The sequence below is a fragment of the Nocardiopsis sp. iso_237 genome, from assembly GCF_056173345.1.
The window spans coordinates 5,372,354-5,430,024 of the sequence record NZ_CM149669.1 but is presented as its reverse complement, the minus strand read 5'-3'; the positions used below and the strand labels follow the sequence as shown (position 1 = coordinate 5,430,024).

At 71.9% G+C, this 57,671-nt stretch carries 45 protein-coding genes and 3 tRNA genes (2 of these 48 running past the window's edge); 32 read left to right on the top strand and 16 right to left on the bottom strand.

Translation table 11 applies throughout. The features are described from left to right. Positions 1 to 215, top strand: partial view of an Asp-tRNA(Asn)/Glu-tRNA(Gln) amidotransferase subunit GatC gene (gatC, locus tag AC0VYM_RS24455; RefSeq protein WP_191274162.1) — the 3' portion only. 85 nt of this gene lie to the left of the window's left edge; 215 of the gene's 300 nt are visible here — the last part of the coding sequence; its start codon lies off the left edge, out of view; the stop codon is at positions 213 to 215. After that, the gene (gene gatA, locus AC0VYM_RS24450; RefSeq protein WP_475455951.1) at positions 216 to 1,712 is read left to right on the top strand and encodes an Asp-tRNA(Asn)/Glu-tRNA(Gln) amidotransferase subunit GatA; all 1,497 of its coding nucleotides are present in this window, start codon (positions 216 to 218) and stop codon (positions 1,710 to 1,712) included. It begins immediately after the preceding gene. 50 nt (positions 1,713 to 1,762) lie between these two features. Here gatA and AC0VYM_RS24445 read toward each other — a convergent pair whose 3' ends face one another. The 5 genes from AC0VYM_RS24445 to AC0VYM_RS24425 form a co-directional block, all read right to left on the bottom strand. Next, entirely contained in the window at positions 1,763 to 2,575 is an 813-nt protein-coding gene (locus tag AC0VYM_RS24445; protein ID WP_475455949.1) for a nucleotidyltransferase domain-containing protein, read from the bottom strand. A gap of 149 nt (positions 2,576 to 2,724) precedes the next feature. Then, on the bottom strand, positions 2,725 to 3,891 hold the full coding sequence (locus AC0VYM_RS24440; protein WP_475455947.1) for a thioester domain-containing protein: 1,167 nt from the start codon (positions 3,889 to 3,891) through the stop codon (positions 2,725 to 2,727). A 284-nt stretch (positions 3,892 to 4,175) separates the two neighbouring features. Further along, complete coding sequence (locus tag AC0VYM_RS24435; protein ID WP_475455945.1) at positions 4,176 to 5,411, bottom strand: Cys-Gln thioester bond-forming surface protein; 1,236 nt, start codon at positions 5,409 to 5,411, stop codon at positions 4,176 to 4,178. 362 nt (positions 5,412 to 5,773) lie between these two features. Then, complete coding sequence (locus AC0VYM_RS24430; protein ID WP_475455943.1) at positions 5,774 to 6,973, bottom strand: thioester domain-containing protein; 1,200 nt, start codon at positions 6,971 to 6,973, stop codon at positions 5,774 to 5,776. A gap of 403 nt (positions 6,974 to 7,376) precedes the next feature. Continuing rightward, positions 7,377 to 8,543, bottom strand: a complete 1,167-nt coding sequence (locus AC0VYM_RS24425) for a thioester domain-containing protein (RefSeq protein WP_475455941.1) — start codon at positions 8,541 to 8,543, stop codon at positions 7,377 to 7,379. Between the two features lie 247 nt (positions 8,544 to 8,790). On the opposite strand from AC0VYM_RS24425, the gene gatB reads away from it, so the two are divergent. From gatB to AC0VYM_RS24340, 17 genes are all read left to right on the top strand, one after another. Continuing rightward, the gene (gene gatB, locus AC0VYM_RS24420; RefSeq protein ID WP_475455939.1) at positions 8,791 to 10,302 is read left to right on the top strand and encodes an Asp-tRNA(Asn)/Glu-tRNA(Gln) amidotransferase subunit GatB; all 1,512 of its coding nucleotides are present in this window, start codon (positions 8,791 to 8,793) and stop codon (positions 10,300 to 10,302) included. A gap of 462 nt (positions 10,303 to 10,764) precedes the next feature. Continuing rightward, on the top strand, positions 10,765 to 13,470 hold the full coding sequence (locus AC0VYM_RS24415; RefSeq protein WP_475455937.1) for a putative bifunctional diguanylate cyclase/phosphodiesterase: 2,706 nt from the start codon (positions 10,765 to 10,767) through the stop codon (positions 13,468 to 13,470). Between the two features lie 417 nt (positions 13,471 to 13,887). Then, a complete protein-coding gene (locus tag AC0VYM_RS24410) occupies positions 13,888 to 15,648 on the top strand; it encodes an acetolactate synthase large subunit (RefSeq protein WP_475455935.1) in 1,761 nt (586 codons plus the stop codon). A gap of 18 nt (positions 15,649 to 15,666) precedes the next feature. Then, on the top strand, positions 15,667 to 16,191 hold the full coding sequence (gene ilvN / locus AC0VYM_RS24405; protein ID WP_017547239.1) for an acetolactate synthase small subunit: 525 nt from the start codon (positions 15,667 to 15,669) through the stop codon (positions 16,189 to 16,191). A 109-nt stretch (positions 16,192 to 16,300) separates the two neighbouring features. Then, positions 16,301 to 17,296, top strand: coding sequence for a ketol-acid reductoisomerase (ilvC, locus tag AC0VYM_RS24400; RefSeq protein WP_475455933.1), 996 nt, complete (start codon positions 16,301 to 16,303; stop codon positions 17,294 to 17,296). 217 nt (positions 17,297 to 17,513) lie between these two features. Further along, positions 17,514 to 19,103 carry a phosphoglycerate dehydrogenase gene (gene serA / locus AC0VYM_RS24395; protein WP_475455931.1) on the top strand — a complete coding sequence of 530 codons (1,590 nt, stop codon included), beginning with the start codon at positions 17,514 to 17,516 and terminating at the stop codon, positions 19,101 to 19,103. Between the two features lie 333 nt (positions 19,104 to 19,436). After that, positions 19,437 to 19,814 (top strand): hypothetical protein, encoded by a 378-nt coding sequence (locus AC0VYM_RS24390; RefSeq protein WP_475455929.1) that lies wholly within the window; start codon positions 19,437 to 19,439, stop codon positions 19,812 to 19,814. A 107-nt stretch (positions 19,815 to 19,921) separates the two neighbouring features. Next, positions 19,922 to 21,664 carry a glycosyltransferase family 2 protein gene (locus tag AC0VYM_RS24385; protein WP_475455927.1) on the top strand — a complete coding sequence of 581 codons (1,743 nt, stop codon included), beginning with the start codon at positions 19,922 to 19,924 and terminating at the stop codon, positions 21,662 to 21,664. Further along, the gene (locus AC0VYM_RS24380) at positions 21,661 to 23,496 is read left to right on the top strand and encodes a glycosyltransferase (protein WP_475455925.1); all 1,836 of its coding nucleotides are present in this window, start codon (positions 21,661 to 21,663) and stop codon (positions 23,494 to 23,496) included. The genes AC0VYM_RS24385 and AC0VYM_RS24380 overlap by 4 nt, the downstream gene beginning before the upstream one ends. Next, positions 23,493 to 25,109, top strand: coding sequence for a glycosyltransferase (locus AC0VYM_RS24375; RefSeq protein WP_475455923.1), 1,617 nt, complete (start codon positions 23,493 to 23,495; stop codon positions 25,107 to 25,109). The genes AC0VYM_RS24380 and AC0VYM_RS24375 overlap by 4 nt, the downstream gene beginning before the upstream one ends. Before the next feature lie 16 nt (positions 25,110 to 25,125). Then, on the top strand, positions 25,126 to 26,745 hold the full coding sequence (locus tag AC0VYM_RS24370; RefSeq protein WP_475455921.1) for a glycosyltransferase family 2 protein: 1,620 nt from the start codon (positions 25,126 to 25,128) through the stop codon (positions 26,743 to 26,745). A gap of 643 nt (positions 26,746 to 27,388) precedes the next feature. Beyond that, a complete protein-coding gene (locus AC0VYM_RS24365) occupies positions 27,389 to 28,453 on the top strand; it encodes a 3-isopropylmalate dehydrogenase (protein ID WP_475455919.1) in 1,065 nt (354 codons plus the stop codon). Positions 28,454 to 28,654: 201 nt separating this feature from the next. Beyond that, the gene (locus AC0VYM_RS24360; RefSeq protein WP_475455917.1) at positions 28,655 to 29,770 is read left to right on the top strand and encodes a branched-chain amino acid aminotransferase; all 1,116 of its coding nucleotides are present in this window, start codon (positions 28,655 to 28,657) and stop codon (positions 29,768 to 29,770) included. 356 nt (positions 29,771 to 30,126) lie between these two features. Continuing rightward, positions 30,127 to 31,737, top strand: a complete 1,611-nt coding sequence (cimA, locus tag AC0VYM_RS24355; RefSeq protein WP_475455915.1) for a citramalate synthase — start codon at positions 30,127 to 30,129, stop codon at positions 31,735 to 31,737. 358 nt (positions 31,738 to 32,095) lie between these two features. Then, positions 32,096 to 33,043, top strand: coding sequence for a carbohydrate ABC transporter permease (locus AC0VYM_RS24350; protein ID WP_475463204.1), 948 nt, complete (start codon positions 32,096 to 32,098; stop codon positions 33,041 to 33,043). Next, a complete protein-coding gene (locus tag AC0VYM_RS24345; protein ID WP_475455913.1) occupies positions 33,040 to 33,936 on the top strand; it encodes a carbohydrate ABC transporter permease in 897 nt (298 codons plus the stop codon). The genes AC0VYM_RS24350 and AC0VYM_RS24345 overlap by 4 nt, the downstream gene beginning before the upstream one ends. A 30-nt stretch (positions 33,937 to 33,966) precedes the next feature. Further along, positions 33,967 to 35,370, top strand: a complete 1,404-nt coding sequence (locus AC0VYM_RS24340) for an ABC transporter substrate-binding protein (RefSeq protein ID WP_475455911.1) — start codon at positions 33,967 to 33,969, stop codon at positions 35,368 to 35,370. A gap of 61 nt (positions 35,371 to 35,431) precedes the next feature. Here the strand turns inward: AC0VYM_RS24340 and AC0VYM_RS24335 are convergent, their stop codons facing one another. Both AC0VYM_RS24335 and AC0VYM_RS24330 read right to left on the bottom strand, forming a co-directional pair. Next, the gene (locus AC0VYM_RS24335) at positions 35,432 to 35,842 is read right to left on the bottom strand and encodes a Rieske (2Fe-2S) protein (RefSeq protein WP_475455909.1); all 411 of its coding nucleotides are present in this window, start codon (positions 35,840 to 35,842) and stop codon (positions 35,432 to 35,434) included. Between the two features lie 205 nt (positions 35,843 to 36,047). Next, a complete protein-coding gene (locus tag AC0VYM_RS24330; RefSeq protein ID WP_475463203.1) occupies positions 36,048 to 36,830 on the bottom strand; it encodes a DUF3152 domain-containing protein in 783 nt (260 codons plus the stop codon). Between the two features lie 517 nt (positions 36,831 to 37,347). On the opposite strand from AC0VYM_RS24330, the gene AC0VYM_RS24325 reads away from it, so the two are divergent. The 6 genes from AC0VYM_RS24325 to AC0VYM_RS24300 all read left to right on the top strand — a co-directional run bounded on the left by AC0VYM_RS24325 (position 37,348) and on the right by AC0VYM_RS24300 (position 41,299). Next, positions 37,348 to 38,148, top strand: coding sequence for a fumarylacetoacetate hydrolase family protein (locus AC0VYM_RS24325; RefSeq protein ID WP_475455907.1), 801 nt, complete (start codon positions 37,348 to 37,350; stop codon positions 38,146 to 38,148). 83 nt (positions 38,149 to 38,231) lie between these two features. Continuing rightward, positions 38,232 to 39,233 carry a GDSL-type esterase/lipase family protein gene (locus AC0VYM_RS24320; RefSeq protein WP_475455905.1) on the top strand — a complete coding sequence of 334 codons (1,002 nt, stop codon included), beginning with the start codon at positions 38,232 to 38,234 and terminating at the stop codon, positions 39,231 to 39,233. Between the two features lie 87 nt (positions 39,234 to 39,320). Then, on the top strand, positions 39,321 to 40,769 hold the full coding sequence (gltX, locus tag AC0VYM_RS24315; RefSeq protein WP_475455903.1) for a glutamate--tRNA ligase: 1,449 nt from the start codon (positions 39,321 to 39,323) through the stop codon (positions 40,767 to 40,769). A 132-nt stretch (positions 40,770 to 40,901) separates the two neighbouring features. Further along, positions 40,902 to 40,973: transfer RNA gene (locus tag AC0VYM_RS24310), tRNA-Gln, on the top strand. Positions 40,974 to 41,023: 50 nt separating this feature from the next. Next, positions 41,024 to 41,099, top strand: a tRNA-Glu gene (locus AC0VYM_RS24305). A gap of 124 nt (positions 41,100 to 41,223) precedes the next feature. Continuing rightward, a tRNA-Glu gene (locus tag AC0VYM_RS24300) sits at positions 41,224 to 41,299 on the top strand. 56 nt (positions 41,300 to 41,355) lie between these two features. Here AC0VYM_RS24300 and AC0VYM_RS24295 read toward each other — a convergent pair. From AC0VYM_RS24295 to AC0VYM_RS24265, 7 genes are all read right to left on the bottom strand, one after another. Further along, a complete protein-coding gene (locus tag AC0VYM_RS24295; RefSeq protein WP_475455901.1) occupies positions 41,356 to 42,339 on the bottom strand; it encodes a DUF4073 domain-containing protein in 984 nt (327 codons plus the stop codon). 130 nt (positions 42,340 to 42,469) lie between these two features. Beyond that, positions 42,470 to 43,072, bottom strand: a complete 603-nt coding sequence (locus tag AC0VYM_RS24290; RefSeq protein ID WP_475455899.1) for a TetR/AcrR family transcriptional regulator — start codon at positions 43,070 to 43,072, stop codon at positions 42,470 to 42,472. Positions 43,073 to 43,243: 171 nt separating this feature from the next. Next, positions 43,244 to 44,251, bottom strand: coding sequence for a PDR/VanB family oxidoreductase (locus AC0VYM_RS24285; protein WP_475463201.1), 1,008 nt, complete (start codon positions 44,249 to 44,251; stop codon positions 43,244 to 43,246). Between the two features lie 131 nt (positions 44,252 to 44,382). Further along, positions 44,383 to 45,342: a metal-dependent hydrolase gene (locus AC0VYM_RS24280; RefSeq protein WP_475455897.1), complete on the bottom strand. Its 960-nt coding sequence runs from the start codon at positions 45,340 to 45,342 to the stop codon at positions 44,383 to 44,385. Positions 45,343 to 45,382: 40 nt separating this feature from the next. Continuing rightward, positions 45,383 to 47,116 (bottom strand): SDR family oxidoreductase, encoded by a 1,734-nt coding sequence (locus AC0VYM_RS24275; RefSeq protein ID WP_475455895.1) that lies wholly within the window; start codon positions 47,114 to 47,116, stop codon positions 45,383 to 45,385. Then, the gene (locus AC0VYM_RS24270; protein ID WP_475455893.1) at positions 47,113 to 47,988 is read right to left on the bottom strand and encodes a M24 family metallopeptidase; all 876 of its coding nucleotides are present in this window, start codon (positions 47,986 to 47,988) and stop codon (positions 47,113 to 47,115) included. The genes AC0VYM_RS24275 and AC0VYM_RS24270 overlap by 4 nt, the downstream gene beginning before the upstream one ends. Before the next feature lie 230 nt (positions 47,989 to 48,218). Continuing rightward, positions 48,219 to 48,905, bottom strand: a complete 687-nt coding sequence (locus AC0VYM_RS24265) for an IclR family transcriptional regulator (protein ID WP_017545921.1) — start codon at positions 48,903 to 48,905, stop codon at positions 48,219 to 48,221. A 179-nt stretch (positions 48,906 to 49,084) separates the two neighbouring features. Here AC0VYM_RS24265 and leuC point away from each other — a divergent pair, with 179 nt between their 5' ends. The 3 genes from leuC (at position 49,085) to AC0VYM_RS24250 (ending at position 51,747) form a co-directional block, all read left to right on the top strand. Next, positions 49,085 to 50,491 carry a 3-isopropylmalate dehydratase large subunit gene (leuC, locus tag AC0VYM_RS24260; RefSeq protein ID WP_475455891.1) on the top strand — a complete coding sequence of 469 codons (1,407 nt, stop codon included), beginning with the start codon at positions 49,085 to 49,087 and terminating at the stop codon, positions 50,489 to 50,491. Positions 50,492 to 50,519: 28 nt separating this feature from the next. Further along, on the top strand, positions 50,520 to 51,116 hold the full coding sequence (gene leuD / locus AC0VYM_RS24255; protein ID WP_475455889.1) for a 3-isopropylmalate dehydratase small subunit: 597 nt from the start codon (positions 50,520 to 50,522) through the stop codon (positions 51,114 to 51,116). Between the two features lie 349 nt (positions 51,117 to 51,465). Beyond that, entirely contained in the window at positions 51,466 to 51,747 is a 282-nt protein-coding gene (locus AC0VYM_RS24250) for an HU family DNA-binding protein (protein ID WP_014910144.1), read from the top strand. A gap of 135 nt (positions 51,748 to 51,882) precedes the next feature. Here the strand turns inward: AC0VYM_RS24250 and cofC are convergent, their stop codons facing one another. Then, on the bottom strand, positions 51,883 to 52,545 hold the full coding sequence (gene cofC / locus AC0VYM_RS24245; protein ID WP_475463199.1) for a 2-phospho-L-lactate guanylyltransferase: 663 nt from the start codon (positions 52,543 to 52,545) through the stop codon (positions 51,883 to 51,885). A gap of 238 nt (positions 52,546 to 52,783) precedes the next feature. On the opposite strand from cofC, the gene AC0VYM_RS24240 reads away from it, so the two are divergent. The 4 genes from AC0VYM_RS24240 to AC0VYM_RS24225 are packed head-to-tail and all read left to right on the top strand — an operon-like array spanning position 52,784 to position 57,088. Next, positions 52,784 to 53,614 carry a lysophospholipid acyltransferase family protein gene (locus tag AC0VYM_RS24240; RefSeq protein ID WP_475455887.1) on the top strand — a complete coding sequence of 277 codons (831 nt, stop codon included), beginning with the start codon at positions 52,784 to 52,786 and terminating at the stop codon, positions 53,612 to 53,614. Beyond that, the gene (locus tag AC0VYM_RS24235) at positions 53,611 to 54,675 is read left to right on the top strand and encodes an NAD(P)H-dependent glycerol-3-phosphate dehydrogenase (protein ID WP_475455885.1); all 1,065 of its coding nucleotides are present in this window, start codon (positions 53,611 to 53,613) and stop codon (positions 54,673 to 54,675) included. The genes AC0VYM_RS24240 and AC0VYM_RS24235 overlap by 4 nt, the downstream gene beginning before the upstream one ends. Positions 54,676 to 54,686: 11 nt before the next feature. Beyond that, a complete protein-coding gene (locus AC0VYM_RS24230; protein WP_475455883.1) occupies positions 54,687 to 55,904 on the top strand; it encodes a trans-sulfuration enzyme family protein in 1,218 nt (405 codons plus the stop codon). Positions 55,905 to 55,963: 59 nt separating this feature from the next. Continuing rightward, positions 55,964 to 57,088 carry a D-alanine--D-alanine ligase family protein gene (locus AC0VYM_RS24225; RefSeq protein ID WP_475455881.1) on the top strand — a complete coding sequence of 375 codons (1,125 nt, stop codon included), beginning with the start codon at positions 55,964 to 55,966 and terminating at the stop codon, positions 57,086 to 57,088. 97 nt (positions 57,089 to 57,185) lie between these two features. Here the strand turns inward: AC0VYM_RS24225 and AC0VYM_RS24220 are convergent, their stop codons facing one another. Beyond that, positions 57,186 to 57,671: the 3' portion of an EI24 domain-containing protein gene (locus AC0VYM_RS24220; protein ID WP_475455879.1), read on the bottom strand. The gene runs 333 nt beyond the window's last position; 486 of the gene's 819 nt are visible here — the last part of the coding sequence; its start codon lies off the right edge, out of view — the gene reads right to left on this strand; its stop codon occupies positions 57,186 to 57,188.

Below are 57,671 nucleotides of genomic sequence, written 5' to 3'. Positions count from 1 at the left end.
CCGCCCAGCTCGGTGACATCCTCACCGCCGTGGCCAAGGTGCAGGAGGTCGCCCAGGGCGACATCCCGCCGAGCTCGCACGCCCTGCCGCTGACCAACGTCTACCGCCCCGACGAGGCCCGGACCGGCCTCACCCCCGAGCAGGCCCTGGCCGGAGCCCCCGCGGTGGAGGACCAGCGCTTCCGGGTGCCGCGCATCCTTGGGGAGGAAGAGTAGATGAGCGACGTCATCGGGCTCAGCGCCGCCGACCTCGGCGCGGCCATCAAGGCCGGTGAGGTCTCCTCCGAGGAGGCCACCACCGCCTACCTCGACCGCATCGAGTCGGTCGACGGCGACATCAACGCCTTCCTGCACGTGCGCCGGGAGACCGCGCTCGCCCAGGCCCGCGACGTGGACGCCAGGCGTTCCGCCGGTGCCGACCTCGGCCCCCTCGCGGGCGTGCCGGTCGCGCACAAGGACGTGTTCACCACCAAGGACATGCCCACCACAGCCGCGTCGAAGATCCTGGAGGGCTGGCAGCCCCCCTACGACGCCACCGTCACCGAGCGCCTGCGCGGGGCCGGTCTGGTCATCCTCGGCAAGACCAACATGGACGAGTTCGCCATGGGGTCCTCCACCGAGAACTCGGCCTACCAGATCACCCGCAACCCGTGGGACACCGACCGCATCCCCGGCGGCTCCTCCGGTGGTTCCTCGGCGGCCGTCGCCGCCTTCGAGGCGCCGCTGGCCACCGGCACCGACACCGGCGGCTCCATCCGCCAGCCCGCCGCCGTGTGCGGCCTGGTCGGCGGCAAGCCCACCTACGGCGGCTCCTCCCGGTACGGGATGATCGCCTTCGCCTCGTCCCTGGACACCCCGGGCCCGTTCGCGCGCAACGTGCTGGACGCCGCCCTGCTCCAGGAGGCCTTCTCCGGCCACGACCCCCGCGACTCCACCTCGATCGACGCCCCCGTGCCGCCGGTGGTCGACGCCGCCCGGATGGGCGACGTCGAGGGTCTGCGCGTCGGCGTGGTCAAGGAACTGGACAACGACGGCTTCCAGCCCGGTGTGCGCCAGCGCTTCCGCGAGACCGTGGAGCTGCTGGAGTCCCTGGGCGCCAAGGTCGTCGAGGTGTCCTGCCCGAGCTTCGACGCCGCCCTGTCCGCCTACTACCTCATCGCGCCCAGCGAGGCCTCCTCGAACCTGGCCCGCTTCGACGCCATGCGGTACGGCCTGCGGGTGGGCGACGACGGCACGCGCAGCGCCGAGGAGGTCATGTCGCTGACCCGCGCGCAGGGCTTCGGCCCCGAGGTCAAGCGCCGGATCATGCTGGGCACCTACGCGCTGTCCAGCGGCTACTACGACGCCTACTACGGCAGCGCCCAGCAGGTGCGCACGCTGATCAAGCGCGACTTCGACGCCGCCTTCGAGAACGTGGACGTGCTGGTCTCCCCGACCACCCCGACCACGGCGTTCCCGATCGGTGAGCGCGCCGAGGACCCGATGGCCATGTACCTCGCCGACCTGTGCACGATCCCGTCCAACCTGGCCGGGAACGCGTCGCTGTCGGTGCCGTGCGGCCTGGCCCCGGAGGACGACCTCCCGGTCGGCTTCCAGATCATGGCCCCGCCGCTGGCCGACGACCGCACCTACCGGGTCGCGGCCGCCGTCGAGCGCGCCCTGACCGAGCGGGACGGCGCGCTGATCGCGCGCAGCCCCTACGCGGTCTCCTAGGTCGTACGACGCCCTCCGTTCCCCGGTGGGGAGCGGAGGGCGTCCGCGTGTCAGCCGATCAGCTTCGCGATGTCCTCGTGCAGGTCCTCGGGGACGTCGACGCCCCACCGCCCGGCGGCCTCCCGGGACAGTTCACGGCTCCACGCCCAGCTGTTCTCCAGCGCCCGGCGGACCTCCTCCGGTTCGGCGCTCCCGGTCGTCCCGGTGTGGCGCGCCACGTCCAGGTCGGGCAGGTCCGCCTCCAGGGCCCGACTGGGTGTGAGCCAGTGCGCGGTGGAGCCGCGCAGCAGCCGCACCAGCTTGAGCTGGTGCGGGGAGACCATCGTGGCCAGCGCCGCGTGGGCGCGGGCGGCCTCGCCGCGGGCCAGCACGTGGGCGGTCATGAGCGTCCAGTTGGCCAGCTCTCCCATGAGCTGTTCGGCGGTCGGCACCGGGTCGTGCGCCACGGCCCCGGCGAGCGGGCGCACGGCCTCGGTGAGACGGCCGGTGCGGTCCAGCAGTACGGCTGCGTCCGGGTCGGGCAGGTGGATCATGCCCTTCCAGGTGGCGATCTCCGCGATGGCGGACCCGGGCTCGAAGTGGAACTCGCCGCGCATGAGGTCGTCGAAGACCACGGCGAGGATCCCGAAGAGGTTGGTGTAGGCGAGCCGGACCGGGGCGACGCGGGAGACGAACTCCCGGCCGTCGAGGTCCTCCGCGAGGTACACGTAGGCGTCCAGGTCGGAGAGGGCGTCGGCCTCACCGGTGCTCCAGGACCCGTAGAGCAGGACCGCCTCCACGCGCGGGTCGGCCTGGGCGACCTCGCGCAGGCGCTCGACGCGCTGGGCCAGGGCGGTGGGTGGGGTGCGGTGGTCGTCGTGCACGGATACTCCGTCGTCTCGGGGTGTTCCGGGCAGTACGAAGGCACCGCCCGGGAGGGAAACCGTTCGGGCGGCGGGCCTCCTGACGAGGGTTCCGCCGTCCCTAGGAGGGACGGAGCTCGGTGACCGCGATCGCGCACATGGGGACCATTCTACGGCCGTTGCCCGGTGGACCCGCGGCGCCGGGCGAGGTAGAGGGCGGCGCCGCCGCCCGCGAGCGCGACCAGCGCGGCGGCGACCAGGGAGACCACCGCGCCTCCCGTGACGGCCAGCCCTCCGGTTTCGGGCACGGCGGCCCGGTCCGCGACCGGGGAGGTACTGGGCCCGTCGGTGGGGTCGACCACCGGCGGGGTGCCGCCCGCCGCGTCCCAGGCCACCGTGGCGGACTCGGAGACGACGATCTCGCTGTCCTGGGCCGTGATGAGCGTCTGGGTGGGTTCGTCCGGGGCCTCACCCTTGAACAGGCGGCCGATCTCCACGGAGGCGGTGGTCTCCAGCACGAGGGTGGCCTCGCCCGCGTCGGCGTCGGCCGGGACGGAGAAGGCCACGGTGTCGCCGCCGCCGACCTCGTCGAGGCTCCGGCCGGTCCCGGCGTCGACCAGTTCCACGCCGTCGGGTGCCTCCAGGCGCACGGGGACGCTCTCGGCGCTGGTCTCGACGGTGAACGGGCCGATCTCCTCACCGGCCAGTCCCGATCCCCGGGACGGGCTGACGGTGAGCGCCGAACCCGGTTCGTTGGCCAGCTCCTCGGCGCCGTCGACCAGGTGGTCGTACAGGTGGGTGACGTTGCCCGCGTTGACGTTGCCGTCGAGCTCGGGGCTCCGCTCCACCCGTTCCAGGTCCAGTCCGTTGCTGAAGTGCCAGATGGCGGCCTGGGTCGCGGTGAGCGCCTCGGACTCGGTCAGCCGCGCCATCCCGGCCCGCTCCTCCAGCTCCCCGACCCCGACCACCGGGTAGGAGTTCCGCAGGATCCAGTTCACCCGGCCGGGTTCGGCGAAGTCGCCCTGCCCCGGGTAGCTCTCCCACTGGTCCTCGCGGTACCAGGCCTCCTCGACCAGCCCGGTGCGGAAGTCGATGCAGTACGTGGTGAGCGTCTGGTCGCCGTCGTCGAGGCGCACGTTGAAGGTGGCCGTCGTCGTGAAGGGCTCACCCCGCATGGTGACCGCGTGGCCGTGCTCCGCGACGCCCGTGTACTGGCCGCGTACCGACCCCTGGTAGGGAGCGGGTTCGGCGGCCGAGGGGGCCGCGAGCCCCGCCATGAGCAGGGCCGCGGCCACGGCGGCGAGGGGTGTACGAGCGCGGAGGGACACGTGCGTCACTTCTCTTCCTGAGGTGTTCCGCCCGACGGCGGGAAACAGCGCGATTCAGGTGGTGAAGAGGCTTTGGGGGTGGTGCGTCCGTCGGACGAGGTTTTCACGGGACCCGCGCACCCCACAACGGAGTCCTTTGTTCTGGCCGATAGCAGCCAAATGCGGGATCACGTGTAAACCGATCGCCGTATTGTGCGTGGTCCGTCGGAAAGGGGACTTCTGTTTTGTCCGCGCATGACAAAGGGCCCGCCCCGCGAGTGGATCGCGGGGCGGGCCCTGAGCGGGCGGACTACCTACGCGTCAGCGTCGGTGTCGGCACCGCTGCTCCGCCGCTTGCGGCTCAGGTAGAGGGCGCCGCCGCCGGCACCCAGGGCGGCCACACCGGCGGCCACCAGGCCGAGCAGCGCGCCACCGGTGACGGGCAGGGTCGGCTTGTCGTCCTCCTTGCCCGGGGCGGGCTTGTCGTCCTCGGAGGGGGACTCGCTCGGGGTGGGCTTGGGCTCCGGCTCGTCGGTCGGCTCCGGGGTCGGCTCCGGGTCCGTCGAGGGCTCCTCGGACGGCTCCGGGGTCGGGGTGGGCTGGTCGGCCTCGGACCACTCGGCGGAGGCGGCGGCGTTGACGGTGACGTCGCTGTCCTCGGCGGTGATCAGGGTCTGGGTCGCCTTCTCGGGGTCCTCACCCTTGAACAGACGGCCCTGCTTGATGGTGGCGTTGGCCTCCAGGCTGAAGGACGCCTCGCCCGCGTCGGAGTCGGCGGGGACCGAGAAGCCGACCTTGTCGCCGTCGGACAGGGTGTCACCGACCGGCTGGCCGGACTCCAGGTCGACCAGCTGGACGCCCTCGGGGGCGGTCAGGTCGACGGGGACGCTGGCCGCGTTGGTCGAGATGACGAACTCGCCGACGGTCTCACCGGCCTTGCCGGCGGCGCTGCCCGGGGTCACGCTCAGGGTCGGCGCGGGCTCCTGGGGCAGCTCCTCGGCGTTGGCCACCAGGTAGTCGTAGATCGCCTTGACGTTGCCCTGGCCGCGGTCGAGGGTGGCGCCGTTGCTGTGGTGCCAGATGGCGGCCTGGGTGGCGGCCAGCGCCTCGGACTCGGTGACGCGGGCCGCGTTGGCGCCCTCGGCGGCCTCGGCCAGGTCCTTGGCGCTGACCGACGGGTAGCCCTGCTGGAGGATCCAGTGGACCTTGCCGGGCTCGGCGAAGGAGCCCTTGCCCGGGTAGTTGGCCCAGCTGTCCTCCTTGTACCAGGCGCTCGAACGGATACCCGTCTCGATGTCGATGCAGTAGGTGATCAGCTCGCTGCCGTCCTCGAGCCGGAGCCTGAAGAGGTTGGTACCGATCCTGCCGGTGCTCATGGTGACGGTGTCGCCGGACTGGTGGTTGCCCACGTACTGGGCGCGCACGGAGCCCTCGTAGGTCTCCAGGGGCTCCGCGGCGGCCGGAGCGGCCAGGCCGAAGGTCAGCAGCGCCGCGGCGGAGACCGCGAGACCCGCGCGACCGGTGCTCCGGAGGTTGGGGGAGTGCTTCACGTCGTGTCCTGTCATGAGGTTCCGCGCCGTACGGCCCCGGGGGCGTGCGGCGGCGGGAGGAGGAAGAGGTGCGCGTCCGGGAGGGGCCGGAGGCGGCTTCGGGCTTCGAGAGAGCCCCGAGGCACAGGGGAAGAAGTTTGTGCCTGTCCGATATTAGCGATCTGTCGGGGTACCTCCAAGCCGAATCAGGGCGATTTCTCGGTGCCACCGGCCTGAACTGCGACTTCTCCAGGAAAGACGGAGGGCCCGCCCCCGTGATCTCTCACGTGGACGGGCCCTCGCGGGGTTCGCTCCCCGACCGGTCCGTCTCCGGTGTCCGGAATCTCGGCTCGGCCGGGGTCGCGGACCCAGGGAGTGCGTCCCTAGGCGTCGGTGTCCTCACCGTTGGCCGCCTTGCGCTTGCGGCTCAGGTAGAGGGCGGCGCCGCCGGCACCCAGGGCGGCCACTCCGGCCGCGACCAGACCCGTGAGCGCGCCACCGGTCACCGGCAGGGTCGGCTTGTCGTCCTCCTTGGGCGGGGTCGGCTTCTCCTCGGCCGGCTCGCTCGGCTTCTCGGCGGGCTCGGAGGGCTCCTCACTGGGGGAGGGGGTCTCGCTGGGCTCCTCGGTCGGCGGGACCGGGGTCTCGGCCTTGGTCCAGGTCGCCGAGGCGGAGGCCGTGGCGGTGGTGGGCTCACCGTCGACGGTGATCAGCGTCTGGGTGGGCTTCTTCGGGTCCTTGCCCTGGAAGAGACGCCCGGTCTCCACGGTGGAGGTGGCCTCCAGGCTGAAGGACGCCTCGCCGTCCTCGGCGTCCTCGGGGACGGCGAAGCCGACCCGGTCGCCGTTCTCGACGGTGGTGACGGCCTCGCCGGACTCCAGGTCGACCAGCTCGACGCCCTCGGGGGCGGTCAGGTCCACGGGGATCTCGGTGGCGTTGGTCTCGATGACGAACTCACCGACGGTCTCACCGGCGGAGCCCTCGGCGGAGGACGGGGTGATGCTCAGCGCCGCGCCGGGCTCCCGCTCGGTCTCCTCGGCGTTCTCGACGAGGTGGGCGTAGACCTTCTCGACGGCCTCGCTGTTGCCCTCGCTGAGGTCCAGGTCGTTGCTGAAGTGCCAGATGGCGGCCTGGGTGGCAGCGAGGGCGTCACCGTTGCTCAGGCCCTCGACACCGGCGGCCTCACCGAGGGCGGCGGCGTCGGTCCGGGGGTAGGAGTTCTGGAGGATCCACAGGACCTTGCCGGGCTGGGCGAAGGAGCCCTCACCGGGGTAGTTGGCCCAGTCGTCCTCCTTGTACTCGGCGCCGCCGACGATCTGGGTGCGGAAGTCGATGCAGTACGTCGTGAGGACGCTGCCGTCGGTCAGCTCCAGGTTGAAGAGGCTGGGCCGGACCTCCTCGCCGTTCATGTGGACGTTCGGGCCGTTCTCGGCGTTGCCGGTGTACCTGCCTTCGAGGGAACCCTCGTAGGTCTCCACCTCGTCGGCGGCCGCGGGGGCGGCCAGACCGAGGGCGAGGAACGCCGCGGCGGTGGCGGCGAGACCAGCGCGTCCGGCGGTGCGGGGGAGGGAGAAGTTGCTCAAGTTGTGTCCCGGTGTCTGCTAGGGGTTACCGGATGGAATCCGCCCAGGTCGATGGGGAGCCGTGTGCGGAGGGCGCGGTCGCCACGGATGGGAGCCCTCGTCGATGAGGGAGGGCTGTCGGGTGCGCCCCCGGGGTGTCGCACGATGTCGGGGGCAGGGGCGCGGTGGCCGTTCAGGCCGGAAGCGGTCCTTCCGATCGGACTCGCTCACGCGGGAGGCGGGCCGCGTGCGCCATGGGAATGGCGACCGCCCGCCCGATACTAGCGATCGGATTCCCCACTTCCAACCCGACTCACTGAAAATGTGACGAATAACGGGCGGCGGAGAATTCCGGCGGGGCGAAGCCGCATTATGTCGCGATGTTATGGAACGCCAGTTCGGAGAAGGACGAGTTCCCTGGTTCTCAGTCGCGTCGTTTTCTGCCCAGAACCAGGATGAGCAGCCCGGACACGACCAGTGCTCCGGCGATCACCAGCAGACCGGACAGCCACGTGCCGGTGAGCGCCAGGCCGCTCCCGGTGTTCCGGTCCTCCGCCACCGCGGTCGGGGTCTCCTCGGGCTCGGGCTCCGGTGAGGGCACCTCCCGGACCTCCGGGGCCTCGGGCTCCACCGTCTCCGGCTCGGGCTCCTCGGTCCGCTCCTGCGGCTCCTCGCCCCGCCAGGTGAACGTCGCGCTGGTCGAGCTCGTCGCCGAACCCGGCTCGGCGGTGATCAGCGGCTGCGTCCGCACCCCCTCGCGGCCGGTGAACAGGCGGCCCTCCTCCAGAGGGACCTCGTCGCCGCGCATGTGGAGGGTGACCACCCCGGCCGGAACGGACGGGTCCACGTCGAGGAACAGCTCGTCCCCGTCGTGGGCCTGGGAGACCTCCTGTCCCGCCGCGTCGACCAGCCACGCCGCCGGGGCGCCGCGCAACGAGAGCCGCACCGGCCCCTCGCCGGCGCTGGAGACGGTCAGGGGGCCCAGCGGCTCCTCGGGGGAGACCGCCTCGACCTGGGCGGGGGAGACCTCCACGGAACGGGCGGTGGTCCCGCCCCCGGCGTCCACGCTGCCCTCCACCAGGTACGTGTAGAGGGCGGTGACGTCCGGATGGTTGGCCTCCGGGTCCGGCTCCACCCCGTCCAGCACGTTCCACAGCGCGGCCTGGGTCGCCGCGATGGCGTGCGCCTCCTCCAGGAACAGCACCCCCGAGGCGGCGCCCAGCAGCGGCAGGGCCACGTTCGGGTAGGAGTTGCTCACCACCCAGTTGGCCCGGTTCGCGGGGGCCGAGGTTCCGGTGGTTCCGGTCCACTCCGGGCGGTCCGCCCACGACGACTCCACGTAGGCGGTGCGCGGCCGCACCTCCTCGTCCACGACCAGCGCGTAGGCGCGCACCGAGACCTCGTCGGCCACGCGCAGGCTGAACAGCGCCGTGTCCACCTCGTCGCCGTCAGTGAGCACGACGGGCAGACCCGCGACCGGGTCTCGGTCGAGACGGGAGAAGTCGTCGGCCGCCACGGGGGCGGTGGTCAGGGTGCCGATCAGCGCGGAGGCGGAAAGCAGCGCGGCGCACCGAAGCAGGATGCCGGACATGCGCGGGCGCTCCTGTTGGGACGGGCGGAAGGGGGCGAAGGCCCCTACCGGCGAAATCGTGTTCCTGGGCAATCAAGACTAACGGCCCGGCGCCCGTCACCGAGGAGATCGTCTCCACAGCGACCCAATCGTGTGCTTGCCGTGACATCCGTCAGCCGCACCCCACCCGGGGACGGGACCGCCGGACCTCTCAGCCTCGGTAGGCTGACCTGGAAGGTATGTCCTCTACTGAAACGGGTTTGCGGCGATGGCCCACGCGGTGACTCCCAGCTTTGAACAGGCGCTGAACACGTACGAACCCGTGCTCGGCCTGGAGACCCACATCGAGCTGGGTACCGCCTCGAAGATGTTCTGCCCCTGCCCCACCGCGTTCGGCGCCGAGCCCAACACGCAGGTGTGCCCGGTCTGCCTCGCCTTCCCCGGCTCCCTGCCGGTGGTCAACGAGAAGGCCGTCGAGGGCGCGATCCGGCTCGGTCTGGCGCTCGACTGCTCGATCGCCCCGTGGGGGCGGTTCGCGCGGAAGAACTACTTCTACCCGGACATGCCGAAGAACTACCAGATCTCGCAGTACGACGAGCCGATCTGCGTGGACGGGCACCTCGACGTCACGGTCGACACCCCCGAGGGGCCGCGCGTGTTCCGCGTGGAGATCGAGCGCGTCCACATGGAGGAGGACACCGGCAAGTCCTCGCACGTCGGTGGTTCCACCGGTCGTATCCACGGCGCCAGCCACTCCAACGTCGACTACAACCGCGCGGGGATCCCGCTGCTGGAGATCGTCACCAAGCCGATCACCGGCACCGGCGAGCTCGCCCCGCTGGTGGCCCGCGCCTACGCCGCCGAACTGCGCGACCTGGTCCGTTCGCTCGGCATCTCCGACGTGCGCATGGAGGAGGGCTCGATGCGCTGCGACGTGAACGTCTCGATCAACGAGCGCGGCGCCGACAAGTGGGGCACCCGCAGCGAGACCAAGAACGTGAACTCCCTGCGCTCCGTCGAGCGGGCCGTCCGCTCGGAGATCGAGCGCCAGGCCGGCGTCCTCGACGCCGGGGAGCGGGTCGTGCAGGAGACCCGCCACTTCCAGGAGCACCTCGGCCGCAGCACCTCCGGCCGCTCCAAGGAGGAGGCGCAGGACTACCGCTACTTCCCGGACCCCGACCTCGTCCCGGTCGCCCCGTCCGAGGCGTGGATCGAGGAGCTGCGGGCCACCCTGCCCGAGCTCCCCGCCGCCCAGCGGGCCCGGGTCACGGCCGAGTGGAACCTCTCCGACACCGAGCTGCGCGACCTGGTCAACGCCGACGCCATCGGCCTGGTCGAGGCGACCGTCACCGAGGGCGCGCCCTCGGCCGAGGCCCGCAAGCTGTGGCTGAACGAGCTGTCCCGCCGCGCCACCGAGCAGGAGGTCGAGCTCTCCTCCCTGCCGATCACCCCGGCGCAGGTCGCCCGGGTCATCGCGCTCGTCGCGGAGGGCACGCTCACCAACAAGCTGGCACGCCAGGTTGTCGAGGGCGTCCTCGCTGGTGAGGGCGAGCCCGACGCCGTCGTGGAGGCCCGCGGTCTGAAGGTCGTGAGCGACGACGGCGCCCTGGGCGCGGCCGTCGACGAGGCGATCGCCAACAACCCCGACGCCGCCGACAAGGTGCGCGGGGGCAAGGTGGCCGCGGCCGGTGCCCTGGTGGGCGCCGTCATGAAGGCCACCCGGGGCCAGGCCGACGCCGGTCGCGCGCGGGAGCTCATCCTGGAAAGGCTTTCCGCGTAGGAGGAGGCGGGTCGCACCGCCCCTCGGGGCAGGTGTGAGGTAGGGCTCCTCCGTTCGGCCCGGGTGCGCGGAACCGCCACCGGGTCCAGTTCGTTGCCCGGTGCGTGAGCGGCGCCGCGGGGACTCGGTCCCCGCGGCGCCGACGTCCCTGCGGGGGAGGGGAGCACCCGGCTGACGCTTACTCACGGTGATGGTTCTGTCGTCATCTCTCGTCCGCTCCTCAATCGCTGTGTGACCTTGGTTGCGTAGGGTGTCCACGCACGGGGGTGAGTCCGGCCCGCCGGTTCCACCCCGCCGCCGTTCGTCCCGGTCCCGCGAGTACTCCGGGCGGCAACCAGTGGTGCGGCACGGCGCCGCGTCCTGACGCGAGTGATCACGAGGTGGGTGCTCCATGTTCGAGGAGAGAGCGCGACGGCGGCCGGGGGCCGCCCGGGTCGCCGCGCACCCGCTGGGAGGCCGGTGATGGGAACGAGGGCACGCCGCCTGGGACTGTTCGGGTTGGGCGCGCTTTTCCTGCTCTACCTCGCCGGGACCGTCGTCCCGGTGGGGGACGCCACGCTGGCCGCCTCCCTGGGGCAGTGGCCCACCGCCGTGGTGGCCGGTGTCGCGGGCGGTTCGCTGCTCTACGCCTCGCGGCGCTGGGCCCGGACCGGCGCGGACCGGGAGGCCCACGTGGACGGGGCCGACGGCCCCGCCGCGCTGCGCTTCCTCGGACTGGCCGCGCTGGCCTGGTGCGCGGGTGGTCTCACTCACGCCATCACGCGTTCCTTCAGCGGGGCGTCGGTCCTTTCGCTCACGCTGGGTGATCTCTTCGCGCTCGCGGCGCTGCCACTCTTCGTGATCGGGTTCACCCGGTTCGCTCCCTGGCCGGGCGGCCTGCGCACGGCCCTGCGGCACATCACCGACAGCTACGTGTGCGCCGCCGCCGTCTTCTCCGTGGTGTGGATCCTGCTGTTCTCCCCGCTCTACGAGGAGCTGGGCGAGGGGGCCGGGTTCCTCGGTTTCGCGCTGGTCTACCCGGTCGCCGACATCGTGGTGCTGTGCCTGCTCATACCGCTGGTGTTCATGTCGCCGCACAGCACCCGGCGCGCGGTGCTGGTGGCGATCGGCGCGCTGGTCGTCATCGCGGGTTCGGACATGGTCGGCGCGGTCACGCGCCTGACCGGTCCGCCGGTGGCGGGCGGCGTCGAGCAGCCCGTGCGCTTCCTCGGCTTCGCCCTGCTGGGCGCGCTGCCGTGGCTGGTGGAGCACCGGCCGGGCGCCGCCCCCCGGAGGATCACCGGTCGGGGGCTGTACCGGTTCGCGCCGGAGATCGCCGCCGTGGCCTCGGTGTTCGTGGCCACGGTGGTGCTCACCGTGGCGGCGCTGCGCCTGCCGGACGTCGCCCCCGTGCTGCCGCTGGCGGCGGGCACGGCGGTGCTGGTCCTGCTGCTGCGGGTCGTCGGGATGCTGGAGGAGAACTCCACGCTCGCCCGCATGGTCCGCAACCGTGAGGGGCACTTCAACGAACTGGCCCGCAACAGCGGCGACGTCATCCTGGTCCTGGACCGCGACGGCGGCGTCCACTACATGAGTCCGGGCACGGCGGAGGCCTTCGGCTACCGGCTGGACGACGTCCTGGCCGCCCCGGTGACCACGCTCATCCACCCCGAGGACCTGGCGCGGACCAAGGCCGTCACGGACCTGTTCACCGAGCGCGCCAGCCAGGGCGTGCACCTGCGCCTGCGGGTGCGCGCGGCGGACGGCACCTGGCGGCACACCTCCTCGACCATCTCCCTGTACGAGCAGCCGGGTGAGCCCGACCGCCTGCTGGTCACGACCAGCGACATCAGCGCCCAGGTCGCCCTCCAGGACGAGGTCCAGCACCTGACCTTCCACGACGGCGTCACGGGCCTGCCCAACCGCGCCTACCTGGAGGAGCGGGCCAGCGACGTGCTGGCGCACCGGGCGATGAGCGAGGACCCCTCGGGGGACGTCGCGGTCATCTTCCTGGACATCGACGGGTTCACGGCGGTCAACGACTCCGCCGGACACGTGCGCGGCGACCACATGCTGGGACAGGCCGCCCGCCGCCTCCGGGGCGAGCTGGGCACCGAGGCCACGCTGGCCCGCTGGGGCGGGGACGAGTTCGCGGTCCTGGTGGAGGACGTGCCGAAGGCGCAGCGGGTGGTCGACCTCGCCGAGCGGCTGGGCCGGGTGATCGCCTCGGAGCCCTTCCAGGTGGCGGACCGGGACATCCTGCTGACCGCCAGTATCGGAGTGGCCTTCGCGGACGCGGCCACCGACAGCGGTGAGCTGCTGCGCAACGCCGACGTCGCGATGACCCGGGCCAAGGAGCGCGGGGCCGGGAACGTGGAGGTCTACGCCGCCCACATGCACGACATGGTCGTGTCCCGGCTGGAGCTCCAGATCCGGCTGCGCCAGGCACTGGCCAACAGCGAGTTCTTTTTGGAGTACCAGCCGGTCGTGGACCTGGGCACCTCGCAGGTGAACGCGGTGGAGGCGCTGGTGCGCTGGGACCGCGACGGCGAGGCGGTGGGCCCGGCCGAGTTCCTGGGCGCCGCCGAGGAGTCGGGCCTGATCGTTCCCCTGGGTGAGTGGATACTGCGGGAGGCCTGCGAGAAGGTCGCCGTGTGGCGGGTCTCCGACTGGGACATCGGCCTGTCCGTGAACCTGTCCGTGAAGCAGGTGCTGTCCCCGAGGTTCGTGGAGACGGTCGAGGGCGTGCTCGCGGAGACCGGTCTGCCCGCCGAGGTGCTCACCCTGGAGGTGGACGAGGAGGTCCTCCTCGACGACGGGGGAGACGCCGTCGCCCGCCTGGGCGAACTCCGGGAGCTCGGCGTGCGCCTGGCCATCGACGACTACGGCATGGGGTACGCCTCGCTGGCCCACCTGCGCGAGCTGAGCGTGGACGCGATCAAGATCGACCCGTCCTTCATCGCGGACCTGGGCCGCGACGACACGGTCACCCTGCTCACGCACACGATCATCCAGCTCGGCCGCGATTTGGGCGTCCAGGTGGTCGCGGAGGGCATCGAGCGCCCCGAACAGCTGGAGCAGCTGCGGGTGATGGGCTGTGACCACGGCCAGGGGTTCCTGGTCGCCCGGCCCATGGCCGCGAGCGGCGTGGAGGCCCTGGTGGGCGGGGAGGCCGGGGCCACCCTGTAGTCCGTCCGGAACCGGGCGACATGCGGTGTTAAGTCCGGCTTACGAAGGAAGTGTCGAGCCCCTGTCGCGTGTTCTGCGTTACACGCGACGGGGGCTTCGTCGTTGTTCGCCCAGGTCAGCGCGGTGGTGCCGGTGTCGGGTCGGCCGCATTCTGACATTTCTGTATCAAATAGTGAGACAAACTTCAGTTCTGGTTGACGCGCGACCGTCCCGTCGGCCAATGTTGTCAACGTGCAGAACAACTCCCTGATTCTCGTACTTGGTCGGCGCGCAGCCCACTGAGCTACTTCTGCTGCGCGCCACCCTCGACCGCCACCCGGCGGTGGGGGTTTTTTTATTGCCGCACCAGGCCGAGAACCAGAACCACCACCGCCAGAGCCGCAGTACCGCTCTGGACCCTCGCTGAAGGATCTTGAGATGACCGAGCAGATGACCGGCGCCCAATCGCTGATCAGGTCGCTGGAGCACGTCGGCGTTGACACTGTCTTCGGGATTCCCGGCGGCGCCATCCTCCCCGCGTACGACCCCCTCTACGACTCGGTGAAGGTGCGCCACATCCTGATGCGCCACGAGCAGGGAGCCGGGCACGCGGCCGAGGGCTACGCCTACGCCACCGGCCGACCCGGAGTGTGCATGGCCACCAGCGGTCCGGGGGCCACCAACCTCGTCACGCCGCTGGCCGACGCCCACATGGACTCGGTCCCGATGGTCGCCATCACCGGCCAGGTCGCCTCCCCGATGATCGGCACCGACGCGTTCCAGGAAGCCGACATCTGCGGCATCACGATGCCGATCACCAAGCACAACTTCCTGGTGAAGGACGTCCGCGACATCCCCCGCACCATCGCGGAGGCCTTCCACATCGCCTCCAGCGGCCGCCCCGGCCCGGTGCTCGTCGACATCTCCAAGGACGCCCTCCAGAACAGCACCGACTTCGTCTGGCCCGAGCGCCTGGACCTGCCCGGCTACCGCCCGGTCACCAAGCCGCACGGCAAGCAGGTCCGCGAGGCCGCCCGCCTGATCGCGGACGCCAAGCGCCCGGTCCTCTACGTCGGCGGCGGGGTCCTGCGCGCCGGAGCCTCCGCCGAGCTGCGCGTCCTGGCGGAGCTCACCGGTGTCCCCGTCGTCACCACGCTGATGGCGCGGGGCGTCTTCCCCGACAGCCACCCGCTGAACGTCGGCATGCCCGGCATGCACGGTGACGTCGCCGCCGTCGGCGCCCTCCAGAAGGCCGACCTCATCGTCGCCCTCGGCGCCCGCTTCGACGACCGCGTCACCGGTCGGCTGGACAGCTTCGCCCCCGACGCGAAGATCGTCCACGCCGACATCGACCCGGCCGAGATCTCCAAGAACCGCCACGCCGACGTGCCCATCGTCGGTGACTGCCGCGAGGTCCTCGCGGACCTGGTCGTGGCGGTCCGCGCCGACCAGGAGAAGGGCCGCCAGGGCGACTACGAGGCCTGGTGGCACCGGCTCAAGCAGCTGCGCACCACCTACCCCAAGGGCTTCGACGCCCCCGACGACGGCACCCTGTCACCGCAGGCGGTCATCCAGCGCCTCGGCCAGGTCGTCGGCCCCGAGGCCACCTACGTGGCGGGTGTCGGCCAGCACCAGATGTGGGCCGCGCAGTTCGTCGACTACGAGCGCCCCGGCTCCTTCGTCAACTCCGGCGGCCTCGGCACCATGGGCTTCTCCGTCCCGGCCGCCCTGGGCGCGAAGGTCGGCGACCCCGACCGCGTCGTCTGGTCCGTGGACGGCGACGGCTGCTTCCAGATGACCAACCAGGAGCTGGCCACCTGCGCGATCGAGGGCATCCCGATCAAGGTCGCCGTGGTCAACAACGGCAACCTGGGCATGGTGCGCCAGTGGCAGACCCTGTTCTACGAGGGCCGCTACTCCAACACCAACCTCCAGACCTCGCCGCTGGACGAGAAGGTCCGCATCCCGGACTTCGTCCGCCTGGCGGAGGCCTACGGCTGCGTCGGCCTGCGGTGCGAGAGCCCCGAGGACATCGACGCGACCATCGAGAAGGCGATGGCGATCAACGACCGCCCCGTCGTCGTCGACTTCACCGTGAACCACGACGCCATGGTCTGGCCCATGGTCGGCCCCGGCGTCAGCAACGACAACATCCAGTACGCGCGCGACATGGCGCCCAACTGGGAACACCAGGACTAGGAGTAGGGCCGAACCACCATGAGCCGTCACACGCTTTCCGTTCTGGTCGAGGACACCCCGGGCATCCTGGCCCGGGCCTCCGCCCTCTTCTCCCGTCGTGGGTTCAACATCGACTCGCTCAGTGTCAGCACCACTGAGTACACCGGACTGTCCCGGATGACGATCGCGGTCAACTGCGACCTCCACCCTTTGGAGCAGGTGACCAAACAGCTCAACAAGCTGGTCAACGTCGTCAAGATCGTGGAGATGGACACCACCGCGTCGGTGCAGCGCGAGCTGCTCCTGGTCAAGGTCAAGGCCGACGCGTCGAGCCGCACCCATGTGCTTCAGACGGCCGAGCTGTTCCGCGCGCACGTCGTGGACGTCAGCCCGGACGTCGTCGTCATCGAGGCCACCGGCGACCCCGAGAAGCTCGATGCCCTGGTCAGGAACCTGGAACCCTTCGGGATCCGGGAACTGGTGAAGTCAGGGCTGGTCGCCCTGGGACGGGGTCCCCGTTCGATCACCGACCGCTCCCTGCGGGCGGTCGACCGCAGCGCCTGAGCCGTCACCGGCGAAACGGCACCCGGCGGAGCCCGAACTGAGAGGCTGTCCGGACACGGCCGGACGGCACCCCGCCCCCAAGAACGTGAGAAACAAGGAGCAACACCAAGTGGCAGCAGAGATGTACTACGACGACGCCGCCGACCTCGCGCTCATCCAGAGCAAGAAGGTCGCCGTGATCGGTTACGGCAGCCAGGGCCACGCCCACGCGCTGTCGCTCCGGGACTCGGGCGTGGACGTCCGGGTCGGCCTGGCCGAGGGCTCCAAGAGCCGTGCCAAGGCCGAGGAGGAGGGCCTGCGGGTCGTCACTCCCGCCGAGGCCACCCGCGAGGCCGACGTGATCATGATCCTGGTCCCGGACCACATCCACCGTGACCTGTACGCGCAGGAGATCGCGCCCAACCTGGAGGCGGGCAACGCCCTCTTCTTCGGGCACGGCTTCAGCATCCGCTACGGCCTGATCGAGGCCCCCGAGGGCGTCGACGTCGCCATGGTCGCCCCCAAGGGCCCGGGCCACCTGGTCCGCCGCCAGTACGAGGCCGGGCGCGGCGTGCCCTGCCTGGTCGCGGTCGAAAAGGACGCCAGCGGCGAGGCGTGGGACCTGGCGCTGTCGTGGGCCAAGGGCATCGGCGGCACCAAGGCGGGTGTCATCAAGACCACCTTCACCGAGGAGACCGAGACCGACCTCTTCGGTGAGCAGGCCGTCCTGTGCGGTGGCACCGAGGAGCTGGTCAAGGCCGGTTTCGCCACCCTGGTCGAGGCGGGCTACCAGCCGGAGATCGCCTACTTCGAGTGCCTGCACGAGCTCAAGCTCATCGTCGACCTCATGTACGAGGGCGGCATCTCGAAGATGAACTGGTCCGTCTCGGACAACGCCGAGTACGGCGGCTACACCCGCGGCCCGCGCCTCGTCACCGAGCAGACCCGCGAGGAGATGCGCAAGATCCTGGGCGAGATCCAGGACGGCTCCTACGCCAAGGAGCTCATGGACGAGTTCGACGCCGGTCAGCCGACGTTCTCCAAGCGCCGTGAGGCCGAGCAGAACGAGCAGATCGAGAAGGTCGGTGCCGAGCTGCGTCCGCTGATGAGCTGGCTCAAGGCGTAGTAGCAGCCGACGTTTGGCGAACTCCCCACCGGGGCGGGGCGGGTGCTCCGCCCCGGTGGCGTTCGCGGGGGAGGGTGACTCTTCTTTCGTCGGAGGTCCCCCCTCCGCCCGACGGGCTTCCCTACCCCGCTAGTAGACTTTTGACCGGCCGTCACACCCGACTCGGGCAGCGCCTCCACCTGCGCGATCGGGTCGCACCACCCGAAAAGGAACAGTTGTGACCAAACCCGTCGTACTCGTCGCGGAAAAGCTCTCGCCCGCCGGAATCGCGCTTCTCGAGGAAGACTTCGAAGTACGCCATGTGGACGGTGCCGACCGGTCCCAGCTGCTTCCCGCCCTGTCCGGCGTCGACGCCCTGATCGTGCGCAGCGCCACCCAGGTGGACGCCGAGGCGGTCGCCGCGGCCAACCGCCTCCAGGTCGTCGCCCGCGCCGGAGTGGGCCTGGACAACGTGGACGTGGACGCCGCCACCAAGGCCGGTGTCCTGGTGGTCAACGCCCCGACCTCCAACATCATCAGCGCCGCCGAGCAGGCCATCAACCTGCTGCTCGCCAGCGCCCGCAACACCGCCCCCGCCCACAACGCCCTCATCAACGGCGAGTGGAAGCGCTCCAAGTACACGGGTGTGGAGCTCTACGAGAAGGTCGTCGGCGTGGTCGGCCTCGGCCGGATCGGCGCCCTGGTCGCCCAGCGCCTGCTGGCCTTCGGTACCCGGGTCATCGCCTTCGACCCCTTCGTGCAGCCCGCCCGCGCCGCCCAGATCGGCGTGGAGATGGTGACCCTGGACGAGCTGCTGGAGCGCTCCGACTTCATCACCATCCACCTGCCCAAGAACAAGGACACGGTGGGCCTGATCGGTGACGAGGCGCTGAGCAAGGTCAAGCCCTCGGTGCGGGTCATCAACGCGGCGCGCGGCGGCATCCTCGACGAGGAGGCCCTCTACCGCGCGCTCAAGGACGGCCGGGTGGCCGGTGCGGGCATCGACGTGTTCGCCAAGGAGCCCACCACGGACAGCCCGCTGTTCGAGTTCGAGAACGTCGTGGTCGCCCCGCACCTGGGCGCGAGCACCGCCGAGGCGCAGGAGAAGGCGGGCACGCAGGTGGCCCGCTCGGTGAAGCTGGCCCTGTCGGGCGAGTTCGTTCCGGACGCGGTGAACGTGCAGGGCACCGGGGTCGCGGAGGAGATCAAGCCGGGTCTGCCGCTCACCGAGAAGCTCGGCCGGGTGTTCACCTCCCTGGCCGGGGCGCTCGCCGCGCGGATCGACGTCGAGGTGCGCGGCGAGATCGCCCAGCACGACGTGAAGGTCCTGGAGCTGGCCGCGCTCAAGGGCGTGTTCACCGACGTGGTCGAGGACACCGTGACCTTCGTGAACGCGCCGCTGCTCGCCAAGGAGCGCGGTGTCGAGGTCAACCTGGTGACCAGTGACGACAGCAACGACTGGCGCAACCTGATCTCCGTGCGCGGTGTGCTGGCCGACGGCACCCGGGTGTCGGTCTCGGGCACGCTGACCGGTCCCCGCCAGTCCGAGAAGCTGGTGGAGATCAACAACTACACGATGGAGATCGGCCTCGACGAGCACATGGTGTTCCTCTCCTACGAGGACCGCCCGGGCATCGTCGGCAAGGTCGGCGCGCTGCTCGGCGACGCCGAGGTCAACATCGCGGGCATGCAGGTCATCCGGGACCAGGAGGGCGGCAAGGCGCTGATCGCCCTGACCGTGGACTCCGCGGTGCCGGACGACATCCTGACCTCGATCTCCGCCGAGATCGACGCCGAGATCGCCCGTCAGATCGACCTGGAGGACTGACGGCCCGAGCCGGTCAGAACGGGGCCGTCCCGCCCGGATATCGAAAATTCGACATCCGGGCGGGGCGGTCCCTTTTCGGTGTCCCATGAATTTCCCCTATATGTCCCTATGGCGATTCATTCCATCTTTTGTATTCCGTCTCAAAATGGGTGCAAGGGATTGGCAAACATCGTGGTATGCGCGCCAGCCTGGTTCTTCGTTGCGGTAGTGGAGGTGGAACTGTGGGGTCGGGTGGGTCGTGGGCGCTTCTTCCCTCCGGCTGGCCCTGGGGAAATCCGGTGTTCCGCGCGAATGGGGTTTGAATTGCGATTTCTGCGGCGGCGTCTCGTTCTCATGGCATTTCTTTCGGTGCTCGCGGTCTCCGGGACACTCGGATTCCTGTACCTCCTGGGGCTGATCGACCCGTGGTCGGCCGTGCAGATCACCGCCCTGGCGGTGCTCTGCGGGCTGGTCGCGCTGCTCGTCGTCCAGTCACGACGCACCGCCGCCCAGGTCAGGCAGCTCCGTAAGGGCCTCGACCGGCAGGTGCGGGAGGTGGCCGAGATCGCCGGTGAGAACCGGGCCGAGATGTTCGGCCGCGCCGACGACCTGACCGACCAGCTGGACACCGTGGCCGAGTCGGTGGCCGAACTGCGGACGGAGGTCCGCGGCCGGGTGCCCGACGTGCAGGTGATCAAGGGCGCGCCCGTCCACTCCCGGGCATCCCTGTGAGGGAGGGGCTCCTGGCGGAGGCCCTTCGGGGCCGCGGCTCGGGGCGCCTGCTCCTGTGCCATGTCGGCGCGGGGACCGATCCGGGCCCCGGCACCCATGGGAGCGGTGTGGAGACCGTCGACCTGCGCGGCGCGGGTGGACGGGCGGTCGAGGGGCCGGTCGAACGCGTCGTGCTCCTCGCGGCGACCACGGCCGACCTGCGAGCGGCGGTCCCCCTGAGCGAGGGGCTGCCCTCGGCGGCCGAGTTCAGGGTGGTGGTCGAGGCCACGGCCCCGCACACCGGCCCGCCCTTCCCCGCGCCGCCCGGCCTGGGGCAGTGGCAGGGCCTGCTCGACTTCCACGTCGGCCGCCTGTCGGACCGGGGGTGGACGTGCTCGTTCGCCTTCACCGACCCGGTCGACACGCGTACGGTCCTGCGCGCGGTGGCCCAGGGGATGGTGGGGGGACGGCGCGGCCAGGCCCCGTCACCGCGCGAGGCCCCGGACACCGCCCCCGCCCCGGCGCCCACCTGGGAGGGGCTGGGCCGCCCCGGAGCTTTGTCCGCCCGCCCCGTGCTGCGCGAACTGTCGGTGGACGACGTGCCGGCGCTGGACGAGCGCGTGGTGAACCCGATGGGCTTCACCCGGGGGTCGAAGTCCCGTGTGGGCAGTCTGGTCTCCCGTGGGGGCCGCTGGGTCCTCATCGCGGGTGGCCGGGTGCTGTGGCGGGTGCCGGAGGACGGCTCCGTGTCGGACGTGGACGTGGTCGGCCTGCGCGACCTGCGCGCGGTGCGCGTGGAGTGGGGTCGGCACAGCGGTCCGCTGGAGGCGGTGCGCGCGGTGGCCGGACTGGCCGCCTCGGGGATCCCGCTGGTGAGCGGGCCGATCCCCGGATGGGCCCGGTGCCTGGGCGGGGAGCTGTCGGACCTCGTCTCCTCCGCCGAGGAGCGGCTGATGGCGGACCCGCAGGCGCGGGAGGAGCACAGTGTCCGGCTGCGGCGGGCCGCCCTGCGCACGCACGGGTCGTACGGGCGGGCGCGGCGTCTCGCGGAGGCGGGCGGATCGCCGGTTCCGGCGGAGCCCTCGGTGTCGGTGGTGCTGTGCACGCGGCGGCCGGAGATGGTGGGCTTCGGTCTGCGCCAGGTGGCCCGCCAACGCGGTGCCGAGGTCCAGGTCGTGCTGGCGCTGCACGGGTTCGGGGTGGAGGCCCCGGGCGTGGCGGCGGCGGTCGCCGAGTACCGGCGGAGCGGGCGTTCGCTCGTGGTGTGGGAGGCCGGGACCGACCTCGTCTTCGGTTCCGTGCTGAACGGGGCGATCGAGCGGGCCAGCGGCACCCTGGTGGCCAAGATGGACGACGACGACTGGTACGGACCCGACCACCTCTCCGACCTCCTGTCGGCCCGCCGGTACTCCGGCGCCGACCTCGTCGGGAGCATCGTCTCCTTCGCCTACCTGGAAGCCCTCGACCGCACGGTACGCCTGGCCGGGAAGACCGAGGCCCTGTGGCACCGGGCGGCCGGCGGCACCCTCATGACCGACCGCAGGACCCTGGAGGAGGCGGGCGGGTTCCCCCTCGTCTCCACCTCCGAGGACACGCACCTGCTCGCGGCGATCGAGCGGATGGGCGGCCGCGTCCACCGCGGGCACGGCTGCAACTACGTGTTGCGGCGCAAGGCGGGGGGTCACACCTGGGGTGTGGGCGCGGGCTACTTCCTGCGCCTGTGCGGGGAGCGACAGCTTCCGGGGTGGCGTCCGAGCGCCCTCCTGGAGCCGGACCCCAGGGACCTGCCGCCCACCGCCCTGGCCGGGACCTGGACGGACCTGGCCGAGTCGGAGGACGAGCGGGTCCGTGCCTCGGGGGCGGCACGGTGATCGAGGCGTTGCTGACCCGTGCGCTGCGTGCGCACGGGGCGCGGACGGTGCTGGTCGGCCACACGGGTCCGGGGAGCGCGGAGACCGCAGGAGTGCTGGCCGGGGAGCCCGGGGCCCGGGTCCTGGACCTGGGCCGAGGCGGTGGGGGCACGGGCCGGAGGGGGAAGGAGCCGGTCGACCTGGTCGCGATCGTCGCCGCCACCTCGGGCGACCTGCGCGCGGCCGTGCCGCGCGCGGAGCGGCTGCCCTCCGCCACCGGGTTCGTGGTCGCGGTCCGGGCCACCGCGCCGGGCCAGCTCCCGCCGGTGGTCGCGCCGCCGGGGCTGGGCGAGTGGGCCGACCTGCTGTACTCGCGGACGCGCCGACTGCCGGACCAGGGCTGGCTGTGGGAGTTCTCCTTCACCGACCCGGTCGAGGCGGCGGTGGTCCTGGCGGCCGTGGCGCGCGGACTGGTGGGCGGCCGCCGGAGCCCGGCCGTGCCGTCCGGCGCGCGGAACCGGCCGGTGGCGGGACCGACCTGGGTACGCCTGGGCGGCCGGGGCGCGGTGTCCCGTGCCGCGCGGGTCTCCCGTCTGTCGGTGGACGACGTTCCGGTGGTGGACGAGCGGGTGGTGAACCCGATGGGGTTCACCCGGACCTCGACCTCCCGTGTGGGCCGACTGGTCTCGCGCGGCGGTCGCTGGGTCCTGCTCGCGGGTGGCCGGGTGCTGTGGCGGGTGCCGGAGGACGGCTCCGTGTCGGACGTGGACGTCGCGGCCCTGCGTGACCTGCGCGCGGTCCGGTTGGAGTGGGGTCGGCACAGCGGTCCGCTGGCGGCGGTGCGCGCGGTGGCCGGACTGGCCGCCGCGGGGATCCCGCTCGTGGGCGCCCGCCCGCCGCTCTGGGCGCGGCCCCTGGGCGAGGAGCTTCACGACCTGCTCGCGTGGTCGTTGGAGGAGGAGCTCGCCGACGAACTGATCCGCGAGGAGCACAGCATCCGGTTGCGGCGCGCGGCCCTGCGCACGCACGGGTCGTACGGGCGGGCGCGGCGTCTCGCGGAGGCGGGCGGATCGCCGGTTCCGGCGGAGCCCTCGGTGTCGGTGGTGCTCTGTACGCGGCGGCCGGAGATGGTGGGTTTCGCGCTGCGCCAGGTGGCCCGTCAGCGGGGTGTCCGGGTGGAGGTCGTGCTGGCGCTGCACGGGTTCGGGGTGGACGCCCCGGGCGTGGCGGCGGCGATCGCGGAGTACCGGCGGGGCGGGCGTCCGCTGGTGGTGTGGGAACCACCGGGCGACACCGTCTTCGGGTCGGTGGTCAACGGCGCGGTGGCACGGGCCAGCGGCACCCTGGTCGCGAAGATGGACGACGACGACTGGTACGGGCCCGACCACCTCTCCGACCTCCTGCTGGCCCGCCGCTACTCCGGCGCCGAACTGGTCGGCGGCGCGACCGAGTACCACCACCTGGAGCACCTGGGCCTGACCGTGCGGCGCCTGGTCCCGTCCGAACGCTTCGCCCAGCACGTCACCGGCGCCGCGATCCTGACCGACCGCACGACCCTGGAGGAGGTGGGCGGCTTCCGGCCCTGGCGGGCCAGCGTGGACGCCGGACTCCTCGACGACGTGCGGGACGCGGGGGGTTCGACCTACCGGACCCACGGACTGGGATGCGTCGTCCGCCGCAGGAGGGTCGGCCACACCTGGAACGAGGACACCGGCTACTTCCTGCGCGAACCCCTGCGCCAGTGGCGCGGATGGCGACCCAGCGCACTGCTGGAGTCCAGCCCCGAGGACGCGCCGGGCCCGGTGCCCGAGACGACCACACCCGACTCTCCGACAGCTGGGAGCGACCGATGACGCTTGTCCAGGGCGGCCCGGCACAGGCGCCGTCGACACTCCGTCCGTTCATCCGCCGCAACGACTACTCGGTGCTGGAACCGCCGCCGCTGGGGGCGTGGGAACCCGCCCTGTCGGTGTGCGTGGTCGTCCCGGCGTACGGGGGGCAGGAACGGCTCGACCTGACGCTGGCGTCGATGGCCGCGCAGAGCTATCCGGCCGCCCTCACGGAGGTCGTGGTGGTGGACGACGGCAGCGAGCCCGCCCTGCGGCTGCCGCCGATCCGCCCCGAGACCACCCGGATCGTGCCCAACGAGCCCGGCGGGTGGGCGCGCGGGCACGCCCTGAACACCGGCGCCGCCTCCACCGACGCCGACGTGCTGCTGTTCTTCGACGCCGACATGATCGCCTTCCGCGAGCACGTCGAGGCGCAGATGCGCTGGCACCACCTGGCCGACTACCTCGCGGTCACCGGCCACCTGCGCTGCGTCGACCACGCGCCCGGGACCCTGTTCCCGGCGGCGGTGCTCGACGCCGTGCGCGGGGGAGAGCCGGAGGCCCTGGTGGCCGGTCCGGGTGAGGAGCTGAAGTGGCTCCAGCGCGCCTACAAGCGCACGAACGGCCTGCGCGAGGCCGGTCACCGGGGGTTCCGCTACTTCATCGGCGGGACCGGATCGGTGCGCCGCGCCTTCTTCGAGGAGTCGGGCGGTGCCGCGTCCGCGCTCGTCCTGGGGGAGGACACCCACCTCGGCTACCGGTTCGCCCAGAACGGGGCGGTCTTCGTGCCCGAGGGGGAGGCCGACAGCTGGCACCTGGGGCTCCCGCAGATGGAGAGCCGCAGGGAGGAAGGCGACCGCTTCCGCCGCCCCTTCGTCGGGACCCGGCTCCCGCTCGTCGACGAGCGTCGGGACCAGCGCGGACGCCAGTGGGAGGTGCCCCGGGTCGACGCGGTGGTCGACACCGGGGAGTCGGGCTTCGACGAGGTGGCGGAGACCGTGGACGCGCTGCTCGCCGGTGACCTGGCCGACGTCCGGATCACGGTGGTGGGCGAGTGGGACCGGGTGACCCCCGGTCGGCACCGGGTGCTGGACGACCCGGCGCTGGACGTGCGGCTCCTCCACGAGCACTATCGGTGCGAGCCGAGGGTGGTCCTGGCCCCGACCGCGCCCGAACCGGACCCGGACGTGCCCTTCGTGCTGCGGGCGGCACCCGGCCAGCCCCTGGTGCGGCGGGCCCTGGACGACATGATCAGGCTGGCGGACGAGACCCAGGCGGGTCTGGTGTGCGCCACCGGGCCCGACGACGACCTGGGCGGCCCCCGCCTCGAACGCGCGGCCGCCTTCGCCCGCGCACGGCGGCTGCGGGCGGCGGAGGAGGACCTCGACGACGTGGTGGACCGGGTGGCCGGGGTGCACTGGGTCGACGGTGCCTCGGTGCTGTCCACGCGGAAGGAACCGGCGGAGGCGCCCCCGGTGAAGGCGGTGGCGGGGCCGCCGGGCGACTGGCGGGAGCGGCTGGCGGAGGCCCAGGCCCTGGCGGAGTCGCAGCGGGTGCGCGCCGAGCGGCTGGAGGGCCGGTTCCACTGGTTGACCAGGAGCCGAACCGGTCGGCTCCTGTACCGGATCATCGGCTGAGGACATGGGACGGCACATGGCGAACGACGGCGCGCGGGGCGCGGAGGCCGATTCCGGGACGGTGCGGGGAGGGGGCCGCGACGGGCGGCCCAGAGTGGTCCGCAACGACTACTCGGTGCTGGAACCGCCGACCCTGGGGGCGTGGGAGCCCGAGCTGACGGTGTGCGTGGTCATCCCGGCGTACGGAGGGCAGGACCGGCTCGACCTGACCCTGGCCGCCCTCACCGCGCAGACCTACCCGGCGGCCCTGACCGAGGTCGTGGTGGTGGACGACGGCAGCGAGCCCGCGCTCCGGCTGCCGTCGATCCGCCCCGGGAACACCCGCCTGGTCGTCGCCCCCGAGCACGGGTGGGGCCCCGGCCACGCGCTCGACGCGGGGGTGGCGGCCACCCGGGCGTCCGTCGTGATGCGGTTGGACGCGGACGTGGTGGTCGGCCGCGAGCACGTCGAGGCGCAGATGCGCTGGCACCACCTGGCCGACTACCTCGTCGTCATGGGCGGGGTCGAGTTCGGTGACGGTCCCGACGGCGGGCTCACCCCCGACGAGGTGTACGAACGCGTGCGCGCCGGGAGGTACGCGGACCTCACGGGCGGTGACACGGACACCATGGGGTGGATCACCGAGCTCCTGGAGCGCACCGACGGGCTGCGGACCGCTGGCCACCGGGCCTGGCAGGTGTTCACCGGGGCGACCGCCTCGCTGCCGCGGGCGCTGTACTCGGCCGCCGGAGGATCGGCGTCCGGACTGGTCATGGGCGAGGACAGCGAACTCGGCTACCGGCTCGCCCAGCGGGGCGCGGTGTTCGTCCCCGAGCCCGTGGCCACCGGCCTGCACCTCGGGCGGCCGACGACGGAGCTGCGGGGGCCGGAGGCGGCGCGCTTCCGGCGCCCGTTCATGGAGAACCGCGTGCCCCGGCTGAACTCCCGCCGCGTCGCCCCCGGGCGGACCTGGCAGGTGCCCTTCGTCGACGTGGTGGTCGACACGGCGGGCCGCGGGTTCGACGACGTGACCGCGACGGTGGACGCCCTGCTGGCCGGTGACGTGGCCGACGTGCGGATCACGCTCGTCGGGGAGTGGTCGAGGGTGACACCGGGGCGGCACGCCACCGTCGACGACCCGGCGCTGGAGGTGCGGCTCCTCCACGAGCACTACCGGTGCGAGCCGAGGGTGCGGCTGGCCGAGTCCGAGCCGGAGGCCGACCCCGACGTCCCCTTCCGCCTTCTGCTGTCACCCGGCCTCCGTCCGACGCGGCGGATGGTGCGCGCCCTGACCGGGGCGGCGGACCGGGAGGGTGCCGGGCTCGTCCGGGTGCGCGGCTCCGCGAGGCGCCCCCACTTCCTGAGGCTGGAGCGCACCGCGGCCTTCGCCCGCGCGCGGCACCTGGGGGTGGACGCGGTGGACCGGGACGCGGCCGTGGCCGCACTGTGGGGCGTCCACCTGCTGGACCGCGCCGGGGTCCTGACCGAGGACGAGGAGGAGGGCGACGGCCCGCCGAAGGACTGGGACAGGAAGATGCGCCGGGCCGAGAAGGAGGCGACCCGCTGGCAGACGGAGGCCGAACGGTGGGAGCGCCGCGTCCGCGCCCTCACCCAGGGGCGCTGCGCCTGGCTCCTGTTCCTGGGGCTCCGTAGGTGAGACCGGGGCCTGAGCCTCGCTCGGAGGTCTTCGAGGTGCGGCCGTGACCTGCCGAAACGCCGAAGCGTCTCACAGTGTGGGAATCTCTGGTCATATAGTTGGACCTCCGATATTCTGACGTCCTAGGAGTCAGTGGTGTCGGCTCCACCGCCGCACACCACGGTCCAGCGCCCATCCGCCGCCCGGGCGCCACCCTTGTCCGGGCGCACCTGACGCGGTGCTCCGCGTACAGGTCGTGTTCGGCGCCTCCGGCAGACGATCCCGCCGGGGCGAGCTCCTGTCCCATCTGTCGTGGACAACGTCGCCCACACCGCGCCCGCCCGGGCCGACCCGGCTCCGCCGCCGTCGGGCCCCGGGGCGCACCACCGTCGACCGCCGACGGCCGAGCCGTGCGCTCCCGCCGTCACGCAGAGCCTCCGGAGGATCACATGTACGACCTGATCGAGTACCCGTCCACGCCCGACTCCGACGACGAGATCCACCGCGCGCTCCAGGACGCGATCAACCGCCGCGACTGAGCGGAGCCGAGGTCGGACGGCTGTACCGGTCACCCGGGCCGGTACAGTTGTCTCACTTACTGTTCCCTTGATCTCGCCAGGTGAGACGACCGTGGTGGGGTCACGTCCGAGTTAGAGGCAGTCCAATGGCAGCTCGCACCGTGAAACTGGCCGTCATCCCCGGTGACGGGATCGGCTCCGAGGTGGTCGCCGAGGGTCTCAAGGTGCTGGAGGTCGCGGCCTCCCAGTACGACCTGGCCGTCGAGACCACCGAGTACGAGCTCGGCGCCAGGCTCTGGCACCGCACCGGCGAGACGCTGCCCGACTCGGTCGCCGCCGAACTGCGCGAGCACGAGGCGATCTTCCTGGGGGCCGTCGGTGACCCGTCCGTCCCCAGCGGCGTCCTGGAGCGGGGGCTGCTGCTGCGCCTGCGCTTCGACTTCGACCACTACGTCAACCTGCGCCCCGTGCGCCTCTACCCCGGGGTGGACAGCCCCCTGGCGGGCGTGGCCCCCGAGGACATCGACATGCTCGTCGTCCGTGAGGGCACCGAGGGCCCCTACGCGGGTGCCGGGGGCGTGCTCCGCAAGGGCACCCCGCACGAGATCGCCACCCAGGACAGCGTCAACACCCGCTTCGGTGTCGAGCGCCTGGTCCGCTACGCCTTCGAGAAGGCGGCGAACCGCCCCCGCCGCAAGCTGACCCTGGTGCACAAGGACAACGTCCTCACCTTCGCGGGCGAGCTGTGGCAGCGCACCGTGCGGGAGGTCGGCGCCGAGTACCCGCAGGTGACCGTGGACTACTGCCACGTGGACGCCGCCGCGATGTTCTTCGTCAACCAGCCCGGCCGCTTCGACGTGGTCGTCACCGACAACCTCTTCGGGGACATCATCACGGACATCGGCGCCGCCATCACCGGCGGTATCGGCCTCGCCGCGAGCGGCAACATCAACCCGGACCGCACCTTCCCCAGCATGTTCGAGCCGGTCCACGGCTCCGCGCCGGACATCGCCGGCCAGGGCAAGGCCGACCCGACCGCCACCGTGCTCTCCGCCGCCACCATGCTGGACCACCTGGGCCTGCCCGAGGCCGCGCGCCGGATCGAGGCCGCCGTCTCCGCCGACCTCAAGACCCGCGCCCAGGACGGTGTGGTCCGCACCACCTCCCGGATCGGCGACGACCTCGCCGCGCGAGTAGCCGAGCAGGGCTGACACCATCGGCGTCGGCCCTGCCACCCCTGAGGCGCGGCCGACGAACGAGCCAACCGTGATCGTCAGCGGGCGCGCCGGAGACCCTTCCGCGCGCCCGCTGTCCGTGTGACCCGACCTGGCACCGGGTGCGCTCTTCCGACACACTAGATCCCAGGTCGGCGGCGCTGCCGACCGGTTGCATCCGAGAGGACCACCGACGACATGAACAACAACACCACCACCACTGGGTTGACGTTCGACATCCAGCTCTCCGACCAGCGGAAGACCCCGCAGGAACGGGAGGCACTGCTGGAGAACCCCGGGTTCGGTCAGGTGTTCACCGACCACATGGTGAGCATCCGCTACACGGAGGGCAAGGGCTGGCACGACGCCAAGCTGGAGCCCTACGGTCCGCTGAGCCTGGACCCCGCCACGGCCGCCCTGCACTACGCGCAGGAGATCTTCGAGGGGCTCAAGGCCTACCGCCACCCGGACGGCTCGCTCGCCTCGTTCCGCCCCGAGGCCAACGCCGCCCGCTTCAACAGAAGCGCGGCGCGGATGGCGATGCCCGAGCTGCCCGAGGAGCTCTTCCTCAGGTCCATCGAGCTGCTGCTCGAGCACGACGGCGACTGGGTCCCGTCCAAGGAGTACTTCAGCCTCTACCTGCGCCCGTTCATGGTCGCCACGGACGTGGGCCTGGGCGTCAACAACCCGTCGCGCAGCTACGTCTACCTGCTCATCGCCTCCCCGGTGGGCTCCTACTTCTCCGGCGGCGTCAAGCCGGTGACGGTCTGGCTGTCCAAGGACTTCACCCGCGCCGCCCCCGGCGGTACGGGCGCCGCGAAGTTCGCGGGCAACTACGCCGCGAGCTTCCTGGCCCAGGCCCAGGCCGTGGAGAAGGGCTGCGACCAGGTCGTGTGGCTCGACGCCCGTGAGCACCGCTGGGTCGAGGAGATGGGCGGCATGAACCTGTGGTTCGTGTTCGGTGAGGGCGAGAACGCCCGCCTGCGCACCCCTCCGCTGACCGGCACGCTGCTGCCCGGCATCACCCGTGAGTCGCTGCTCAGCCTCGCCCCGGACCTGGGCATCCCCGCGGAGGAGGAGCCGCTGTCCATCGAGGAGTGGAAGGCGGCCGCCGAGTCCGGCGAGATGACCGAGGTCTTCGCCTGCGGCACCGCCGCCGTGGTCACCCCGGTCGGCCACGTCAAGAGCGACGACGGCGAGTTCACCATCGGTGACGGCCAGCCCGGCCCGGTCACCATGCGCCTGCGCGAGGAGCTCGTGGGCCTCCAGACCGGCCTGCGCGAGGACAGGCACGGTTGGATCACCCGCTTCTAGGAGCGGGGCCCGCCCAGTCCCGACAGGGGCCGCCACCGGACGCCGGGGCGGCCCCTGAGACGTTCCGAGGGTCCTTCGAGGCGTACGCCAGGTGCCCGGAGTGTCCGGAATGAGGATTGTTCGTCTCACACAGTGAGACATCTCGGCCCCGAGCTGCGACTCCGCCGGGGTCGTGTGGCACACTGACCACATGCTGTCCCAGGTACTCATTATTTTGGGGCGCGCTGGCTGACGACTTCCCGCGTAGACGCAGGGAAGAAACCGGACCCTGCCAGCGCGCTGACCTCTCGTGTCCACGAGGGGTCTTTTTTGTTGGCCGGGGCCGCCACACACAGCATCGACCGGGAGTTCCACCCATGAGGAACGACAGTTTCCACGTCTTCGACACCACGCTGCGCGACGGAGCCCAGCGCGAGGGGATCAACCTGCGGGTCTCCGACAAGCTGGCCATCGCGAAGCTGCTCGACGACTTCGGGGTCGCGTTCATCGAGGGCGGCTGGCCGGGCTCCAACCCCAAGGACACCGAGTTCTTCCAGCGGGCTTCACGAGAGCTGACGCTGGAACACGCGCGACTCACCGCGTTCGGCGCGACCCGCCGACCCGGTGTGAGGGCCGCCGACGACCCCCAGGTGGCCGCACTGCGCGACAGCGGCGCGTCGGTCGTCACCCTTGTCGCCAAGAGTGACGACCGGCACGTCGAACGGGCCCTGCGCACGACCCTCGACGAGAACCTCGCCATGGTCGCGGACACCGTGGCGCACCTGCGCGAGCACGGGCAGCGCGTGTTCGTGGACTGCGAGCACTTCTTCGACGGCTACCACCACGATCCGGAGTACGCCCTCTCGGTGGTCCGCGCCGCGTCCGAGGCCGGAGCCGACGTCGTCGTCCTGTGCGACACCAACGGCGGCATGCTCCCCGGCGACGTCACCCGCGTGGTCACGGAGGTGCTGGAGGCCACCGGCGCCCGTCTGGGCATCCACGCCCAGGACGACACCGGTTGCGCGGTGGCCAACACCCTGGCCGCCGTGGACGCGGGAGCCACGCACGTCCAGTGCACGGCCAACGGCTACGGCGAGCGGGTGGGCAACGCCAACCTCTTCTCGGTGGTCGGCGCGCTGGGCCTCAAGCGCGGCATGGAGGTCCTGCCCGAGGGCTGCCTGGCCGAGATGACCCGCGTGTCCACCGCCATCGCGGAGATCGTCAACCTGGCGCCGGACACCCACCAGCCGTACGTGGGGGTGTCGGCCTTCGCGCACAAGGCCGGGCTGCACGCCTCGGCCATCAAGGTCGACCCCGACCTGTACCAGCACACCGACCCCGAGCTGGTCGGCAACCGCATGCGCATGCTCGTCTCCGACATGGCCGGGCGCGCCTCCATCGAGCTCAAGGCGCGGGAGCTGGGCCTGGACCTGTCCGGCGACCGCGAGCTGTCCGGCCGGGTCGTGGAGCGGGTCAAGAGCCTCGAACTGTCCGGGTACAGCTTCGAGGCGGCCGACGCCTCCCTGGAGCTGCTGCTGCGCGAGGAGCTGGGTTCGCCGGTCCGCTACTTCGACACCGAGTCCTGGCGGGTGCTCACCGAGCGCCGCCCGGCCGTGGGGGCCAGCCCGCTGTCCAACGAGTACGAGAGCCTCAGCGAGGCCACCGTCAAGCTCCGGGTCAAGGGCGAGCGGGTCATCGCCACCGCCGAGGGCAACGGTCCGGTCAACGCCCTGGACCGGGCGCTGCGCAGTTCGATGGAGAACGTGTACACCGCGCTGGCCGGGCTGGAGCTGACTGACTACAAGGTCCGCATCCTGGAGGGGACCTCGGGCACCAACGCGATCACCCGCATCCTCGTCAGCTTCAGCGACGGCGCCGAGGAATGGACGACCGTGGGCGTGGGCCCCAACGTCGTCGACGCCTCGTGGGTGGCGCTGGAGCAGGCCATCACCTACGGGCTGCTGCGGCAGGGCTACCCCAGGGGCTGATCCCGCGCCGGTGTACGGCGACCCCCGCCCGGGTGTCCTCCCGGTGACGTGATCGCCACGGGCGGAACCCCCACGTCACACGACCGCCTGACCTCGAAGGTGGAGGTCAGGCGGTCGAGCCTTACCTGGGGGTAAGACAGACCTGTCCTTGAGGCCATAGCCAGTGTGTCTCCGGTCACTCGATACTGCGGACTTTGACGATGTCCGAAATGTACGAGTGGTGATAGATGCCGGTCATAACCAACGTGCGCGCTTTCGTTGGCGCGCAGTTCGCCCTCCAGCGAACCGCAGGCCACCTGCCCCGTGAAGACTTCGGGTCGTGTCCTCACCCACCATCCGACGGGGCGGGGGGAACGGTGTGACCCACGGTTCGGTGACGGAACGCCGCGCCGCGTCGCCGCCCTCCCCCACGTCCTCGAACAAACGCGCCCGCCCCGGCCGGGACGCGATCCTCGCCTGGGGCTTCCTCGGCCCCTCCGTGGCGGTCTTCGCGCTCTTCCTGGTCTATCCGCTGGGCCGGACCGTCTACCTGTCGATGCACGGCAACGACATCATCGGCCAGCCCAACCGCTTCGTCGGGCTGAGCCACTTCGCCGAGATGGCCTCGCCCGAGTTCGGGCGGATCCTCCTCACCACCCTGGTGTTCACCCTCGGCGTCGTCGTCCCCGGCGTCGTGGGCGCCCTCGCGGTCGTCCTCCTCCTGGAAGGGGTGCTGCGGGCCCAGCGGTTCCTCCGCGGCGCCTTCGCGCTGCCCTTCGCCTTCTCCGTGGCCAGCGCCTCGGTGATCTTCGCGGTCTTCTACAGCCCCGGGAACAGCGTCCTCAACGGCGTCCTCTACCGGATGGGCCTCGACCAGGTCCCGTGGCTGACCTCCCAGGAGATGGCCCTGTGGTCGGTGGCCCTCACCACGGTGTGGATGAACCTCGGATACGGCGTGCTCGTGCTCGCCGCCGGGGTCGGCTCCATCCCCAAGGAGGTCAACGAGGCCGCCCGCATCGACGGTGCCACCGGGCCGCGCCTGGCCTGGGACGTCACCATCCCGATGCTCGGCCCCCAGCTCTTCTTCCTGATCGTCATCTCCACGATCAACGCGCTCCAGAGCTTCGGCCAGATCCACATCCTCACGGCGGGCGGACCGGTCGGGTCCACGACCACCCTCGTCTACTCCATCTACCAGGACGCCTTCGCCTACGGAACCAGCGACTTCGGTCGGGCCAGCGCCCAGGCGCTCGTGCTCCTCGTCGTGGTCCTGGTGTGCACCGTCGTCCAGTTCGGTGTCATCGAGCGGAAGGTGCACTACTCATGAGCCGGACCTCCGCGACCGCCACCGCCGACCGGATCGCCCGGAACGAACCGGTCCGCGCCCGCCACCGGCACGGGGCCGGCCACGTCGTCGGCCGCGTCCTGCTGTACCTCATGCTGGCGGTGCTGCTCGTCCCGGTGCTGTTCCCCGTCTACTACGTGTTCGTGGGAACCCTCATGGAGCCGGGGGAGCTGTCCACGTTCCCGCCGCGCCTGCTCCCCACCGGTGTGAACCTCGAGAACATCCAGGGCGCGCTCGGCGCCGTCCCGCTCCTGCGCATGTACGCGAACTCGCTGGTCATGGCGGGGATCATCACGGTCTGCCAGCTGGTGACGTCGGCCCTGGCCGCGTACGCGTTCGTCTTCCTGCGGTTCCGGGGCAGCGCCGTCGTCTTCGCCCTGTTCCTGTCCACGCTGATGGTCCCCGCCGAGGCGACCTTCATCCCGAACTACCTCACCCTGACCGGGTGGGGACTGGGCAACACCTACGCCGGTCTGGTCCTGCCCTTCCTGGCCTACGCCTTCGGCACCTTCCTGCTGCGTCAGAGCTTCAGGCAGTTCCCCCGGGAGCTGTACGACGCGGCGCGCATCGACGGCATGGGACACCTCAGGTTCCTGTGGACCATCCTCATGCCGCTCAGCAAGCCGGCTCTGACCGCCGTCGGCATGTACGTGTTCATCACCAGCTGGAACATGTACTTCTGGCCGCTGATCATCACCCGCAGCACCGAGATGCAGACCCTCCAGATCGGTCTGAACAGCCTCAAGGCGGGCGAGGCGGCCAACCCGGGCCTCGTCCTGGCGGGCGCGGCACTGTCCGTCATCCCCACCCTCGCCCTCGTGATCTTCGGACAGCGCTTCATCGTCCGGGGCCTCACCGCGGGCGCGGTCAAGTAGGTCCCGAAACCCAGTGGAGACGAAGAACCCATGACACGTATCCCCCGACGTCGCGGCGTGCAGGCCGCGGCCCTGCTCACCAGCCTCGGCCTCGTCCTCAGCGCGTGTTCCGGCGGAGGAGGCGGCGGTGGCGGCAGCGACCTCACCGCCCCCGGGCCGGAGGTCCTGGACGACCTCGACGAGGCGGTCCAGGTCGAGTTCTGGCACAGCATGGACGCCACCAACGGCCAGGTGCTGGACGGGCTCATCGACGAGTTCAACGCCCAGAACGAGGGCCGGGTGCAGGTCACCGGCTCGTTCCAGGGCCAGTACGACGAGGCCCTGGCCAGCCACCGCGCGGCGATCCAGCAGGGCGACACCGCCGAGATGATCATGATCTTCGACCTCGGCACGCAGTTCATGATCGACTCCGCGCAGACCGTGCCCGCGCAGTCCTTCCTGGACGTGGACGACTACGACACCTCGCCGATCGAGGACGCGCTCCTCAACTACTTCACGGTCGGCGGGGAGCTGCGGTCGTTCCCCTTCAACAACTCGACCCCGCTGATGTACGTCAACCGGGACGCGTTCGAGGAGGCCGGACTCGACCCGGACGCGCCGCCCACCGACCTCGCCGGGATCCGCGAGGCCGCCGAGAAGCTCACCGTCAGGGACGATGACGGCACCGTGGTCCAGTACGGCTTCGGCGCCTCCGTGTACGGGTGGTTCATCGAGCAGTTCATGGCGCGTTCCGCCACCCCGTACTGCGACGCCTCCAACGGCCGTGACGGCCGCGCCTCCGAGGTGCTCTTCGACGACCCGAAGATCGTCGAGCTCGTCGAGTGGTGGGACCAGATGATCGAGGACGACCTGGCGGTCCAGATCGGTCGCAACACCGACGACGGCCAGGCCGCGTTCACCTCCGGCCGCGCCGCGATGACCCTGGAGTCCACCGGCTCCCTGGGCGGCTTCATCGAGCAGTCCGACTTCGAGGTCGGCGCCGGGTACTTCCCGCTGATCAGCGCGGACGACCCGGGCGGCTCGATCATCGGCGGCGCGTCCCTGTGGATCAACGGCGAGGGCCACACCCCCGAGGAGATCCGCGGCTCCTGGGAGTTCGTCCAGTTCCTGCTGACCCCGGAGGCGCAGTCGGTCTGGCACGCGGGAACCGGATACCTCGCGGTCAACACCGAGGGCTACGACGGGCCGGAGGCCTCCGAGCGCGCCGAGGAGTTCCCGCAGTTCTCCGTGGCCGCCTCCCAGCTGGCGGACTCGGAGATCAACGAGAACACGGCGGGCTGCATGATGGGCGTCATGTCCGAGGCCCGCGTCGCCGCCGAGGAGGGCTGGGAGACCGCCCTGACCAGTGACACCTCCGCCGAGCAGGCCATGGCCGACGCGGCGGCGGGCGTGTCCCGCACCATCGGGGAGTACAACGCCTCGGTCGAGGACTGACCCGGGCGGATGACCGGAGGGGCCGCGGTGGTGCCACCACCGCGGCCCCTCGCGCGTTCCCTCAGGCGAGGACGATGGAGTCGCCGTCGACCCTGATCCCGACCTCCTCCAGCGGGCTCCGCGCCGGACCCTCGGTCGGGGAGCCGTCCTCGACCGAGAAGCGGCTGCCGTGGCAGGGGCACACGATCTGCCCGTCGATGACCTGGTCGACCGGGCAGCCCTCGTGGGTGCAGGCGGTGGAGAAGGCGCGGAAGACACCCTCCTCGGGCTGGGTGACGACCACCTCGTGCTCGCTGAGGACCGCACCCTCGCCCACGGGGATCTCGTCGGTGGTGGCGATCGGGGCGTCCGTGTCCTGCTCGGCGTAGCCGTCACCGCCTCCGTCCTCGCCGCCTTCGGAGCCGCCGCAGGCGGTCACCACCCCGGCCAGCGCGCCGCCCCCGGCGACACCGAACGCGGAGCGTCTGGTCACCTCGGGTCCGACGGCCTCGGATCGGGCTGCGCGGCAGTCACACATACGGCCTCACTCTCTCGCCCGACGCGGCGCGGGCGGACCCCCGCACGGGGCGGCGGACCCCCGTCACGGGCGACGTACGGCCCCAGGGTCGGCGGGGCCAACCCCATCGAACACGGTGCGGTGTCCCCGTGTCCGGGAAACCCGGCAGCTCTTCGCGGGTCTAGGGGTACACCCAGCCGTTGGCCTCGCAGCCCTGGAGGCCCAGGGTCTGTTGCTGCATGACCGGGGCGAGCTCCCCCTCGCCCGGGCAGTCCACGTGCCCGTGGCCCAGGGTGTGGCCCACCTCGTGGTTGATCAGGTAGATCCGGTAGGTCTCCAGGTCGTCGCCGAAGTCCTCGACGCCCGACACCCAGCGGTTCTGGTTGATGATGGCGCGGTTGCCGTTGGCGCAGGACACGTACCCGTTGGTGTTCAGCGGCGCGCACAGGCGGTCCACCGTGTCCGGCGCGGCCAGCAGCACCCGGATGTCCGCGTCGTCGCCGTCCACCCGCTGGAGCGAGCGGTCCCCGTCGTTGCCCCAGCTGCGGTCGTCCCCGAGGATCTCCTCGACGGCGTCCGCGAAGTCCCCGGTCCGGCCGGGCAGGCCCTTCTCCACCTCCACGGCGAAGGTGGTGAGCGGGCCGTCTCCCATGACGTCGCCCTCGCCCTTCACCACCTTGAGGTCGCCGTCCGCGGTGTCGACCTCCTCCACCACCGAGCGCAGCAGGAGGGGGAGGTCGTCCTCGTCGGTCGGTGACGCGCTGGGGGAGGGGTCCGCCGCGCCGGATCCGGAGTCCTCGGAGCCGGGGTGTCGGCGGGTGCTGTCCTCGGGCACCCCGTCGCCCACGGGGCCGGTGGCGGAGGTCTCCTCGGGGGAGTCGAGCTCGGATCCGGGCTCGGGCACGCTGACCATCAGCACGGCGGACGCGCCCGAGACCAGGCACAGCCCGAGGGCCAGTCCCATGGGATACCGGCGGCGTCGGCGGTGCTTGGCTCGGGGAGCGGAAGCGGGCACGAGGCTCAACCTCTCGACGGTGGACGGTGGTACCGCCGGGACTCCGGCGGCGTGAGGTGCGGCCTCCCGCGCCGTCCGGCGGTCGTGGGACCGCTCCGACCAGCGCGGTCGGTGGAGACGCCCCACACGGCTGGCCGAATGTCGCGGCGGCCAGCCCGGACGGAGTCACCACGCACACTGGTGGTATCGCCGACCTCCGGAACGACGGTTCCCGGGGGCCTCGGACCACGATCCCAGCATGCCAGAGTTCGCCCCCGGGAAGGGCCAGGTCGCGTTCCGGGAAGGGTGGGTGTGTCACGCCTTCGGGCGTTTGCCTTCATCATATCGTGAACGACTCGTCACTCTGGGTGTCTGGTTCTGGATCGGCTCGGGCCCCGCACACCCGGACGTACCGGGCGCGGTCGCGCCGGGCGCCGCTACGCTTCAAGCGGCAAGAACGAGCAAGAGGGCTGCTGGGAGGCATCAGGTGCGTATCGCACGGTTCGCGGCCGGTGACGAGGTCGGGTTCGGCCTGGTCGAGACGGACACGGACAGCGGAGAGGAGTTCGTGGCCCGGCTGACGGGGCATCCGCTGCTGGGGGACATCAAGCTGACGGGCGAGCGGGCCAGGCTCTCCGACGTGCGCCTGCTGTCGCCGGTGCTGCCCACCAAGGTGGTGTGCATCGGCAAGAACTACGCCGACCACGTGGCGGAGATGAAGGAGGTCACGGGGGAGTCCACCGACGAACCGGTGGTCTTCCTGAAGCCGTCCACCGCCGTCACCGGCCCGTACGACCCCGTCTTCTACCCCTCGGTCTCGGAGTGGGTCAGCTACGAGGGCGAACTGGCCATCGTCATCTCGCGGCCCTGCCGCGAGGTGCCCCGCGAGCGCGCCAAGGACGTCATCTTCGGGTACACGGTGGCCAACGACGTCACCGCCCGTGACCTCCAGAAGACCGACAAGCAGTGGACGCGGGCCAAGGGCTTCGACTCCTTCTGTCCGATCGGGCCGTGGATCACCACCGGCCTGAGCATCGAGGAGGCCCAGGACCTCGCGGTCACCACGACCGTGGACGGCGAGGTCCGCCAGGATGGACGTACGTCACAGTTCATCCACGACATTCCGGGCATCATCTCCTACGTCACCTCCTTCATGACGCTGCTCCCGGGCGACGTGGTCCTGACCGGCACTCCCGCCGGGGTGGGCCCCGTCGAGGTCGGCCAGGAGGTCGCCGTCACCGTGGAGCGCCTGGGCACCATCACCAACAGGGTGGTCACCCGGGACTGATCCCGCACCGCCGGGCGGGGGCGCACCACGGCGCCCCCGCCCGGCGGCGCCCACCGACGCACCGAGCGGAAGGTCCGAACCCCTTGGCACCACGACTGGCACGACGGCCCGGCCTCGGCCGCCCCGCGATCCTCGCCGGGGTCCTCGCCCTGGTCCTGGCGCTGGTGGGGTCCGGCCTGTGGCTGGTCACCCGGCCGGGCCTGGGAGCTCCCGACCCCGCTGACGAGGCCGACCGGGGAGCCTGGTTGGAGGACCGCGCACGGGTACGCGTGATGCTCGCCGGGGACTCCATGACCCACGGGGCGGGCGGTGACCGGACCTGGCGCTTCCACCTGTGGAACCACCTCGACCCGCACGTGGGGAACCTGGACTTCGTCGGCCCGTACTCCGACCCCGCCACTCCGGAGCAGATCATCCCGCCGGAACTCTTCGGCGGTGACGGGGACGGGGGCCAGGACGGCCTCCTCGGCTCCCTGGAGGGCGGGGAGGCGGCGGAGGAGGGCCCCGAGGCCCCGGCCACCCCGGAGCCCACCGGATCCCCCGACCCGGACGGCGTCACCTATCGCGACCCGGACTTCGACCAGGACCACAACGCCCGCTGGGGGCGCACCCTGGCCGACGCCCTCACCACCATCGAGGCCGACGTCGCCGCCCACCGGCCGGACGTGCTGTGCGTGATGATCGGCATCAACGACCTGCTGCACCCCATCACGGCCGAGGACATGGAGCAGCGGCTGACCTCCTACGTCCAGGCGGCCCGCGAGGCCAACCCGGAGATCCGCGTCCTGTTCGCCGAGGCGCTCCCCATCACCCTCGCGGACAAGGACCAGGGCTTCGCCCTGCGCGTGTACGTGTACAACGAACTCGTCCGCTCCGTGGCCGCCGACCTGTCCACGGAGGAGTCGCCGGTGGTCAGCTTCGACCTGGCGGCGGCCGAGGCCTGGGACCCCTACGCGGACACCTACGACGGCACCCACCCCAACGACGACGGTGAGATGAAGATCGCCGCCGGGTTCGCCGACGCCCTCTCCCGCGAGTTCGGCCTGGGCCCAGTTCACGCCCGACCGCTGCCGATCCGGCCCTGACCGGGACCTCGGCGGCTCCGTCCCCGTCCCGTGGCCCTCTCCGGGACTTCCCACAGGTCATCCCGGGCCACCGATATCCTCGGAAGCGTGACTGAGACTCCGATTCGTACCCGCTTCGCCCCGTCCCCCACGGGCATGTTCCACGTCGGCGGTGCGCGCTCCGCCCTGTTCAACTGGGCCCTGGCCCAGCAGCAGCCCGAGGGCCGCATGGTCCTGCGCATCGAGGACACCGACGCCGCCCGCAACCGTCCCGAGTGGACCGACGGCATCATCCGCGCGATGTCCTGGATCGGCATCGACGAGAGCGACCCGCACTTCGAGGGCCCCTACTTCCAGTCGGCCTACGTCGAGAAACACCGCGAGACCGCGCAGGAGCTGTACCGCTCCGGCCGCGCCTACTACTGCGACTGCACCCGCGAGCAGGTGCAGGAGCGCCGCGACAACCCGAACCTGGGCTACGACGGCTTCTGCCGCGACCGCGGCCTGGAGCCGGGCCCCGGCAGGGCACTGCGCTTCCGCGTGCCCGAGGGCGGCCCCACGGTCGTGCGCGACCAGATCCGCGGCGACGTGGAGTTCGACCACGCCGCCATCGAGGACTTCGTGATCGCCCGTGCCGACGGCTCCCCGCTGTTCGTGCTGGCCAACGTGCTCGACGACGTCGAGATGCGGATCACGCACGTCATCCGCGGCGAGGAGCACCTGTCCAACACCCCCAAGCAGCAGCTGCTGTGGGAGGCCCTGGACCTGACCCCGCCGGTCTGGGCCCACCTGCCCGTCATCGTCAACGAGCAGCGCAAGAAGCTGTCCAAGCGCCGTGACAAGGTCGCCCTGGAGTCCTACCAGGAGGAGGGCTACCTGGCCGAGGCGATGGTCAACTACCTCATGCTGCTGGGCTGGGCGCCGGGTGACGACCGCGAGATCATGCCGTGGTCGGAGATGATGCCGCTCTTCCGCGTCCAGGACGTCAACAGCTCCAGCGCGTTCTTCGACGAGAAGAAGCTGCGCGCGTTCAACGGCGAGTACATCCGCGCGCTGGGCGTCGAGGAGTTCGTCGAGCGCTGCCAGCCCTGGCTCACCGGCGAGGGCACCCCCTGGGACGCCGCCGACTACGACCCCGCGGTCTTCGCCGCCGTCGCCCCGCTGGCCCAGAGCCGCGTGGCGGTGCTCAGCGAGATCGTCCCCAACGTGGACTTCCTGTTCCTGAAGGAGCCCGCCGAGGACGAGAAGAGCTGGAAGAAGGCCATGAAGCCGGGCGTCGGCAAGGAGATGGTGGAGGCCGCCCTGGCGCGCTACGCCGACCCCGGGCTGGAGTGGACGGCCGACGCCCTCAAGGACGCCACCGAGGAGACCGGGACGACGCTCGGCCTGAAGCTGGGCAAGGCCCAGGCCCCGGTGCGCGTGGCGGTCACGGGACGCACGGTGGGCCTGCCGCTGTTCGAGTCCCTGGAGCTGCTGGGCCGTGAGCGGGTCCAGGCGCGTCTGGAGACCGCCCTGGAGCGCCTGCGCGCAGAGGAGAAGGACACCGACGGGAGCTGACCCGCGGGGGTGGTCGGGGCCACAGACCGGCCACCCCGTTTCCGGTTCGCGAGCACTCCGAATGTCCGCTAGAGTTGAACACGTCGCCAAGGGGGACAGGGAAGCGAAAGCGACCAGGTCCTCCGAAAGCAATGGCCTATGGTGTAATCGGCAGCACGACTGATTCTGGTTCAGTTAGTCTAGGTTCGAGTCCTGGTAGGCCAGCGCAGATCATGGTTATCCGTGGTCGGCCCGGGTCCTGTGACCCAAGGTGCGCCCCCGTCGTCTAGTGGCCTAGGACGCCGCCCTCTCAAGGCGGTAACGGCGGTTCGAATCCGCTCGGGGGTACCAACGGCAGGAAGCTTCCACTCGGTGGAGGCCCTCCTGTTGGCCGGTGCTTGTCACCGGTGTCCGGTTCGCGTGGGTATCGTAGTACTACGGTTCACCCGGACCAGCGGTCCGCGCGACCGTGTAGGCCCCCGTCGTCTAGTGGCCTAGGACGCCGCCCTCTCAAGGCGGTAACGGCGGTTCGAATCCGCTCGGGGGTACCAACGGAGAAGGCTCCATCCACTGGATGGAGCCTTCCGTCGTTTCCGGGGCCCCGCGCCTACCCGGCGGGGGCCTCGATCTCCAGCGTGCGGATCACCGTTCCCGCCCTGAGGTCACGCGCGTGCACGGCCACCGCGCCGTCCGCCGCCACCTCGATCCGCAGCCCCTGCGCCGCCGAACCGTCGATCGCGCGCTCCCCGCCCCGGCCGTCCGGGCCGAACAGGGTCTGCACGAACCCCGTGTTGACCACGGCGAACCCGCGCGGGTCCCCGCCGGAGACCACCTTGCGCACCGCCCAGTCGTCGCGCTCCAGCGACCAGTGCGTGTGCCCGGACAGAAAGACCGCGTTGGCGTGCCCGCCGAGGATCTCCAGGAGCTCGGTCTCGTCCACGAAGTCCTGGTCATAGAAACGGGCCGCGTCGTCGCCGGTGGTGCCGGACACGCTCTCGGGGAGCACGTGGTGGCTGAACACGAACACCGGGCGGCCGGTGCCCGCGTGGTGGGAGAGCCGCTGGTCCAACCAGGAGAGCTGTTCCGCGCCGAGCGTCACGAACGGGCCGCTGGAACCCGCGATGGGCGCTGTGGTGCCGACGGTCAGCAGCGGGACGCCCCCCACCAGCCGTTCCGAGTACACGCCGGGCATCCCCGTGTACTCCAGGAAGCGGTCCACCTGGGTGTCGAAGGGCGCGTCGTTGTACTGCTCGTGGTTGCCGATGGTGCTGACCACCTGCTCCGGGTGCGGGTGCGCGTCCAGGACCTCCCGGTAGGCCTCGTACTCGGACACGTGGCCGTTGGCGACCAGGTCGCCGTTGACCACGAGGGCGTCGGCGGTCCCGAGGGAGTCCAGGTGGTCCAGGACGTGCGCGAGGTCGGCCAGGTCCCCCTGGACGTCCGAGATCACGTCCAGGGTGGTGGCGGCGCCCTCACGTGCCAGCGCGGTGCCAGCGGGCAGGAACGTGAGGCCGGTGGCGGCCGCGGCGGCGCCGGTGAGCGTGGTGAGGAAGCCTCGTCGGTCGGTTCCGGGGTGCGGAGAGCCGGTCATGGGTGTGCCCTTCTACGGCGGGGAGGCGGACGATCCGCACCGTAGGCCCCGGTGGTGGCCCGGGGACGTGGGCCGGGTGTACACGGGGTGACCACTCGTTCCTGGATGTGACGGGCGGGCCCGTCGCCGCTCAGCCCGTGTGGGCGGCCAGGAGCTCCCGTTCCTCCCCGGGGCCCCCGGCGGCGAGCAGCATGGCCGTCAGCTGGTCGAGGAGCCAGTCCGCGAGCTCGTCACGGGACATCTGCCGTTCCCGCAGCCAGGACATCACCGCGGTCTCCACCGCCGACACCCAGCAGCGCAGCGCCAACAGCAACAGGGGCGAGGGGTCGGTGACACCGACCCGTTCCAGGATCAGCGCGCGCACGCCGTCGCGGACGCGGTCGATCTGGGCCTCGGTCTCCTCCGTGGAGACCACCGATCCGCCGTTGAGCAGGGCGGCGTAGGAGGGGGCGTAGGAGTCCGCGAAGTCAACGAAGGTGCGCAGGGCCGCCCGCAGCTGTTCCGCCGGGGGGAGGTCGTCCGGCGGGGCCAGCCGCGACATGAGCTCGGACATCGCCTGTTCCAGCGCGGCCCGCCGCAGCTCGGCCATGTTGGGGAAGTAGCGGTAGACCAGGGCCCGGGAGACGTCGGCCTCCTCGGCGATCTCCTCCGGGGTGACGTCGCCGGGCGGGCGCCGCGCGAACACGCGCAGCGCCGTCCGGATCAGGTCCTCCCGGCGTTCGTGCGGCGCCATGCGGCGTGGCCGCCGCCCGGTCCCGGGTCCGTGGACCGGGGCCGCCGAACCCGTCACCCGCGCCTGGTGACGGTCGGTCCTGTGGGACACCACCGCTGCCGCTACCTCCCGAGCCCTTCGCCCCCGCCCGTCGTCGGGGTGCTCCTCGAAACTACCGCCCCCGGAACCCCCTCACAGGTCGAGCACCAGCCGCTCGCCCTCGTCGGCGCGGGAGACGCACAGGGCGAACTCCGCGCCGCGAGGGGACCCGCCGGTGGGCCGGTCCCGGTTGTCGGGCGTCCCGGACAGCAGCCCCACCCTGCAGGTGCCGCAGAAGCCCTGACGGCAGGAGTAGGCGGTCTCCGGGCGGGCCCGGAGCACCGCGTCCAGCGCGGACTCGTCCTCCGCCACGGCCACCACCGGTCCGGACCGGCCCAGGCGCACCTCGAAGCGGCGGCCGTCCACGACGGGCGGCGGCGAGAAGCGTTCGGAGAAGAACGGCGTGCCCGGGGGCACCCGTCTCCGCGAGGCGTCGATCAGCGGGGCCGGTCCGCACACGTACACGGCCGTGCCCGGGGTGATCCCGGTCAGGAGCGCGTCGGCGTCCGGGCCTCCGTACTCGTCGTCGGGGCGCACCGTCACGTCCGCGTTCGCGGACGGCTCGGGGAGCTCGTCCAGGAAGGGCATGCTCTCCCGGCTCCGGCCGGTGTAGACGAACCGGAACGGGCGGCCGGCGGCGTGCGCGGCCCGGACCATCGGCAGGATCGGGGTGATCCCGATGCCGCCCGCCACGAAGAGGTACCGCTCGGCCCGGGCGAAGGGGAAGGCGTTGCGCGGCCCGCGCAGTGCGAGCGCGTCCCCCTCGGTGAGCGCGTGCGCCAGGCCCGAACCCGTGCCGCCCTCGATCCGGCGCACCGCGATCCGGTAGGCGGAGCGGTCCTCCGGGTCTCCGCACAGGGAGTACTGGCGCACCACCCCGTCACCGAGGACCGCGTCCACGTGGTGGCCGGGCTGCCAGCGGGGCAGCGTCGTCCCGGGCCGGGCGGGGGCCAGGGTGAGGGCCGCGACGTCCGGGGCGGGGCGCTCCACCCGGGCGACCCGCACCGGCAGGTCTCCGGTGGGCGCGGGCGGGGGTCGGCCGGGGCGCCAGCGCGAGGTGACCGGTTCGATCCGAGCGGCCAGGCGCTCCAGGGCCAGCATGAACCGGTCCGGGCCCCCGCCCCGGCCGAACAGCGACACGGGGGAGTCCGGGTGCGCGTAGGACTCGGCGCTGTGCGCGATCCTCCGGTCGCCCCGGTCCGGGTCGTCGGCGTCCCGGAGGGATCCGTCCGTCACTGTGCCCCCTCCCCGCGTGCCGCCTCCTGCTCCGCGGCGTCGGCGGCCCGGGCGGCGGGGGAGACCGCCAGGTAGGCGACGGCCTGGCTGGTGGAGCCGTAGTGCGAGGGGTGGTACCTGCGGCGGAGGTACTCGGGGATGGCGCGGGCCAGACGGCCCAGGTGCGGGATCAGGCCGCGTCTTCCGTCCCGCACGGCCCAGGAGGCCCTCGGTCTGCGCCCCTCGATCCTGCCTCGGAGGTAGGGGTCGTTGGTGACCAGGAACCGGACCCCGCGCACCCACAGCGCGGCCAGGGCGAAGGCGGCCACCCCCATGGCGAGGGCGCGGCGCGGGTAGCCGCCGTCCAGGTGCGCGTACAGGTCGTAGGCGACCGCGCGGTGCTCCACCTCCTCCGCTCCGTGCCAGCGCAGCAGGTCCAGCATGGTGGGGTCGGTGCCGACCTCGTCCAGCTTCCGGGCGTCCAGCACCCACTGGCCCAGGACGGCCGTGTAGTGCTCGATCCCGGCGATCACCGCGAGCCGGGTCCGCAGCCACGCGAACTCGCGGTCGCCGGTCAGGTCGCGGTCTCCGAGCACCACCCGGAACATCCAGGCGATCTGTTCCACGTAGGGGCGCGGGTCCAGACCGTGCGCGTCCATGTGGTCGAGGACGCCCGCGTGGGCCTCGGCGTGCACGGCCTCCTGGCCGATGAAACCGAGCACCTGTTCGCGGAGCTCGTCGTCGGTGATGTGCGGGACGGCCTGTTTGAAGACCTCCACGAACCAGCGCTCCCCCTCCGGCAACAGCAGGTGGAGGACGTTGATGACGTGGGTGGCGAAGGGTTCGCCGGGGATCCAGTGCAGGTCCAGTTCGCTCCAGTCGAACCGGACGTCGCGGGCGTTCAGCACGAGCCGGTCGGGCTCGTCCACGCCGGTCGGGGCGGGTGTGGTGGGTGTGAGGGCGTCGTCACCGCTCATGGGCGGCCTCCGTGAGGGGTCGGTGCGGGCGGGGGTCGGCTCAGGACGGTGGGGCCACGCGGGCGTAGGCGCGGACGGCGGCCGGGGAGAGCCGGGACAGGGCCAGGCCGATGTGGGCCTCGGCGGTGACCGGGACGATCTCCGGGTCGGACTCGACGGCGTCCGCGATCCGCCGGGCCGCCCTCTCCGGGGTGTAGCCGCGCAGCCGGTACAGCCGGTTGAGCCGTTCCTTGGCCCGGGAGACCTCGCCCATGCCGGAGAGGCGGGCGTCGGAGATGATCCCGGTGTCGATCAGGCCCGGGCAGACCGCGGTGACGGACACCCCCCGGCCCGCGAGCTCACCGCGCAGGGAACGGCTCAGACCGAGGACCGCCGCCTTGGTGGCCGAGTAGGCGCCGTACAGGCGTGAGGGCAGGTAGGAGGCGGCCGAGGCCGTGTTGACGATCCGGCCGCCGCCCCCGGCCTCCACCATCATCGGCGCGAAGGCGCGGACGCCGTTGACCACGCCCCACAGGTTGACGTCGACGACCTGTTCGAGGTCCTCCCTGCTGGCCTCCAGGAAGGGTCCGGCCACACCGATCCCGGCGTTGTTCACGACCATGTCGGGTACCCCGTACTCGTCGCGCACCCACGCGGCGAGCCCGTCCATGGCGGTGGAGTCGGTGACGTCCACGCGCCGGGCGGCGGAGCCGGGTGTGACCAGGGAGCACAGCGCGGCGGTCCGTTCGGCGGCGGGCCCGTTGACGTCGACCGCGACGACGCGCGCGCCGCGCTCGGCCAGCTCGAAGGCGAGACAGCGCCCGATACCGCTGCCCGCCCCGGTGATCACGGCGACCTGGCCGGCGAACGCGCCGCCGTGGCGGCGGGCCTGCTGGGCGGTGAGGTTGCGGACCGGGCGCGGCGCCCCGGACCCGATCTCGGCCACGAACGCCCGGACGCGGCGGGCGACGGGGGCGGGCCGGGAACGGAGCGACCAGTGCCCGCCCTGGAAGCGGTGGAACCGGAAGTCGTCCGCCCAGCGTCCCGCGTTGGACTGGACCTGGTCGACCATGAACGCGTCGTGGGTGGGGGCCAGGGCCTGCACCGGCACGCTGGTGCGGCGTTCGGTGGGGCGGGTGAAGCGGCGGAGCATGTTGGCGCGGTAGAGGGCCAGCCCGTTGAGGTAGTCGCGGGTGGCGCGGTGGGCGGGCACGCGGGGGCCGCCGCCGACGCGTTCCAGACCGGCCAGGGCCAGTCCGCCGATCCCGCTCAGCCAGGCGGCCTCGGGCAGCCCGGGGGTGCCGAAGAACCCGATGTAGCTGGAGCGCACGGCCTGGCGCAGCACGTTGCGGACGCCGTCGGGGGCCTCGCGGAGCCAGTGGCCCGCGTGGTCGAGGTCGGGGCCGGAGATCGAGGTGAAGGACGCGAAGCGGTGGGCGTGCCGGGGCTCGGTGACGGCGTGCCAGGTCTGGATGGAGCCCCAGTCGTGGGCGACCAGGTGCACGGGGTGGTCGGGGCTGACGGAGTCGACCACGGAGCGCAGGTCGTCCGCGAGCTGGTCCAGGAGGTAGCCGGAGCGGTCGTCGGGGGCGGTGGAGCGCCCGGCTCCCCGGACGTCGTAGGTGACGACGTGGTGGTCGGCGGCCAGGTCGGCCACGAGGGCGTCCCAGACGGCGGCGTTGTCCGGGTAGCCGTGGACCAGCACGAGGGTGGGGAGGGCGGGGTCCCCGGCGGAGTAGACGGCCAGGCGCTGGCCGTCGGTGGTGGTGACGCGGTGGTGCGGTCGGGTGCTCATACGGTCACGGTCTCCTCGCTGGTCGCGGCGGGGTCGGGGGACGTCCGGGCCCAGCGGCGGACGTGCGGCAGGTCGTCGTCGAGCCAGTGGGCGCCGTCCTCGGTGACGACGAGGATCTCCTCGAACTTCACCCCGATGTCGCGGAAGCCGATGTGGGGTTCGACCGCCCACATGCCGGGGGTGGCGGGGTGCGCGGAGATGTCGCCGTCCGCCCACAGGGGGGAGCGGTGGTGCAGGCGTTCGACGACGAGGTCACCGACCAGGGTCTGGAGGGAGCGGACGCCGAACCCCGCGACGATCGCCCGGGGCAGCCGGGACTCGACCCTGCCCACCTGGTGGGCGATGACGCGACCGGGATAGACCCGGTGCCGGTTGTCGTAGCCCTGTTCGCGGATGAGGGCGTCCACGGCGCGGTAGACGTCCTGGAGGGTGTCGCCCGCGCCGACCCGCTCGACGATCAGGTCCCGGTGCGCGCGCAGGTCGTCCATGAGGAGGTCGTGCAGGGGGTTCTCACCGAGGTAGCCGGAGTAGCCGATGTCCGTGACGAAGCCGTTCCGGACGGGGGCGCAGTCGAGGATGAAGGGCATGCCCTCCTCCAGTCGGCGTCCGGTCGGGAAGAACTGGAGCGGCACGCGGAAGTTCCGGAAGGCGGTGCGGTCCCCGAACCAGGCGAAGGGGGTGTGGAACCAGTCCTGGACGCCGCGCGCCTCCAGGTTCTGGCGGATGCGCCGGGCGGCCTCGCGTTCGGTCACACCGGGTTCGAGGGCGGCAGCCACGTCGCTGGCGGCCTGGTAGGCGAGCTGTTGCAGCTCACGGAAGGCGTCGAGCTCGGCCCGGGAGGCTGTGTTCCCGGTCACGTTCTTGTGAGACATTCCGTCATGTTAGACAGAGTGTCAATAAGAGTCCAGGGGCGGGGCCGGACTTTCGCGCGGTCCGTCGCTGACCCGCGGCGGCCCTGCGCGGCCCCGGGCGGACGGGTCCGGGAACGACGGCGGCCGCGCCCGCCGGGGTTCGGCGGACGCGGCCACGGGCGCGTTCCTGTGTACGGGGGAGGGGATCGGGCGGGGTCCGGTCCGGGATGGTGCGGTGGTCGGGGCGCTGCCTAGTGCGAGCCCTCGTAGGTGTGCAGCGACTCGCTGATCTTCTCGGCGGCCGACACCACGGCCTGCGAGTGGATGCGGCCGGGGGAGCGGGTCAGGCGCTCTATGGGGCCGGAGACGGACACCGCCGCGATCACGCGCCCCCCGGGCCCGGACACCGGGGCGGAGACCGAGGCCACGCCCTGCTCGCGTTCCGCGACGCTCTGGGCCCAGCGGCGGCGCCGCACCTGGGCGAGGCTGGCGGCGGTGAAGCGGGCACCCACGAGCGAGCGGCGGATGCGGTCGGAGTCCTCCCAGGCGAGCAGGACCTGGGCGGCCGAACCGGCGTTCATGGGCAGCTCGCTGCCGACCGGGACGGTGTCGCGCAGGCCGCTGCTGCGTTCGGAGGCGGCCACGCACACGCGCAGGTCGCCCTGGCGGCGGTAGAGCTGGGCGCTCTCGCCGGTCAGGTCGCGCAGCTGGACCAGGACCGGCGCGGCCACGGCGAGCAGGCGGTCCTCGCCGGTGGCGATCGACAGCTCTCCCAGGCGCGGCCCGAGCACGAACCTGCCCTGGCTGTCCCTGGTGACCATGCGGTGCCGTTCCAGGGCGACGGCGAGACGGTGGGCGGTGGGGCGGGCCAGACCGGTGATCTGGACCAGCTGGGCCAGCGACGCGGGCCCCGACTCCAGGGCGTCGAGGACGGACATCGTCTTGTCCAGGACACCGACACCGCTGGATGAGCTAGAGTTGTCCATGGCTTGATATTGCCGTCTCGAAATATGGAATGCAAGTCGGCCGCACATCCGTGCGCGAGGCCAGCGGCCCTGGCGAAGCACCCCGTGACGAGGCGAGCACGAGACGCGACACACGAGAGGGGCGATCGCCCATGGCACGCACGATGGCCGAGAAGGTCTGGGAGGAGCACGTCGTCCGGCGTGCCGACGGCGAGCCGGACCTGCTCTACATCGACCTCCACCTCGTCCACGAGGTGACCAGCCCGCAGGCCTTCGAGGGCCTGCGCCTGGCGGGTCGCGGCGTGCGCCGCCCGGACCTGACCATCGCCACCGAGGACCACAACGTCCCGACGATGGACCTCCTGGCCCCCATCGCGGACCCGGTCTCCCGCAAGCAGGTCGAGACCCTGCGCAAGAACTGCTCCGACTTCGGAGTGCGCCTGCACCCCATGGGCGACATCGACCAGGGCGTCGTGCACGTGGTCGGCCCCCAGCTCGGCCTCACCCAGCCCGGCATGACCGTGGTCTGCGGCGACAGCCACACCAGCACCCACGGCGCGTTCGGGGCCCTGGCCTTCGGTATCGGCACCAGCCAGGTCGAGCACGTCCTGGCCACCCAGACCCTGCCGATGCAGCCGTTCAGGACCATGGCCGTCACCGTCAACGGCACGCTCCGGCCCGGGGTGTCCGCCAAGGACATCATCCTCGCCGTGATCGCGAAGATCGGCACCGGCGGCGGCCAGGGCTACGTCATCGAGTACCGGGGCGAGGCCATCGAGGCCCTGTCCATGGAGGCCCGTATGACGGTGTGCAACATGTCCATCGAGGCGGGCGCCCGCGCCGGGATGATCGCCCCGGACCAGACCACCTTCGACTACGTCCAGGGTCGCCCGCACGCGCCCCAGGGTGCGGACTTCGACGCCGCCGTCGAGCACTGGAAGAGCCTGCGCACCGACGAGGGCGCCGAGTTCGACGCCGAGGTGGTCCTGGACGCCGACGAGCTCAGCCCGTTCGTCACCTGGGGCACCAACCCGGGCCAGGGCGTTCCCCTGGACGCCGAGGTGCCCGACCCCGCGTCCTACGAGGACCCCTCCGCGCGCGCCTCCGCCGAGAAGGCCCTCAGGTACATGGACCTGAGCCCCGGGACGCCGATGCGCGAGGTGAGCGTGGACACGGTCTTCCTCGGCTCCTGCACCAACGGCCGGATCGAGGACCTGCGCGCCGCCGCGGAGATCGTGCGCGGCCGCAGGGTCGCGGACGGCGTCCGGATGCTCGTGGTGCCCGGTTCCATGCGGGTCAAGGAGCAGGCCAACGAGGAGGGCCTGGGACAGGTCTTCCTGGACGCGGGCGCCGAGTGGCGCGAGGCGGGCTGCTCGATGTGCCTCGGCATGAACCCGGACCAGCTCAAGCCGGGCGAGCGCAGCGCCTCCACCTCCAACCGCAACTTCGAGGGACGCCAGGGCCGGGGCGGTCGCACCCACCTCGTGTCGCCGCAGGTCGCCGCCGCCACCGCCGTGCGCGGCACCCTGTCCTCGCCCGCCGACCTGGACCCGCAGTAGTCCCCGACCCCGTCAGGAGAGTCCTCCCATGGAGAAGTTCGACGTCCACACCGGTCGGGCCGTCCCGCTGCGCTCCAGCAACGTCGACACCGACCAGATCATCCCCGCCGTCTACCTCAAGCGGGTCAGCCGCACGGGGTTCGAGGACGGCCTGTTCGCGGAGTGGCGCAAGTCCGACCCGGACTTCGTGCTCAACCGCCCCGAGTACGAGGGCGCGTCCGTCCTGGTGGCCGGGCCGGACTTCGGTACCGGCTCCTCCCGTGAGCACGCCGTGTGGGCGCTCCAGGACTACGGCTTCAGGACCGTGCTGTCCTCGCGCTTCGCGGACATCTTCCGGGGCAACTCGCTCAAGGGCGGCCTGCTGACCGTCCTGCTGCCGCAGGAGGTCATCGACCGGCTGTGGGCGGCCGTCGAGGCCGACCCCGCCACGGAGGTGACCGTGGACCTGGTGGCCCGCGAGGTGCGCGCTCCGGGAGCGGACGTGCGGGAGCCCTTCGAGCTCGACGACTACACCCGCTGGCGTCTGCTGGAGGGTCTGGACGACATCGCCCTGACGCTCCGTCACACGGACGAGATCGGTGCGTTCGAGACCACGAGGGAGCCCTGGAAGCCGGTCACGCTCTAGCTTCGGAACGCCTCTCCGACACGGGATCGGGGGTCGCTGTGACTCAGCGCACCCCCGGTCCCGAATAATTTTACCTTTACTTGACGTGAGCGCTCGCTTACGGTCTTTGTGTCCTTAAGCGCGGCGCGGCCGGAGCCCGGAATCCGGTTATACGTAGGCTTTTGAGGCCCACAGAAGGGGGCAAAAGGGGCTGGTTCACCACCCCCGTCCCTTGCTCCCCAACCGTCGCGGAGGGTGACCTCGCAGGTCGGAAGGGGCCCGACACGCCTTGCCCGTGGGCGTTTGTATTTGTGTAAGGGCCTCTGCTTCCCCTAATTTCGTGCGAGCAAGGGGGAACCGGAGGAACCTTATGAACAAGCGTGACCTGATCGACGCGATCTCCGACCGTCTCGGAGACAAGAAGACCGCGACCGAAGCGGTCAACGCTGTGCTTGAGACCATTCAGGCCACCGTGGCGTCGGGCGACAAGGTCGCCATCACGGGCTTCGGCGTTTTCGAGAAGTCCGAGCGTGCGGCTCGTACCGCCCGCAACCCCGCCACGGGTGCCACGATCAACGTCCCCGCGAGCTTCGTTCCGAAGTTCCGCGCTGGCGCTGACTTCAAGGCGCTCGTCAACGGCGACAAGAAGTAGCCTCACCGCCACCAGGCGGTCAGGACGCACCCGCCCGGGTTCCCATCAGGGGCCCGGGCGGAGTGCTGTCCGGGGTCGGCCCGGGACGCCGCCACCAGGAGGCGCCCCGTGCCCCGCGCCACCGGGGCATGGGCCTCAGGACCGGGCCCGCCCGCGCGTCCGGTCCGGTGGGACGGTCGGGAGGCGCTCCAGCAGCGCACGCGTCCGGGGCCCCACGCCCATCTCCGAGACGGCCGCCAGGTCCTCCGGGGTGTCCACGTCCCGCCGGACGGACCCCACACCGGGGATCAGCAGCTCCCGTGCCCCACCGGCCAGGTGGCGGGCGCGTGAGGCCCCCTCGAAGGCCGGGGCCAGCGGTCCACCGGGCGCCACGGCGAGCAGGGTGGTCCCCACGCGGGGCGTGTCGGCCAGGAACGACCGTCCGTGGGCCGAGGCGGCCGCCAGGACCAGCTCCAGCTCCTCCGGGCGCAGCGCGGGCAGGTCGGCCGAGAGGGCGCACACGCCGAACCCCGGGAGCCTCCCCGCCGCGACCCGGGCCCCGTGCTCCAGGGCGGGGTTCAGTCCGCCGCCCGGTTCACCGCCGACCACCGCCGCGCCCAGCTCCGTCAGTTCGGCGCGCGCACGGGAGTCCCCGGTGACGGCGAACACCGCCGCCGTCGCCTCGCACGCCAGGGCGGCGGCCACCGTGTCGCAGGCGATCGCGAGCGCCAGCTCCTCCCGCAGGTCCCCGGCGGCCCGGGCCAGTCGTGTCTTGGCCAGACCGAGGTGCTTCACTGGGACGATCAGGGACCAGCGCACTCCGAGGTGCGAGGCCCCGTCACGCTCTCCAAAGCCGGTCACGGTTCCCCCGGGACGTCGATACGGCCACGACAGTGACGAGGGTAGGCCTTCGGGGTACGGCGCGGCGCGGGCGCCCTGGGCGTGTCCGTCCGGGCCGGTGACGGCGTCACCCGGAACTTCGGTACACGTCCTAGACTGAGTCGGTTGAGCTTCCGTGGTCCGGACCGGGCCGGGAGCGAGAAGTGAGGAGTCCCCCGTGGCCAAGCAACGAGAATCGCGATGGGTCAAGTGGGTCGTGTCCCGCATCGTCCGGTTCGTCCTGTGGTTCGTGACCAAGCCCGAGTGGAAGGGCACCGAGAACGTGCCCGCCCAGGGCGGGGTGATCATCGCCGCCAACCACCTGTCGGTGACCGACCCCCTGACCGTCGCGCACTTCCTCTACATCGGTGCCCGCCGCTGGCCGACCTTCACCATGAAGGACGGGGTCATGAAGATCCCCGTGGTCCGCTCGGTGGCCAGGAGCACCGGCCAGATCCCGATCAGGCGCGGCAGCTCCGACGCGGTCAAGGCGCTGGGCGAGGCCGAGAAGGCGCTGGTCCAGGACGGCTCGTCGGTGATCTTCTACCCGGAGGGCACCTGCACCCGCGACCCCGAGCTGTGGCCGATGACCGCCAAGAACGGCGTGGCCCGGCTGGCCCTGACCACCGGTGTCCCGGTCGTCCCGGTCGCGCACTGGGGCGAGCAGAACATCCTCCCCTACGGCGAGAAGAAGCCGCGGCTGCTGCCCCCGCGCAAGCGGATCCAGTTCAGCGCCGGTCCGCCGGTGGACCTGTCCGAGTTCCGGGACCAGCCGCTCACCGCGACCGTCCTCGACGGGGCCACCAGGGCGATCATGGCCGACATCACCGCCCTCCAGGCCGGTATCCGCGGTGAGCAGCCGCCCGCCGAGCCCTTCGACTACCGGAAGGCCCGCCAGCAGGAGGCCGAGACCCGGCGCGCGGAGCGCGGGGAGGCCGCGGACGACACGGGGGGCGCCGGGGACGCGGGCGCCGACACTGACAACGGGAAGAACAGCACGGGGGCATGACCGACCAGATGAGCGCTGAGAACGTGAAGGTCGCGGTTCTGGGCAGCGGGTCCTGGGGGACCACGTTCGCCAACATCGTCGCGGACGCGGCGGACCTGGCGCGCAAGAACGGTGAGGGCCCCGTGGCCGAGGTGGTCCTGTGGGGTCGCCGGGCCGAGGTGGTCGCCGCGATCAACGAGTCCTCGGAGAACCCGGACTACTTCCCGGGGGTCACGCTCAACGGGGGACTGCGCGCCACCACCGACCCGGCCGAGGCGCTGACCGGCGCCCGGGTCGTGGTCCTGGCCGTCCCCTCGCAGACGCTGCGGGAGAACCTGGCCGCCTGGCGCGCGCACATCGCGGAGGACGCGGTGGTCGTCAGCCTCATGAAGGGCGTCGAGCTCGGCACCCTCATGCGGATGAGCCAGGTCGTCGGTGAGGTCCTGGGCCTGCCCCGGGAACGGATCGCCGTGGTGTCCGGCCCCAACCTGGCCCGGGAGATCATCGAGCACCAGCCCGCCACCGCCGTGGTGGCCTGCCCGCACGAGGAGACCGCCGTCCACCTCCAGGGGCTCTTCAAGTCCGCGTACTTCCGCCCCTACACCAGCACCGACCTGGTGGGCGTGGAGATCGGCGGCGCGATGAAGAACGTGATCGGCCTGGCGGTCGGCGTCGCGGAGGGCATGGGCTTCGGCGACAACACCAAGGCGTCGCTGATCACCCGGGGCCTGGCCGAGACCACCCGGCTCGCGGTCACCCTCGGCGCGGACGAGCACACCCTGTCCGGGCTGGCCGGGATGGGTGACCTCGTGGCGACATGCTCGTCCCCGCTGTCGCGGAACCGGACCTTCGGTGAGAAACTGGGCGCGGGCAAGACCCTCGAACAGGTCGTCGCGGAGACGAGGCAGACCGCCGAGGGGGTCAAGTCCTCCGAGTCGATCCTCGAACTCGGGTGGACCCACGGGGTCGACATGCCCATCACCGAGTCCGTCGTCAAGATGATGCACCACGACATGAGTCCGGCCCAGGCGCTGCTGGCGTTCATGTCACGCAGCACCAAGCCCGAGCGCTACGGGGTCTGAGAGCGAGCACGATGACACACACACCCGGTTCCGGGAGCGCGGGGGAGCACACGCGGGCGGTCCGGGCCCCGGCGGCCCCGGTGCCCTCCGAACGCCCCATGCGGATGCCCGTCCACCGCGCCACCACCTACGCGTTCGACACCTCGCAGGGGTTCGCGGACGTCCTGGCCGGTACGCGCGACGGCTACTCCTACGCCCGCATCGACAGCCCCACCGTGGACGCCTTCGCGGACGCGGTCGCGGCGCTGGAGGGCGCGGGGCTCCCGGACCGGGTGCGCGGCCAGGCCTTCGCCTCCGGCATGGCGGCCATCAGCACCGTGCTGCTCGCCCTCACCGAGGCTGGCGCGCACGTGGTGGCCTCCCGTTCGATCTACGGCAACACGTACTCGCTGCTGGACCGGCTGATGCGCCGGTTCGGCGTGCGCACGGACTTCGTGGACATCACCGACCTCGACGCCGTGGCCGCGGCGGTCACCCCCGAGACCCGGGTGGTGTTCACCGAGACGCTGTCCAACCCGGCGATGACCGTCTCCGACCTCCCCGGGCTGGCGCGGATCGCGCGTGCGGCGGGCGCCGCCCTGGTGGTGGACTCCACGTTCGCCTCCCCGGCGGTCTGCCGCCCGCTGGAGTTCGGCGCGGACGTCGTCGTGCACTCGGCCACCAAGTACCTGGGCGGGCACAGCGACACCACCGGCGGCGTGGCGGTGGCCGCGCCCGCCCTGATCGACCGCGTCCGCTCGGCCCGGATCGACCTCGGACCGTGTCTGGCCCCGGACGAGGCCTACCTGCTGCACCGGGGGCTGGAGACCCTGCCGCTGCGGGTCGAGCGCCAGTGCGCGACCGCCGCGGCCTTCGCACTGGCCCTGGAGGGGCACCCTCAGGTGGAGCGGGTCGACCACCCGTCGCTGCCCTCGCACCCCGGGCACGCGCTCGCGGGCAGGCTCTTCGACGAGGGCCGCCACGGTGCAGTGGTCACCGTGCACCCGCGCGGCGGCCGGGCCGAGGGCATGGCCTTCGCGGACCGCCTGGAGGTGGCCACCATCGCGGCCTCGCTCGGCGGCACCCACACGCTGGCCGGGCACGTGGCGTCGACCTCGCACCGGAACATGAGCGAGGCCGAGCTGACCGCCGCCGGCGTCTCCCCGGGCGCGGTCCGGTTCTCCATCGGCCTGGAGGACCCCCGGGACCTCATCGGGGACGCCCTCGCGGCGCTCGACGGGGGCAAGTGACACACGGGTGCTTTTCACCCGTACCGGATTCATCAGCAGGCGAGATAGGGTCAGGCAGCATGTCGTCCGAGCAGCGCAAGATTCGGGTCGCCGTCGTCTTCGGCGGTCGTAGTTCCGAGCACGAGATCTCCTGCGTCACGGCGGGCAGCGTCCTGTCCGTCATCGACCAGGACCGATACGAGGTCGTCCCGGTGGGGATCACGCCCACCGGCAACTGGGTCCTGACCTCGGGCGACCCCGAGAGCCTGCGCATCGACGCGGCGACCAAGGCCCTGCCGACCGTCTCGGAGGAGGGCGTCGAGATCGCGCTGCCCTTCGACGTGGCGGGCCAGCTCATGACCGTCAGCCCCGACGAGGGCACGCGGCGGCTGGCCGAGGTCGACGTGGTCCTGCCGCTGCTGCACGGTCCGTTCGGTGAGGACGGCACCATCCAGGGCCTCTTCGAGATGATGGGCGTGCGTTACGCGGGCGCCGGGGTCTTCTCCAGCGCCGCCGCCATGGACAAGGTCTTCATGAAGGCCCTGCTGGTCGGCAACTCCATCCCCACCAGCGACTACGTGGCGATCACCGAGCGCACCTGGCGGACCGAGCGCAAGAAGGTCCTGGACGACGTCGCGGAGCTGGGCCGGACGGTGTTCGTCAAGCCCGCCCGCGCCGGGAGCAGCGTCGGCATCAGCAAGGTGAAGGACTCCTCGGACACCGACGCCGTGGTCGCGGCCGTCGAGGCCGCCCGCGAGCACGACCCCAAGGTGCTGGTCGAGGCGCAGGTCATCGGCCGCGAGATCGAGTGCGGCGTGCTGGAGTCCGAGGACGGCGGCACCCCCGACGTCTCGTTCCCCGCCGAGGTGCACGTGGCCGAGGGCTTCGACTTCTACGACTTCGAGGCCAAGTACCTGTCCACGAGCGGCCTGACCATCCCCGCCGAGATCCCGGAGGAGGCCGTCGCCCGCCTGCGCGCGATGGCAGCCGACGTCTTCGAGGCCATGGGTTGCGAGGGCCTGGCCCGGGTGGACTTCTTCTACACCGAGGACGGCCGGATCCTCGTCAACGAGCTCAACACGATGCCCGGCTTCACGCCGTCGTCGGCCTTCCCGCAGATGTGGGGCGCCACCGGCCTGGACTACGCGGCGCTCGTCGAGCGCATGATCACCACGGCGCTGCGCCGTGACCCCGGTCTGCGCTGACCGCACGGGAACGAGGGGAGGGGGCGGGCGACCTGGGGTCGTCCGCCCCCTCGCGTGTCCGGGGGTGATTCAGGGGTGCCACGGAGGGCTGAGGCGGCTACTGGGGCCCCTGCGGCGCCTGGGGTGGGGCCGGGTCGGGGTCCGTGGGAGTTCGCGGGTCCTGGGGCGTCTCGGGCAGCAGCTCGCGCGCCAGGATGGTGCCGCCGGCGGTCGCCGCCGGGAACACCGCCACGGCGACGAACGGGATCGCCAGCAGGAAGTACGTGGGGACCGCGAACCCCAGCGCACGCCAGCGCCGGGTCCCCATGAAGCGGCGCCGGTCGCGGACGCGCAGTAGGCCGCGGCGGTCGAAGGCGCTGGCCGTGAGTTCGATGCACAGCAGCCAGCCGCCCATCACGGCGGTCAGGACCGGTCCGATCATCCAGCCGAGCAGGGGGACGAGCCCCAGCAGGAACGCGCAGACGGTCACCACGAGGGAGACCAGCACGATCCCCACGGACTGGCGGATCGAGCGGGCCAGCCCGGCGGCCAGGGACTCGTCCTGGGCCTCGGGCGCTCCGCCCAGCTCCTGCTCGACCAGCTC

Excerpts from the sequence above, each read along its gene's own strand:
- ilvN (WP_017547239.1), top strand. The coding sequence starts at position 15,667 with ATGAGCCGTCACACGCTTTCCGTTCTGGTCGAGGACACCCCGGGCATC.
- AC0VYM_RS24230 (WP_475455883.1), top strand. The coding sequence starts at position 54,687 with ATGACACACACACCCGGTTCCGGGAGCGCGGGGGAGCACACGCGGGCG.
- AC0VYM_RS24235 (WP_475455885.1), top strand. The coding sequence starts at position 53,611 with ATGACCGACCAGATGAGCGCTGAGAACGTGAAGGTCGCGGTTCTGGGC.
- AC0VYM_RS24225 (WP_475455881.1), top strand. The coding sequence starts at position 55,964 with ATGTCGTCCGAGCAGCGCAAGATTCGGGTCGCCGTCGTCTTCGGCGGT.
- AC0VYM_RS24280 (WP_475455897.1), bottom strand. The coding sequence starts at position 45,342 with ATGAGCGGTGACGACGCCCTCACACCCACCACACCCGCCCCGACCGGC.
- AC0VYM_RS24360 (WP_475455917.1), top strand. The coding sequence starts at position 28,655 with ATGAACAACAACACCACCACCACTGGGTTGACGTTCGACATCCAGCTC.
- AC0VYM_RS24345 (WP_475455913.1), top strand. The coding sequence starts at position 33,040 with ATGAGCCGGACCTCCGCGACCGCCACCGCCGACCGGATCGCCCGGAAC.
- AC0VYM_RS24290 (WP_475455899.1), bottom strand. The coding sequence starts at position 43,072 with ATGGCGCCGCACGAACGCCGGGAGGACCTGATCCGGACGGCGCTGCGC.
- AC0VYM_RS24285 (WP_475463201.1), bottom strand. The coding sequence starts at position 44,251 with ATGCTGGCCCTGGAGCGCCTGGCCGCTCGGATCGAACCGGTCACCTCG.
- AC0VYM_RS24265 (WP_017545921.1), bottom strand. The coding sequence starts at position 48,905 with ATGTCCGTCCTCGACGCCCTGGAGTCGGGGCCCGCGTCGCTGGCCCAG.
- gatB (WP_475455939.1), top strand. The coding sequence starts at position 8,791 with ATGGCCCACGCGGTGACTCCCAGCTTTGAACAGGCGCTGAACACGTAC.
- AC0VYM_RS24415 (WP_475455937.1), top strand. The coding sequence starts at position 10,765 with ATGGGAACGAGGGCACGCCGCCTGGGACTGTTCGGGTTGGGCGCGCTT.
- AC0VYM_RS24275 (WP_475455895.1), bottom strand. The coding sequence starts at position 47,116 with ATGAGCACCCGACCGCACCACCGCGTCACCACCACCGACGGCCAGCGC.
- AC0VYM_RS24295 (WP_475455901.1), bottom strand. The coding sequence starts at position 42,339 with ATGACCGGCTCTCCGCACCCCGGAACCGACCGACGAGGCTTCCTCACC.
- AC0VYM_RS24270 (WP_475455893.1), bottom strand. The coding sequence starts at position 47,988 with ATGTCTCACAAGAACGTGACCGGGAACACAGCCTCCCGGGCCGAGCTC.
- AC0VYM_RS24390 (WP_475455929.1), top strand. The coding sequence starts at position 19,437 with ATGGCATTTCTTTCGGTGCTCGCGGTCTCCGGGACACTCGGATTCCTG.
- AC0VYM_RS24425 (WP_475455941.1), bottom strand. The coding sequence starts at position 8,543 with ATGTCCGGCATCCTGCTTCGGTGCGCCGCGCTGCTTTCCGCCTCCGCG.
- cimA (WP_475455915.1), top strand. The coding sequence starts at position 30,127 with ATGAGGAACGACAGTTTCCACGTCTTCGACACCACGCTGCGCGACGGA.
- AC0VYM_RS24365 (WP_475455919.1), top strand. The coding sequence starts at position 27,389 with ATGGCAGCTCGCACCGTGAAACTGGCCGTCATCCCCGGTGACGGGATC.
- AC0VYM_RS24340 (WP_475455911.1), top strand. The coding sequence starts at position 33,967 with ATGACACGTATCCCCCGACGTCGCGGCGTGCAGGCCGCGGCCCTGCTC.
- AC0VYM_RS24375 (WP_475455923.1), top strand. The coding sequence starts at position 23,493 with ATGACGCTTGTCCAGGGCGGCCCGGCACAGGCGCCGTCGACACTCCGT.
- leuD (WP_475455889.1), top strand. The coding sequence starts at position 50,520 with ATGGAGAAGTTCGACGTCCACACCGGTCGGGCCGTCCCGCTGCGCTCC.
- AC0VYM_RS24370 (WP_475455921.1), top strand. The coding sequence starts at position 25,126 with ATGGCGAACGACGGCGCGCGGGGCGCGGAGGCCGATTCCGGGACGGTG.
- leuC (WP_475455891.1), top strand. The coding sequence starts at position 49,085 with ATGGCACGCACGATGGCCGAGAAGGTCTGGGAGGAGCACGTCGTCCGG.
- AC0VYM_RS24330 (WP_475463203.1), bottom strand. The coding sequence starts at position 36,830 with ATGGGACTGGCCCTCGGGCTGTGCCTGGTCTCGGGCGCGTCCGCCGTG.
- AC0VYM_RS24250 (WP_014910144.1), top strand. The coding sequence starts at position 51,466 with ATGAACAAGCGTGACCTGATCGACGCGATCTCCGACCGTCTCGGAGAC.
- gatA (WP_475455951.1), top strand. The coding sequence starts at position 216 with ATGAGCGACGTCATCGGGCTCAGCGCCGCCGACCTCGGCGCGGCCATC.
- AC0VYM_RS24410 (WP_475455935.1), top strand. The coding sequence starts at position 13,888 with ATGACCGAGCAGATGACCGGCGCCCAATCGCTGATCAGGTCGCTGGAG.